Genomic DNA, 55,765 nt, shown 5'->3' with positions numbered 1-55,765 from the left:
GGCGAGTTCGGTGACGGGAACTTTCCAGAACCGCATTCTGATCGTGTTCCCGCTGTAAAGGGGGGCGTTGTGGCTTGGACTGCGCCGATGACGTTCGTCGGTAACGCGATTTTGACCGCCGCCCAGTTGAACACCCACCTGCGCGACAACCTGCTGGAAACAGCGCCGGCGAAGGCGACGACGGAGGGCGGCTATTTCGTCGCCAGCGGGCCGAACGCGATCGTGGAACGGGTGGCCCAGGTGAAGCGGGCCAACGGCCTGGTGAGCACCAGCAGCACGTCGTTCGTGCCGCTCAGCGGCGGGCCCGCGGTGACCGCGACGACCAGTACGACGGCCCTGGTGTTCCACGGCTGCCGGCTGGAGAACACCGGCACGGGCGCCAGCTTGCAGTCGTGGGCCGTGTCCGGGGCGACAACGCGAGCCGCGCTGTTGGCGACGACGATCCTGCTTGAAGGAATCAGCGCCAACAACTTCTGCATCATGTCGGACGTCGATTTGATGACCGGTCTTACGCCCGGAGTCAACACGTTCACCTGCCAGTACAGGGCCGGGTCTGGCACTGCGAGTTTCCAATCACGGTTCATCGCGGTCATGCCGCTGTGAGAAGAACACGAAAGGCGGCGCGAGCGAATGCAAGACGAAAGCCGCGAAGTCATAGACCGGTTGGCGCGCATCGAAACGAAGCTGGATGCGGCGATATTCCGAAGCGATGATCACGAGGCGCGGATACGTCGCGTCGAGCGCTGGTTCTACGCCCTGCCCGTGTCGGCGGTCGCCTCGGTGGCGGCTGCCGCGACCGCGCTGTGGGGGCGATGATGAGCAGCCTGCCGTTCCCCGGCGCCGACAAGTTCGGGCCCGGCCGCAGCAACGACCACATCACCCAGCTCGGCACGTGGCTGATCGCCCGCGGCGGCCGGCGCTTCTACTCGGTCGGCGCCGGCCCCGACTGGGGCCCGGCGGACAGCGCGGCCTGCGCCGCCTTCCAGTACGCGCAGGGCTGGTCCGGCTCGGATGCCGACGGCATTCCCGGGCCGGAGACGTGGCGCCGGCTGGCGACGGCCACTGGCGAGGACATTCCGCCGCAGTCGGCGGGGCCGGTGCCGATCTCGCCGCGCAGCGTCCTGTTCACCCGTACCTCGTCCAGCTCGGGGCGTGCTTTCGCCGAGGCGACGATCCGTAAGGCCCTGGCTCTGATGGGTCTGCCGGTGACGGTCGCGTGGGTGAGCGGCTATCTGACGATGGCGTTGCGGGAGTCGTCGTACCGGCCGAACGCGATCAACACCAGCGACTCGAACGCGAAGAACCCGCCCGGGTACAGCGACGCGTCTGACGGGCATCCGTTCCAGTGCAGTCGGGGCATGTGGCAGTGCATCCCGCAGACGTTCGCGGCCTACCACCAGCCGGGCACCTCGCTGTCGATCTACGACCCGGTGGCGTCGTGCTGCGCTTCGATCAACTACGTCATGGGCCGGTACGGGGTGCGCGGGGACGGGTCGAACCTGGCTGTGAGGGTGCAGCAGGCCGACCCGAACCGGGGCCCGCGCGGCTACTGACAAGCCAGCGGGCCGGCAAGCCCTGCACGTGCAGGGAACACCCCGTCGAACTGCGCGATGGCGGTGTGCTCGACGGGCTACCCCTGCGCGTGCAGGGCCCACGAATTCGCGGCCGTGGCCGCGTACATGGTGATCGGGCTACCCCTGCGCATGCAGGGCCCCCCGCAGTCGCGGCTGCCGCCCGTCTTGCCGGGCCGGGCTATCCCTGCGCGTGCAGGGCCCACGAACACGGCCCGATACGACCCCGTCACGTCCACGGGTTACCCCTGCGCGTGCAGGGCCCACGGCCGCCGTGAACACGCTCGTGCCGTCCCGCACGGGCTATCCCTGCGCGTGCAGGGCCCACCGTCCGCGGGGTCGATGTAGAAGCGGCTCCCGCGGGCTATCCCTGCGCGTGCAGGGCCCACTACTGCTGATCTCCTCCGGGGAGCACGCCGCTCGGGCTATCCCTGCGCGTGCAGGGCCCACCCTTCCCCACCTGCGATGTTAGAGCGACTTTGCCAATACTTGACCACAGCCCATCTCACCGCTAGCTGCTCGTAAATCAGTCAACACACCTTACTCGGCCCGGCCGTTGTGCCGGGCCTTTCTCATGCCCGGAAGGAAGAGCCCCTATGGCGGAAGACCCGCGCCCCTACTCGGACGACATGACGCAGGGCGACCAGGCCGCCCAGCTTCGCCGCACCCGTCCCGGCCCCGAACGGCCCGACGAAGCCGAGCTGCTGGCCGCCATGTTCGGTCCACCGGACGGCAACGGCATATACGGCGCCCTGCCGGCCGGCGGTGGTGCGTGATGGCCGGCGTCGAAGCGATGATCGAACGCGCCGAACGGGATCTCGGGCTCGGCGAGCCGAACTACATCCAGACCTGGTATCGGCAGCGCAACGGCGCCGCCTACTCGGGGAACTTCGCCTGGTGCGACGCGGCCGTGACCCGCTGGGCGTACGACTCGGGCAACCACGCCGCCGTGTGCTTCGGCACGGACTTCGCCTACACCGTGGCCCACGCCGAACGAGGCCGCGTACGAGGCCGCTGGCACGTGGACGTGGCGGGCATCCGCCGCGGCGACATCGTCTTCTTCGACTGGGCCGGGTCGAACAGCATCGCCAACATCGACCACGTCGGCATCGTCACCTCGGTGTCCGGCGGCACCGTGTACACGATCGAAGGCAACATCAGCGACCGGTGCATGCGGAAGGTCCGCACCGCGGCGACGATCGCCGGTTACATCCGCCCGGACTACCCCGACGCGCCGAAGCCGGACGCGGACGGCCGGCCGCGCGTCTCCCTCGCCCAGGTCGTGTGGGCCGCCACGCACCGGGCGGCGCTGGAGCGCGCGCAGAAGCCCGGCCCCAGCAACTCGACGGACGACGTGACGCGCGTGCAGAACGCGCTGGCGAAGACGGTGGGGATCAGCTTCGGCGGCCGGGGCGTCTTCGGCACCCTCACCCGCGACGCGTACGCGAAGTGGCAACGCCAGCTCGGCTACACCGGCCGCGACGCCGACGGCGTGCCCGGCCGCGACTCCCTTACCCGGCTCGGTGACCGCACCGGCCTGTTCCGCGTGATCGACTGAAAGGCGCTGATCATGTTCTCTGTTGCGTTCCTCAAGCGGTTGGCCGAGCAGGCCCTTGTCGCCGGGCTGCTGGCGTTCGGCGCTGTGGCGCTCGGCGGCGACGGGCCGCTGACCATGGCCGTACTGCCCGCCGCCGCGGCGGCGGCCGGCCGGGCCGCGTACGGGGTCCTCGTACGCAACGTCGGCGAGCCCGAAGCCCCCTCAGTGAAGTGACGCAATGCGCCCCCCGGACGCCCCGAAACAGGGGCCGTCCGGGGGGCGCGTTTTGCTGTGCGGGATCAGTTGGATTCCGCTCCAGTCACTGACCGAGCCGGACAACCAGCCCTCCGCCCCCAAGGTGGGGGCTGGGCTTCTTACTGTCCGCTGACCCCACGCTCACATGCGTCGTACCCTCGGATTCGGTAGTCCGCAATCTCCCGATGCCAGGGTGGTGCACATGTCGAAACAACTCGCTGACAACCTCCGCCGATACCGACAAGCGATGGGCCTGAGTCAGGAGCAGCTTGCCCACCGCGCGGGCCTCTCTATCGGACCGGTCCGGAAGATCGAGCAGGGCCGCGACGGGGTCCGGATGGAAACGCTCCACGCCCTCGCCAGAGTCCTCGGAGTGAAGACCTCGGACCTGATGGCGGCCGGCCCTCCAGAGCCGGTCAAGCACGAGGACCCGAACAGCCAGAACCTTCGCGACCTCCGCATCGCCCTCACCCCCTCCTTCAGCCTCGCGCCGGTCCCCCCGCCCCCTGGCGACGAACCGAACCTGCGCCGCCTGGAGCGCATGACGTATGACAACTCCGTCCTCTACTTCGCCGACACGTACCAGAGCATCGCCGCGGACCTGCCGACGCTCGTTCGGGCGGTGAATGACGCCGTGGCCTACTACGACTCGGGCGAGGAGCGGAAGCGGGCACTAGTGACGCGTTCACGAGCCTTGAGCATGACCAGCCGGTACCTGACGCAGATCAGGCAGTTCGACCTTGCGTATGTGGCTGCCAGGGACGCCATCGAGGACGCCAAGCGGGCCGGGGACAACCTCGTAGCGGCTTCCGGGGTCGGCGGCATGTGCTGGCTCCTCATGAGGACCGAAAGGTTCGACGAGGCGGAGGACGTGGCCATTGCGACGATGGACATGATCGAGCCGAAGATTGCGGGCGCCACGTCGGACGAGTACGCAACCTGGGGCGGCCTGGCGATGGAAGCCGCGGCGGCAGCGGTACGGAACAACCGCCCAGATGAAGCGAAAGCCCTTCGTCGCGCCGCCGGCACCGCTGCGAAGGCGGTCGGGAAGACGCACCGGAACCTACTGCGTCACTGGTCGGTCTTTGGGCCCGTAACGGCGGCCATGAAGGAACTGGAGGACCACATGATCGCGGGTGACGCGAGGGCGGTCGTCCGTAAGTCCAAGGAGGAGCCGTACCTCTTGGAGAGTAACTGGAAGCAGCTCGGGGGGCCGAGCACCAACGACGGCAACCGTTACCGGCTCGACCTCGCCCGCGCCTACGTCCGCACGGGCGACCCCACGGCCGCGATGGAGGAGCTGGCCCACCTCGACGAGATCGCACCTGAGTGGTTCCGTCACCAGGCGTCCGCCGCAGTCACCTTCAAGGAGATCACTAAGAAGCGCCGAACTCTCACCGCAGAGATGCGTCAGGTTGGCGCCCACCTGCAAGTCTTCGCGTAACTACACCGTAGCGATGCACTTCTGACGGCACGTCTATCAAAGTGCATCGCACGCAGCCTGGTCGCCCGCGACTGCGCGCCGTAACTTCGCTGTCATGGACGGTCACGACGAGAAACGCAAGCCGGAGGTCGGCAAGCTGGCCAAGGACGCGGCCAAAGGCAAGATCGGCGTCGTTCGAGACACGTACGGCGGCCGTGTCCAGTTGCAGCCCCTGAACGGCGGCCAGGAGTGGGACGCCGCCCCGGAGAAGGTCACGCCGCTCACTCCCGCCGAGGAGCTGAGCGAACGCAACGCGGCCCGGGGCCAGCTCACCGAGTTCGGCGCCCAGATGAGGGCAGTCTGATGAGCGGCCCCCACACGGTCATCACCCACAAGCAGTGGCACCTCACGCCCGACCGGGAGCCGGACGCCCCGGCGGTGACGCATCAGATGCGTTGTTCCGTCTGCGGGGAGATGTCCGCCGCAGACGGGGGCTGGGAGCCGCCGCAGACCTGGACCCTGAACCACTCGGGCCGGAACCCCAGCCACCTGAGCTACGAAGAGGTCATCACCCGCCCTTGGCGCACCTGGATGGCCGACTGATGTGGCAACTACTCGGGCGGCACGCGGGCGCCCTGCTCATCTCCCTCATCGCGGGCTCGGTCGTCTTCACACTTGCCGCTGCGTACGCCTTGACCAACCCCTGAACTGCCCCCGCGAGTTCCGTCAGTCGCTCACGGAGGGCTTCGCCGGCCTCTCCACCATCCCTTGCGTGGAAAGCCCGGCATCCAAGGCCCCGCCCGATCTTCGTTCCCCCACGGCTCGGGCGGGGCCAGCACGTCAACACGCACCGTTCCATCTCACTACGAGGAGCACACGTGACGACTTCCATCCAGCAGCTCACCCCGGCCCGCCCCTGGGGCGTCAGCCGACTCACGCCGTACCCCAGCACCATCCGCTTGCCGCACTCGTCGGTCACCATCGACCCTGACACGCAGCTCGGGGTGTTCCGCGACCAGGCCGGCCAGGTGATCGAGATGGGCAAGCACGGTACCGGGACGGGCACCGAGACGAAGACGTCCACGAGCTCGGACGGTCAGACGGGCAACGACGAGGGCCACGACCAGGGCAACGACACGGACTGATGGTCATGACCGAGAAGAGGCCCGTGCTCGTGGCCACCGAGGCGGACGACGTCACCGCCGACATGGTGATCACGGAGCTCAACCAGCTCGATGTGCCGGTCGTCCGCTTCAACCCGGCCGACATCGGGACGGACCTGACGGTCTCGGCTCGGTTCGGCACGTGCCCGACCCCTGTGGTCGGGCACGTGCGTACCCCGTCGAGAACGGCCAGCCTCGCCGACGTGCGCGCGGTCTACTGGCGCCGCCCCGTCTGGCCCACCTTCCCCGTCCTCGGGGAGCACGATGCCGCCTTCGCGGCGGCGCAGGTGCGCTACGGCCTGGGTGGCTCCCTGTACGCGTTGGAGGGTCCCACCTGGGTGAACCACCCCCTTCGCGTCGCCGAGGCCGACTACAAGCCCGCCCAACTGGCCACGGCGCAGCGTCTCGGACTCACGGTGCCGGCCACCCTGGTGAGCAACGACCCCGACGACGCGCGCACGTTCATCTCGTCCCACGATCGGGTGATCTACAAGACGCTGCGCTGGACCCCCTACCAGCGAGACGGCGTTTCGCTGACAGGTTGGACCGAGACGGTCGCCCCCGAAGAGATCGACGACAGCGTCCGCGTCGCGCCCCACCTCTTCCAGGCCGTCGTGGACAAGGTCGCCGACATCCGCATCCTGGTCGTCGGATGGCAGATTTTCGCCGTGCGAATAAGGTCCGGCCTCCTGGACTGGCGCAAGGACTACTCGGCCCTGTCGTACGAAGTGGTGGACCTGCCCGGCGAGTTCGAGAAAGCCCTCATGGCCTTCTTGAACCACTACGGCCTGGCTTCGGGGTCCTTCGACTTCGCCGAGGACCGCAAGGGTGACCTGTGGTGGCTGGAGTTGAACCCCAACGGACAGTGGGGATGGCTGGAGCCGCACACCGGTTTGAAGATGGCCGCCGCGTTCGCGGCGCTACTGGCTGGAGAGAACTGAATGACCGACACCGCGCACGAGCGGCGAAGCCTTGCGGACAAGCTCGCACAGGCGGGTGCCCTCACTACGCCGGCCTGGCGAGAGGCCGTAGAGGCGATTCCCCGCGAGTTGTTCCTGAACCCCGGCGTGTTCCTCCCCGAGGGGGGCCGGTGGCGGCCCATGTCGGCCCTCGCCACCGACTTAAAGGAGTGGATTCACACCGCCTACTCTCTGGAGACGCTGACCACCCAGCTCGATGGGCACCTCACCGCGGACCAGGTGAGTGGACTCGTGGCAGGGCTGCCCACCTCGTCCTCGACGATGCCGGCCCTCGTGGTCAGCATGATCGAGAGCCTGGATGTAGAGGACGGGAACACCGTGCTGGAGATCGGCACGGGCACGGGGTACTCCGGCGCACTGATGTGTCACCGCCTCGGCGAGGACAACTTCACCACCATCGAGGTCGATCCGGAGGTCGCCGCGCGCGCGGACGCCGCCCTGGAGACGGCCGGCTACTCCACGTGGACCGTGACCGGCGACGGACTCCTTGGGCACCCCCGGCGAGCACCGTACGACAGGGTCATCGCCACCTGCTTGGTCCGGCGCATCCCCTACACGTGGGTACAGCAGACCAGGCCCGGAGGGATCATCCTGGCCACGGTCGGATCGTGGGCCAACGGCTCGGGCCTGGCGAAGGTGACCGTGAACGAGGATGGCACGGCTGAAGGCCGGATCATCGGACGCGCCAGCTTCATGCAGGCCCGCTCTCAGGCGGTCAAGCCGGTGGACGGTGACCTTTCGGCGCGGACAGCCTACGCCCGCAGCGTACGGCAGACGAAGGTGACGCCGCTCGCGCTGGACGAGTGGACGCCTGCTTTCCTGGCCCAGCTCGTCGCCCCCGGCACCCAGCTCGTCCGCGCGGCCACGAGCAAGGGCGAACAACTCCTCTACCTCTTCGACCCCGAGCGCGAGTCGTTCGCCGAGTTCACGGAGAACGGGCCCGACTGGCAGGTTCGCCAGGGCGGGCCGGTCTTTCTGTGGGACCGGATCGAGAAGGCGCTGATCGCCTGGCAGATCGCGAACTGCCCCGACATCACCGAAGTGCAGCTCCGCATCACCCAGGAGTCGCACCGCTACTCGATCAAGGGCGACCCTGCGCTGTCCTGGGAACACCGCCTCGACTGAACGCTGGCAACCGCGGTGAAATCAACGAACCCCCGTCGATGCTTGGCATGGGCGGGGGTCGAACGCGCGTGGGTCGCCTAGGTGATCCAGCGTTCGGCGACTGGCCGTACCCACAGGGACCACACGATCACGAAGGCGACGAGGCCGATGACGCCGTACATCTGACGGCGGGCGATGGCTTGGAAGCCGGCGACCAGGGTCGCGACGATGCGGGTCAGTTCGGCGGAGTACGCCTGCACAGGTGATCGAGCGGTAACGGCCTGCGCTATCTCGTCGGTGAGGCGTTCAGCCTCGTCGTGGGAGAGCTTCGGGTATCGGCTGACCGTCGCTCTGATTCGGCGACGTAGCGGTGTGTCCATGACGCGGGGACCCCCCAGCTTGGCGAGGCAAAACCCTTTCCCGGACGGGAAGGGTCCGCTTTCATCATGAACCTGATTGAAACCGGATTCAAGCGAATAGATTGATAAATCCACTTAATGGCGACTGTGTGCACTTTAGCCGGTATAGCCGCTTCGGGGTCTATGGTGGAGGTACAGGCGAGTTACACCTTCGACAACCCCGAGGATGGGTTCCTTATGAGTTCGCCGCGACCAGCCCCAGCCAGTTGGCCGGACCTGCGATCAGAGATCGACAACGGCGACGGAGTTTGCAACACCAGCATGCGCGTCCTGCGCACCCTGGTGGGCAGCAAACGGCTGGACCCCCAGGACATCGAGAAGATTCAGGCGGAGCTGGACAGCCGCAACATCGGCTACCTGCCGCGCACACTCGGCCGGGCGGACACGCAGGTGCTGCTGTATGAGGAGGGGTCTCGGCTCGATGAGGTGCTGCGGGCCATCGAGGCCGCCCAGGGGGGCGAGCTGTCCGAGGCGGCGATGGTGCTGTTGCGCGAGGTGAACGAGAGCCCGCCGGAGCCGCCCACGCTCGAAGAGCTGGAGGCCATGGAGACGGCCACGGACGTCATGCGGAAGTTCCAGGCCGACTTCCGTACGGGGCTCCGGGGCCGGCGCCCCCCACGCCGAGGACGGTGAACTATCCGCAGGCGCCGACCAGTTGACCTGGTCGGCGCTTTGCTATGCAGCGAGCACTAAGGTAAAAGACTGGTCAAATGGTGCAGCATGGGTTGAATAGTCCGATTTGGTCTGTAATGTAGTGATCGAGGGCACACCAGAGCCCGAGGGACCGGCAACCCTTGTCAACCGGAGACGGCCCCACCGGGGGCCCCACAAACTACCCGGCACGCCCCCGGACGGTTCAGCCGTACGCGCGTCGCAGCGCACCGGGGCGCACCAGGGCGGGACCCCCTTGTCCGGGGGTCCCGCCCCAGGGCCGGCCACCCCCGGACACGTCACCCGCCGCTGCACATGAGCGGCACGACTGACTTCCGGGGACTGGCCACCTCTCTACCGACTTCGAGACAACGGGATGACGTTGCCGGACTCCTCGACGGCCAAGAAGTCGTGAGACCTCAAGAATTCGTCCCGAGCCGCATAGGCCGTCCCCAGCCCTATGTAGCGCTCAGTGGTTTCGATCGACTGGTGATTCAGAAACGCTTGCGTCATTCGCAACGCCAGGTCATAGCCGTGACGCGCAGCCGCCTCGAAGAACAGTCGGCCGGCCGAGCGACGCACCGCGTGCCACCTCTCACGAGGAAGGAACGGCAACCCTGCATTCGTTCGCGCCTCCACGAACCTGTCCCCCAACGTGTTGTATCCGATAGGGGCAGACAGGTCGACAGCTTCGGCATCGTAGGCGAGGCCGTACGCCCCACGAGGGAAGGCAGGAATCAGGTAGTCGTCGGCGGTAACCACCCCGTCGGCACAGCTGTAAAGCCAGGACAGGTAGATCCGCAATTCCTGCTCAAGCCCGCCGCTGATGACTTTGAAGTCGTAGACGCCGGTCTTTTGGATGAAGGTGGAGAGCCACTGATCGGCGAGGTTCACTGCTGGCGCCCGGAGAATGCGGACGTCTTCGATGCGCATCGCGGTGTATGAGGCGATGGCTATGGCGACTCGGCTGCGCGGGCATGGCGCGCCGTTGCGAAGCTGACGCAACTGTTCCGCGCTGTACCGTGTCCACTCGCGGTGCCGGTCCTGTCGTGGGGCGTACGCGCTGGGCGGGGCCTCTACAAGCCTCTTCGTGTTGCCGTATCGGTAGGCGTGGCTCATCACTCGGTTCGCGATCGTCCGGCGTGCGATGCGGATGTCGCGCGAGGCTCCGGCGTCGATGAATGCCGCGAGCTGCGGGCCGTCGATCGTTGTGATGGCTCGGGCTCCGTAGCCGTCAAACTCCAGTAGGGCCATGGCGTTTGACTTGTAGCGGTCCCATGTGGACCTGGGGGCGCCGACGGATTTCATGGTCCACAGGAAGGACCACGTCACGTCCGCTACTGTCGGTGTTTTCCTACTCACCTTCATCACTCTCCGTGAAGGCAAATCGGGACAGATGCCCACAGAGTACCCCGCTGTACTAGCTAAGGTAAATACTGCGCTGGTACGACGAGCTCCAGGTCGCCCAGGTGTCGCTGGCCCGGCTGGTGGGCGTCCGTGAGATCGAGACCACGCCGGGCCATGCCGGGGAGAAACCGGAGGGCAGGGACGTACGGGCCGACGAGGTGCGGTTCGGCTACCGGGCGGGTGCCGACGTCCTGCACGAGGTGACGTTGACGGTACGCCCGGGAAGCCGGGTGGCCCTGGTCGGCCCCTCGGGAGCCGGGAAGTCGACGCTGGGGCGGCTGCTCGCCGGGATCTACGCACCGCGCACCGGTGAGGTCACCCTCGGCGGCGCCCAACTGGCGCGCATGCCAGCGGAACGGGTACGCGAACACGTGGCTCTGGTCAACCAGGAACACCACGTCTTCGTCGGCACGCTGCGGGACAACCTGCTGCTGGCCCGTACCACCGCACAGGACGCGGAGCTGTGGGCGGCGCTGGCCGCGGTGGACGCGGACGGTTGGGCCCGGGCCCTGGACGGCGGACTGGACGCGGAGGTCGGCTCGGGCGCGGCGCACGCCCTGACGCCGGCGCAGGCCCAGCAGATCGCCCTGGCCCGGCTGGTGCTCGCGGACCCGCACACCTTGGTGCTCGACGAGGCGACGTCGCTGCTCGACCCGCGTGCGGCCCGTCACCTGGAGCGGTCGCTGGCCAAGGTGCTGGAGGGCCGGACCGTGGTGGCGATCGCCCACCGCCTGCACACCGCGCACGACGCGGACGTGATCGCGGTGGTCGAGGAAGGCCGCATCAGCGAGTTGGGCGGCCACGACGACCTGGTGGCGGCCGATGGCGCGTACGCCGCGCTGTGGCGCTCCTGGCACCAGTGACGCGCACCGGTTACGGGCGCCGGCGCAAGGTGCCCGGCCCGGCCGCCGCTCGCCCGAGGCGGGGCAAACGGCTGGGCCGGTCAGAAGACCCCGAGGGCGCCGAGTCCGCTCACGCCGCCCAGCACCATGAAGACGGGCATGAGCACCTTCAGCTCCACCCAACTGCCGGCGCGGAAGCGGATCGCCTTCGGCGGGCCGAGCGGATACCACCGCTTGCGGCCGATCGGTATGGGCCACAGGATCGGGCAGCCCGAGACGGTCAGCGAGTCGCCGATGTCGTGGACGAGCGCGCCGAGCACGATCGGGAGGCCCAGCCACAGGTACTCCTGGCCGTCGCCGGTGAACAGCCAGTCCGATCCGTTGCCCGGCCGGTTGAGGATCTCGGCGAGAATCCAGGCGCTCGTCGCGCCGAGGAGCCAGACGAGCACGTCGCTGGAGACCCGGGCCATCCGCCACAGCAGGCCCTCCACGGCGAGCACCATGTGGACGAAGAGCACGGCCAGGACCGCCCAGCGGCCTCCGGTCACGGCGAGCGCGGAGGCGCCGGCGCCGATCAGCACGGCCCACACCCACGTATGGGTGAGCGTGCGGTGGCCGCCGGTGCGCCGGGGGTCGCCGGGCTTCCGGGTGGCCTGGTAGACGGCGTGCGAGAGGCGGTCTATCACCTCGCACAGGGCTCGCGAGAGGGGCCCGAAGGCGCGCGATATCGTGGCCGACTTGTGGTCCAGGTCGGGCGCGAGCGCGGCTCCGGCGCAGATCAGCGCGCCCACCACGAGCACCGGCCAGGGCATCGCGTGTCCGGCGGCCCCGGCTGCCGCCCCCACCCCCAGCCAGGCAGCCGCTCCGGACAGCGAATGCGCCGGTCCCATCATCGTCGTTCCCCGCCCCTGCTCGCGCCCGCTCCCCGGCGGGTGGTGTTCTCATCGGCCCGGCACAGCCTAACCGTGGACGATCTTCATCGGCGCAGCCGGTTCCCGCCCGGAGCCCAAGAGCAGGCAGTATGGGGTCGTGACTCTTATCGATCAGATGCCGAGCGACGCCGATCCCGATGCCCTCTTCGAGGCGTTCTCGACCTGGGTGGAGGGGCGTGGCATTTCGCTCTACCCCGCCCAGGAAGAGGCGCTGATCGAGGTGGTGTCCGGGGCGAACGTCATCCTGTCCACGCCCACCGGGTCGGGCAAGAGCCTGGTCGCGGCGGGGGCGCACTTCGCGGCCCTGGCACGTGATGAGGTCACCTTCTACACCGCGCCGATCAAGGCACTGGTATCGGAGAAGTTCTTCGAACTGTGCAAGCTGTTCGGCACCGAGAACGTCGGCATGCTCACCGGCGACGCCTCCGTGAACGCCGACGCGCCCATCATCTGCTGTACGGCCGAGGTCCTGGCGGCCATCGCCCTGCGGGACGGCAAGGACGCCGACATCGGTCAGGTGGTGATGGACGAGTTCCACTTCTACGCCGAGCCCGACCGTGGCTGGGCCTGGCAGATCCCGATCCTGGAACTGCCACAGGCGCAGTTCATCCTCATGTCGGCGACGCTGGGCGACGTCACCCGGTTCGAAGAGGACCTGACGCGGCGCACCGGCCGGCCCACCGCCGTCGTGCGCTCGGCCACCCGCCCGGTGCCGTTGAGCTACGAGTACCGGACGACGACGCTGACCGAGACGCTGACGGAGTTGTTGGAGACCCGCCAGGCCCCGGTCTACATCGTGCACTTCACGCAGGCCGCGGCCGTGGAGCGGGCGCAGGCGCTGATGAGCATCAACATGTGCTCGCGCGCGGAGAAGGACGAGATCGCGGCGCTGATCGGGAACTTCAGGTTCACCACCAAGTTCGGCCGCAACCTCTCCCGTTACGTCAGGCACGGGATCGGTGTCCACCACGCGGGGATGCTGCCCAAGTACCGGCGTCTGGTGGAGCGGTTGGCCCAGGCGGGTCTGTTGAAGGTCATCTGCGGTACGGACACCCTCGGTGTGGGGGTGAACGTGCCCATCAGGACGGTGCTGTTCACCGCGCTGACCAAGTACGACGGGCAGCGGGTGCGCACGCTGCGGGCCCGCGAGTTCCACCAGATCGCCGGCCGGGCCGGCCGGGCCGGGTTCGACACCGCCGGGTTCGTGGTGGCGCAGGCGCCCGAGCACGTGGTGGAGAACGAGAAGGCACTGGCGAAGGCCGGCGACGACCCGAAGAAGCGCCGCAAGGTGGTGCGCAAGAAGGCGCCCGAGGGCTTCGTGAACTGGGGCCAGAACACGTTCGAGAAGCTGATCGGCTCCGAGCCCGAGCCGCTCACCTCGCGGTTCCGGGTGACCCACACCATGTTGTTGGCGATCATCGCGCGGCCCGGCAACGCCTTCGAGGCGATGCGTCGGCTGTTGGAGGACAACCACGAGCCGCGCAAGAACCAGTTGCGGCACATCCGCCGCGCCCTGGCCATCTACCGCTCGCTGCTCGACGGTGGCGTGGTCGAGCAGTTGGCCGAGCCGGACGCCGAGGGCCGGATCGTCCGGCTGACCGTGGACCTCCAGGCGGACTTCGCGCTCAACCAACCGCTGTCGACGTTCGCGCTCGCCGCCTTCGAACTGCTCGACCCGGAGTCCCCCTCGTACGCGCTGGACATGGTGTCCGTCGTCGAGTCGACGCTCGATGACCCCCGCCAGATCCTGGCCGCCCAGCAGAACAAGGCCAGGGGGGAGGCCGTCTCCCAGATGAAGGCGGACGGCGTCGAGTACGAGGAGCGGATGGAGCTGTTGCAGGACGTCACCTACCCGCGCCCGTTGGACGAGCTGCTGTCGCACGCGTACGGCCTGTACCGCAAGAGCCACCCCTGGGTGGGTGACCATCCGCTGTCGCCCAAGTCGGTGATCCGCGACATGTACGAGCGGGCCATGACGTTCACCGAGTTCACCTCCTTCTACGACCTGGCGCGCACCGAGGGCATCGTGCTGCGTTACCTGGCCAGTGCCTACAAGGCCCTGGACCACACCGTCCCGGACGACCTGAAGTCGGATGACTTCGAGGATCTGATCGCCTGGCTGGGCGAGATGGTGCGGCAGGTCGACTCCAGCCTGTTGGACGAGTGGGAGCAGCTCGCCAATCCCGAGGTGGATTCGGCGGAGGCGGCTCAGGAGCGGGCGGACCAGGTCAAGCCCGTGACGGCGAACGCCCGCGCGTTCCGGGTGCTGGTGCGCAACGCGATGTTCCGCCGGGTGGAGCTGGCGGCCTTGGACCGGGCCGATGAGCTGGGCGAACTCGATGCGGAAGCGGGCTGGGACGCCGAAGCCTGGGGCCGGGCGCTGGATGCGTACTGGGACGAGTACGAGGAGATCGGGACGGGCCCGGATGCGCGCGGCCCCAAGCTGTTGAGCATCGCGGAGCACCCGGATCGCGGCGTGTGGGAGGTGCGGCAGACCTTCGCCGACCCGAGCGGCGACCACGACTGGGGCATCTCCGCCGAGGTGGATCTGGCGGCGTCCGACGAGGAGGGGCGTGCGGTGGTCCGCGTGACGGACGTGGGGTCGTTGTAGCCTCCCTGACGCCGCCCGGGTCGGAGCACGGCCCGGCGGCGTCGCGCGGCATCCGAGCAAAGGAGCACCACCGATGCCCAACCCCGCAGAGCGACTGGTCGACCTACTCGATCTGGAACGCATCGAGACCAACATCTTCCGCGGCCTGAGCCCCGATGAGTCACTGCAACGGGTCTTCGGCGGGCAGGTCGCCGGCCAGGCCCTGGTGGCCGCCGGCCGCACGACGGACGGCCAGCGGCCCGTGCACTCACTGCACGCGTACTTCCTGCGGCCCGGCGCGCCCGGGGTGCCCATCGTGTACCAGGTGGAGCGGGTGCGCGACGGTCGGTCGTTCACCACGCGTCGGGTGGTGGCGGTCCAGCAGGGTCGGACGATCTTCAACTTGACGGCCTCCTTCCATCAGCCCGAGCCGGGTTTCGAGCACCAGGTGCCGATGCCCCAGGTGCCGGATCCGGAGTCGTTGCCCCGGCTCGGCGACGCGATCCGTGAGCATCTGGGGGAGCTTCCCGAGGCGCTGCGCCGCATGGAGCGGCGGCAGGCGTTCGACATCCGCTACGTCGAGCCGCTGCGGTGGACCCCCGAGGACATCGCCGAGGCCGAGCCGCGCAGCGGGGTGTGGATGCGGGCAGTGGGGCCACTGGGTGATGACCCCCTCGTACACACCTGTGCCCTCACCTACGCCAGTGACATGACGCTGTTGGACGCCGTACGGATTCCTGTGGAGCCGCTGTGGGGACAGCGGGGGTTCGACATGGCGTCGTTGGACCACGCGATGTGGTTCCACCGGCCGTTCCGGGCCGACGAGTGGTTTCTCTACCAGCAGGAATCCCCCATCGCCACCGGCGGACGAGGGCTGGCACGCGGTCAGATCTTCAACCGGAGCGGTGAGCTGTTGGTTTCGGTGATGCAGGAGGGCCTGTTCCGCCCGCATCGACAGCCGGCCACGGGGTCATGAGGGGCGGCGTCCCGGGGGCCTGCTGACGCCCGACGGTCGGCGCTCCCCGTGTCCCGGGCGCGCTCGGGTGCGCGGGCCGCGGGGAACAGGGGGCGCCTCGCGAGCCCGTCGGGCCACGGCGGTGCGCGTGAGCCACTCCCACACCGAGCCGGGCAGTGCTTGGGGCGTCGCCTGTCGGGGTGGCCCCTGGGGTGTGGCCGCGGCCGGGTGAGGGTGGACCGGGCTGGTCCGTGGGCTCTCCCGGCGGGTGTCCCTCGCGGTGGCGGCGACTTCAGGCGGGTTGGCGACGCCAGACAACCTGGCCACTCCGGTGGCAGCCGCGCGGTCAGCCAGCTCCGCGCGCGGCGCAAGGGTGGCAGCGGTCGGGTGTGGCCCCTGCCGCCCCGGGATCTGATGTGCCGGCGGGTGTGTCGCGGGTGGTGGTGCGGCGGGCACCTTGCGCGTCATGCGGACGTCCTCCAGGGCCGTGGTGAGTCCGATCTGATGCCAGATCACCTCGTCGCGGCCGTCCGCCGTCGTCACCCTGTCCACCACCTCACGCAGGCCAGCGGCCTTGGGTTGCACCGGGCTCAGCGGAGGGTCGAGCTCCCTGAGGTACGCCCGCTCGGCGGGGTCGGGAACCGCCTCGCTAAGGGCTTCGTCACCGAGCACGGCGGCCGAGACGGCGGCTCGCGACCACGGGTCGGCGCTCTGGGCGAGGAGTTGCCCCACCCGGCGGACCCGCCAGTTCCGCCCGCGCCAGTCGGCCTCCGTACGCAGCAGGACCCGAAGTCGCTCCGGCAGCCGGGGAGCGCTGACTTCGGGTTCGGCCGCCGCGTACGCCACCAGCTCCACGGCCAGGTACCACCAGACCACGGCGTGGTAACGGTTGATGGAGAATCGCACCGGGCAGACGCATCCGGCGCGGGCCAGGCGGGTGAAGCGGCCCGGGCTGATGCTCAATACGTCGGCGGCCTCGGCCGTGCCCACCAGGCGCAGTCTTCCTCGCAGCGCCTCGGCGGCGCACGGGTCGGCCACGAGCAGATCAACCTCCGCCCGAGAAACCCTGCGCCGCCACGACGCACCCGGCAGGGCCGGCCCGCTCCGGTGGTCGTCCCGGGCCGGCCGGCGCCACGGCACCGTCTCCCCCGCGCCCACCGAGCGCACCTCACCGAGTTGCACGGCGAGGTCCAGTTCCTTGCGCTGCCAACCCAGCTCCCGGGCCGCGCTGCCGATCGAGACCGTTGCCCCGAAGGCTGTCGCGTCCCCTCCCCACGCCCGTACGGTCATGGTGTCTCCCCCTCCATCAGTCGATCACGGACAGTGACGACTGTAGTCCTGGAGGGACCGTTCGCGGCGAGCCTGTGGATAACTTCGACGGGCGGGAAAACCGCGTCACTCAGACGGTGTCAGGCACCTCGTCCTGGCGACGCACCTCAACGCCGAGGTGTTCGCCGACGCGGTTCACGAGCAACGCCATCTCGTAGGCGATCTGCCCGACGTCAGCCTCCTCGTGGCTGAGCACGCACAGGCAACTGCCGTCGCCCGCCGCCGTCACGAACAGCACGCCTTCCTCGAATTCGATCATGACCTGGCGCACCTGACCTGTCTGAAAATGGTGGCCCGACCCCTTGGCGAGGCTGTGGAGTCCCGAGGCCACGGCAGCCAGGTGTTCCGCGTCTTCACGTACGAGCGACGCACTCGCCGCGGTCACCAAGCCGTCGTTGGACAGCACCAAGGCGTGCCGTATGTGCTCGATCCGCGTGGTCAGGTCGTCCAGCAGCCAGTCGAGCCCCTTGGTCAGTGCCATGCCTCTCGCCTCCCCGTACTGCGTACCCCGTAACTGCCGTGCCAGCCTTGCTCACTGCCGGCGTCTCGGCAAGCCGGCCTTGGCTTTGGAGCGCCCTTGTGCTCACCCTGACACACGATCATGACCGTGCCGGGCCTCCTGCGACCAAGCCGTGGCAGGCCGCTCACAACGCGGACGATCGGCTGGGCAGACATGTCGACTTCCGCATGACCGACGACGGATTCGGGGCCCGAAACTGAGTCTGCGTCAGCGCGGCGGACGCGCGGCGCGCCGGCCCGCCGGGCGTCACCCGGGTGTGCCGTTGGGTGTTTCGGGAGCCGTTCCGCGCGCCCGACCGGCACTGCCGGGCGTCGCGTCGACGGCTTGCAACACTCCACCATCATCACCGTCGGTGACGACTCGACTCGCGGTCCACTCTCGACGCCGCTCCGCGCGCGGGCGCGCGTGCCCACCCCATACGGCCATACGGGCGCGAGGCCACGAGCCACCCAACGCACCTCTCGGATTCGCCACACCCTCGCCGCACGCACGGCGCAACCCCGGCCTGACGGAGCGCCAGTCATGCGTGGTGCCGAGATTGCCACCAGCGCGAGTCACCCAAGACATGCGAAGCAAGCAGAGGGCCGCCATCACGCGACGAACCATAACCCTAGAGTTGACATTTAGAGTCACCTCTCTAGAACCTCCCAGCCGGGCCCCACCCGCCGGAGGGCCAACTCCCCCGCGAGGCGGCGAGCCCTCCGCACCTCGCCCGGCCGCACACCCACGCCCACCCACTTCAGCGGCAGCAGGCGCCGCGCCCCGCGCGCACATACGCGCGTAGCCCCTCGGCAGTGCTCAGCCCTTGTCGTCCGCGCCCGCGCCGGCGCCCGATGAGGGTTGCTGCGCCAACCGGCCCACCGGGCAGCCGGCCGCGAGCCCGCGTTGACCGTCGGCGCGGGCGCCCCGTCCCGCCGGGAAGGTGCCGAGTTCGGCCAGTACGTAGCCGTGCGGATAGCCCTTGATCTGCGGGTTCTGTCGGGCGTAGTGCGGCTTGCGACGCGGCGGCAGCAGTCGCACTGCCTTGCCGCGCAGGCGCAGCGCGCCACGTACCGCTCCGGTGGTCAGCGGCCCGGCGGCCGGGTAGCGGAAGGCGCGGCGCAGGGGCTCGTCGAGCAGGGCCAGGCTCGCCGCATTCACCAACGGTGCGAGCGGTCGCGGATACCAAGAGGCCATCAGCGCGCGGGTGGCGTCGGCCACCTGTCGGCCGCCCTCGTCCCAGCCGAAGTGGTCCGCCTCGTATTGGTCGAGGTATTGCTCGAATTCCTCGTAGGACGCCGGGATGTCCCTGATTCCCATATGCCGACCGAGCGTACGGAAATAGTGGGCCGAAGCCTGCTTCTCCTTTTCGCACATCCGGCGCCAACCGTACGCGTCCACCCAGCGTTTGGGGACGACGACGAACGTGCTCAGGACATAGCGCATATCGTCGTTGCTGATGTCGTAGGAACCGTGCATCTGGTTCATGCGGCGGATCGCCGTACGCCCCTCGGTCGCACTGAATCCATGCTCAAGCACCGCGTCGAGCAGCAACGCGGTGTCGTCGTAGCGCTTCTGGGTACGTGCGGTGAATTCGCTGGTCCTGGCCAGCAGCCCACCGACGCTCGGCACCGCATAAGTACGGAAGAGGGCTAGTTCGAGCGCGCGCGTGAGGTCCCAGGGGAACTCGTGAGTGACCGTGATGCGATAGATCCGGAGGAAGTCGCGCTCCGGGTCGAGCCGCTGAATCTCTCGCAGCCAATCGTACCGCCGCATGGCACCGGTTTCCCTTCGTTGAACTCCAGGGGCACCGTGCCCAAAGGTCAACTCTAGGGGTGGCGAGCCGTAGCCGGCAGAAACAGTGCGACGCAGGTCAAAGGGTGACCGGAATTGCCCTATTGACTACGGCAAACCTTCGTATCGCGCTACGGAATGGGGCAGGCACGCCGACGTTCGACCGCTCGGCCGTACCCGTCAGCCCCGGCCGCCGGCAGCCGGGCCCGGCGCTAAGCCGTGCCGGAAGCATGCCGTCCGCCGCACAGGTGTGCACGGTGAGGGGGCCACTGGCGCACCCCGTGCAGGTCGTGTCGAAGGTATCGACGCTGTGGTTACCCGCTGGTTAAGGTGCGCCGGCAAACGGAACGTACGGGGAGGCTGTGGTGGCCATGGCGGACGATTCGCACGACGAGGCGCTGTACGTACTCACTGCGGTGTTGCTCACGCCGGCGCGGTTCCCGAGCGTCCTGGGCGACGACTATCCGCAGGTGTGCGAGGTGCTGGGGCTGGCGGCGCGCCCCGACGGCTACGGTCTGGTGCTCGGTCAGGACGGCTCGGGTGCCAGGTGGACCGTGGTGACCGACGACGTGTCGCTGGTCGCCTGCGCCCTCGCCGCCTGGGACTGCGGCATGGAGTTCGACCTGACGCCCGGCGCCCGCAGCGTGGTGGGCGCCCTGCCGGGTTGGCCGCTCGCCCTCGCGGTCGCCGCGCCCGGGGTGCCCGCGCCCCACGATCCGGAGCCGGAGCCGGGCCCCGACGGGCTGGTCCGGCCGCCGCTCAGCCCGCCGGACTGCGCGGGGTGGGGGCCTGCGCAACGGCGGCTCGGCGCGGATGAGATCGCGTCGCAGTGGTCGGTGTGGCGTGCGCAGGTGGGTGGTGACGAGGCGTTCCACTCGCCGGGCGGCGGCGTCGGCGGGTCGATCGCGCCCGACTCCGCGACCGGTCGAGCCGCAGGGGACGCCCGTCGCGGTGCCACGCCGGTCGATCCGGACGCTGACGGCGACTCGACCACGACCACCGCGGAATCGACACCTCCGGGCGGGCCGAGCCATGCCGGCGTACGCCGGGTGCTCCAGGAGGCGCGCAGCTACCTCCGCACTCCCCCGCCGCCGGGCCGGGTGCGTTCCGCGTACGCGTCGGGCGAGGCCCGCACGCTGCGGGCCGACGGGCCGGGGTGGAGCCTGGTGGCGCGGACCGACGACATCGCGTTCGTGCTGCTGGACGAGGAGCCGGGCGAGGTACTACCGGTGGGCCGCGGCCCCGAGTTGCCCGCGCTGCTGTCCGCCCTGGACTCGCTGGCCACGCGCCCGGCGACGCCGTCGGGTGGGTGATGTAGCGCGGCCTGTCCTGGGCAGCCTGAGGGGCTGGGACAACGATCCGCGTACAGAGGTAGAGGTGTCCTCTCCCGCGCGGAGGAGGCCGGAGTCCGTCCGACAGTCGGTGCCGTACGGACCCCGGCCACACACGGCACGCGGGTTCAGCGCTTGAGCGTGAACGTGAAGTCGCCGCAGAGCTTGCCGCCCAGTCGGACGGCTGAGACGAGCTTGCCTGCCACGATCAGTCGTTCGACCTCGGCCCGTGAGAGGCCGCAGCCGTCAGCGATCAGGCGTACCGGTCGGATCGGGATGCGGGCCGCGAAGCGAACCGAGACGTCGATCACCTCTTGGTCCAAGTGGTGCGAACCACCGGTGTCGAGGTGCCAGGCACCGTCCCAGTCCAATGCCATGCGATTGCGGCGCTGCACAGCCGGGTCCTGGAGCAACTCGGCTGCCAGCACAGGGTCGTTGGCATGCATCCGGTCCAGCAAGGCGGGGCGGATGGAGCGGACGTTCACCCGTTCCAGGACCGTGAGCTTGACCGTTTCACCGCAGCCCGTGCAGAGCAGCAGGAGCCAGGCGTCGATGAGCTTGTGGTTGGCGTTGACGCGGAACTTTCCGTTCGCCCGGAAGCGTTCGGACGCACATGTGTGGCAGCGGCGTCGAACAAGAGGAAGGCAGGCCGGCATGACCACCCAGATATTGAGCACAGAAGTACACCAGTTCCAGTGAGAAACCGCAGCGAATCAGCGCGGCGCGTGAGCGCGACGCGCGACAGATCAGCGCTTAGGGGGTCTCACAGGGTGTACAACGGCATGTCCTCGCGTAGGCGATCTCGTTCCCCGGCAGGTTAGGGACGGATGGCGGCGTGCTGCCACCGAATTTCCGGAGCCTGCCGGACGGGTCGGCGAAGCTGCCCTCATTCCCTTTAGGTCAAAGGGAGTTCGCCTACGACCTCGTCGCCGCTGGTCTCGCCGGTGCGCTGGAATCCGAGCGCACGGTAGAAGCCCTCGGGGCCGTCCGGGCCGGGGTGCCAGGTGGCGGTGAGTCGGGTGCCGCCGCGGCGGCGTATCTCCGCTGCCAGTTCCGCGATCGCGAAGCGGCCGTAGCCGCGGCCCTGTTCACCCGCGGCCACGGCAAGGCGCCAGAGGCCGGAGCGGACGTCGGTGCGACTGCCGTCGGCCTTCCAGTCGATGTCGAAGAAGCCCATCAGGAAGCCGACGGCCCGTTCCCCGTCAACGATGAGGCGGGGCCAGGCGACGTCCGGGTGCACGTACGCCTCAGCCAGGGACTTGACCACCGGCGCGACCAGGTGCTCTTGCTCCGGGCTGACCCGTAGGTTGATCGCGGCCTCGAAGTTGGCCGGGGTGATCTCTTGGAGGCGGGGCGTGCTCGACATGGTGTCACCCTAGGCCAGCAGGTGTGGGGTGGGCTGCGCGCTCCCACTGCACGGCGCGGGCCGCCCCCAACACCCCTGCCGGACGGGCACGGGCCGCCAGCCACACTCCAACCTCACAGGCAGGGGCCAGTCACACACCGCTCCCACCTCATAGGCGCGAGCCGGTCACACACGCTCCAGCGGCCTATGCGGGCCAACCGGAAGCACGATGCGTATCTCATCGCCCGGACGGACCGCCCCACCGGTGTGCACGATGCCCATGACGCCGGCCTTGCGGACGATCTCGCCTTGCGCGTCGCGGCCCACCACCTGCTTGAGCAGGCCGTCGGAGAACCCGTCGATCTGGCGGCAGGGGTTGCGCAGCCCCGTGATCTCCACGACCGCCTCGGCTCCAAGGTGGAGCAGGGTGCCGACCGGCAGGCCCAGCAGGTCGACACCGCTGGTCGTGACGTTCTCGCCGAGGTCACCCGGGTGGACCCGGAAGCCGGCCGCGTCGAGTTCGGTGAAGAGCTCGGAGTGGATGAGGTGGACCTGACGCAGGTTGGGCTGGGTCGGGTCCTGGGCCACCCGGGAACGGTGCTGGACGGTGACGCCCAGATGCGCATCACCCTCCACACCCAACCCGGCGAGCAGGGTGATCCGCTCCCGGACCGGCTTGCTGAACGCGTGCTCACCGTCGCTGCACACCGCTATGACCGCCGCGCCCATGGCCGGGCTCCTCTCTCGGGAACGTCACTCGTCCCCGGCATTGTGGCACCGGCCCCTCCCCGGGCCACCGCCAAGGTGCCGACCATTTCAGCTCCGGTGCTGGTCAGCGGCCCAGTTGCTTCCGTGTCACGCGGCGCAGCCGGGAACGCTGCGAGGAGTCGAGCAACAGATAGGCGCCTGCTGGCACACCGATCATGACCAGGAACGCCAGCCAGGTCGGCAGCAGCCACAACAGCACCACTCCCACCGCTACCCCGCCGACGGCGACCTTCGCACGGTTCGACATTGCTTTCCGCCTCCTCCTGCGCGCGTGCCGGGTCTCACACCCTTTTCAACGGTTGCCGGGCGCCGCCGGTTCCACGCCCGCCCGCAGCGGCGCCCCGACGTCATGCATGTGGCGCAGCGCCCAGGCGTAGGAGGCGATGAGGCCGGTCTCGGTGTACGGCAGGCCGAGGCCGGCGCAGTGCGCGCGTACCAGCGGCTGGGCGAGGCGCAGGTGGGGGCGGGGCATGCTGGGGAACAGGTGGTGCTCGATCTGGTAGTTCAGGCCGCCGAGCCACCAGTCGGTGAGCCGGCCGCCGCGGATGTTGCGCGAGGTGACCACCTGGCGCCTGAGGTGGCCCCAGCGGTCGCGCTGTGGGTCGGGCATCTCCATCCCCTTGTGGCCGGGGGCGAAGGCCAGACCCAGGTAGAGGCCGAAGAGCGCGTGGTGGACCAGGGCGAACACGAGCGCCTTGCCCGGGGAGAGCGCCGCCAGCAGCAACCCGGTGTAGGCCAGGTAGTGCACGACGAGCAGGGACGCCTCCACCGCGCGTTCTCGCGGCTGCTGCCGGCGGAGGTCACGCAGCCCGGACACCTTCAGGTTGAGCCCTTCGAGCAGCAGCATCGGGAAGAACAGGCGGGCCTGGTGGCGGGTGAGCCAGCGGGTGAAGCCCTGTCGGAGTGCGGCCTGGTGGCGGGTCCACACCAGTGCGCCGACGGCGACGTCGGGGTCCTTGTCTATGTGGTTGGGGTTGGCGTGGTGCCGGTTGTGCTTGTCGTTCCACCAGGAGCGGCTGAGACCGGTGAGCAGGTTCCCGTGTGTGAGTCCGAGCACCGCGCTGACCTGGCGGTTCGCGGTGATCTGGGCATGGCCGGCGTCGTGTCCGACGAAGGTGGTGCGCCCCCAGACAACGGCCGCCGGCGCGGCGAGCGCAATGACCCACCAGGTGTCACCCACCGCCGCGACGGCCGCGGCGACGGCGACCAGGGCGAGCAGGTTGAGGGTGATCTGTACGGCGTACCAACGGGTGCGGCGGCGGAGCAGGCCGGCCGCCCGCACCTCGCGCAGCAGGGGGGCGAAGTCGCTGCCCGCCGGTGGGGAGGCGGCGCCGCCCGGTGGCGCGAGGGTGGCTGCGGCGGGTGCCTGGTGCATGGCGTCTCCGGTTCCGTGGTCCGTGTCCGTGTCCGTGGGTCAGACCCCGTGCCGCTTGTCGCCGCACAGGGTCTGACCTTGGGAAACGTAGGCGTGGAGGGGGGTCCGCAACCATGGGGGACGCACCCGGGCCGCTCGGGTGCCACGCCCCGTGCGGGACAGGGGTGCTAGCGACACCATCGGTGGTTCCGTCCACACCGCCAGTAGTGGTGCGCCCCCGGGCACCGCGCCCCCGCCGGGTGTGTCCTCCCTGGTCAGGGCCTCGGGGCAGGAGTGAGGGCAGCAGGAGCACAGGTGCGACAACACGCTCAGTGCGTGGCATTCCTCACGGCGTGCGGACGCCCGTTCGCCCGTGGTGTCCGCTACTCTCGGTCGCTCCGACCCCCGCTAGTCAAATTTGAGGAATGTAGCAGCCTGTGATCCCACCTGCCTCATCCCGCTCTATGCCACCCGCCCAGCTCGCTCATCTCGGTCGCTGCGCCGCCGTCTTCCTGCCCGGCGATCCGGCGCGTACCGGTCGCATCGCCTTCTGGCAGCCGGATGACCCCGATACGGCGCCGCCGGTCCCCGACCGCGCGCAGGAGGTGACCGTCGTGGTCGCGGAGGGCGCGGCGGTCGCGGCGTACGCGGTGCAGGCGGTGGTGCTGCCGGTGGGTGAGGCGCTGCCCGCGCTGACCCGGGCCCGGTCCGCCGGCATCGACGGCGCCGCGGCCTTCTGGGGCACCGCTGCCGTACTCGCCCTCCAACTCGCCGCCCGCGGGCGGCTGTTGCCCGGGCTGAGCAAGGCCGACCACGACGCCTGGCGGGTCGGGCCGCTCGACGAGACGGACCTGCTGCGGGTACGCGAACTCGCCGCGGCCATGCCGCCGGCGGCACACGCCGCGCCGTTGCTCGGCCCCGACGAGGACCCCGGCAGCCACCCCGACCCGGGCGAGTTGCCCCTGTTCGAGCCCGAGCACCTGCTCCGCTCCTTCCTGGACGCGGTCGCCGACGGGTTGCCGCGCTCCCCCGCAGCCGCGCTGGCCGCCGGCGCCCCGGCCTTCGCCGCGCCCGCCCCCGTCCACCTGCCCCAGCGCCGGGAATGGGCCGCCGCCATCGCCGCCGGGCACGACGCGGGCGTACGGCTCTCACTGCGGGTGGAGGTGCTCGGGCTCACGGCAGACGAGAGCATGGAGCAGCGCGAAGTGGCCGCGGGCGCCCGCTTCCGCGCCGTACTCCAGTTGCACAGCATCACCGACCCCACGCTGGTCGCCGATGCCGCCGCGGTGTGGGGCGGTACGACGCGGCTCGCCGCGGTGCTCGGCCCGCGGGCGCAGATGGACGCGTTGCGCACGCTGCGCCGGGCGGCCCGCGCCTGGGCTCCGCTGACGCCGCTCCTGTCGGCGGCGGTGCCGGACGGCATCGACCTGGCCGACGAGGAGGTCGGCGAGTTGCTGGGCAGCGCCGCGGTGGCGCTGGAGGCCGAGGGCGTACGGGTGCACTGGCCGCGGGAGTTGGCGCGCCAGCTCACCGCGCGGGCCGTGGTCGGACCGCCCGACGGCGAACAGCCGCAGGAGGGGTCGGGGCTGCCGTCGTTCCTGTCGGCCGAGGCACTGCTGGCCTTCAGTTGGCGGTTCGCCATCGGTGACATGGAGCTGACCCGGGCCGAGCTCGACCAGTTGGCCGAGGCGAACCGGCCGGTGGTGCGGCTGCGCGACCAGTGGGTGCTGGTGGACCCGGCGACGGCCCGCCGCGCCCGCGAGCGCCAGGAACGCAAGGTCACCCCGGTCACCGCGCTCGGCGCGGCGCTCACCGGACGCGCCGAGGTCGCGGGGGCCGAGGTGGAGGTGGAGGCCACCGGCTGGCTCGCGGCGCTGCGCGACCGGCTCGTCGGGCCCGCGACACCGGCTGCGGGGGGCAGCGCTGCGGGCGGTACGGGGAGCGGCGCCGACGGCGCCGGCCTGGCCGAGCCGGTGCCCCAGCCCGCCGCGCTCGCCGCGACGTTGCGCGACTACCAGCTCCGCGGGCTGGCGTGGCTGCACCAGATGACCTCGCTCGGGCTCGGTGGCTGTCTCGCCGACGACATGGGCCTGGGCAAGACCATCACGCTGATCGCCCTGCACCTGCACCGGCAGACCGCGCCCGCCGCGGCCGGCCCCACCCTCGTGGTCTGCCCCACTTCGCTGCTGGGCAACTGGGAGCGGGAGATCACGAAGTTCGCGCCGGGCATCCCGGTGCGCCGCTTCCACGGCGCGACGCGCGATCTGGACGCCGTGGCCGACGACGGTTTCGTCCTCACCACGTACGGCACCATGCGCCGCGACGCCGCACGGCTGGCCGAGGTGGGCTGGGGCATGGTGGTGGCCGACGAGGCGCAGCACGTGAAGAACCCGTACTCGGCCACCGCCGGCCAGTTGCGCACCATCGGTGCGAAGGCCCGGGTGGCGCTGTCGGGCACGCCGGTGGAGAACAACCTCTCCGAACTGTGGGCGATCCTCGACTGGACCACGCCCGGGTTGCTCGGGCCGCTGGCCCGGTTCCGTACCCGCTACGGGCTCGCGGTGGAGGGCGGCGACCCGGCGGCGGCCGAACGGCTCGGTCGGCTCGTCCGCCCGTTCCTGCTGCGCCGCCGCAAGTCCGACCCGGGCATCGCACCGGAGCTGCCGCCGAAGACCGAGACGGACCGGGCGGTGGCGCTGACCAAGGAGCAGACCGGGCTTTACGAGGCCGTGGTGCGCGAGACGATGGCCGAGATCGCCGAGGCGGACGCCTTCGCCCGCCGTGGGTTGGTGCTCAAGCTGTTGACCTCGCTCAAGCAGGTCTGCAACCACCCGGCGCAGTTCCTCAAGGAGGAGTCCCCGGTCATCGACGGCCGCTCGGGCAAGCTCGAACTGCTCGACGAACTGCTCGACACGGTGTTGGCCGAGGGGGCGAGCGTGTTGGTCTTCACCCAGTACGTGGCGATGGCCCACCTGTTGGAGCGGCATCTGGCCGACCGCGGGGTGCCCTCCCAACTGCTGCACGGCGGCACCCCGGTGGCCCGGCGCGAGGAGATGGTGCAGCGCTTCCAGGAGGGCCGGGTACCGGTCTTCCTGCTGTCCCTCAAGGCGGCCGGTACGGGGTTGAACCTGACGCGGGCCGAGCACGTCGTGCACTACGACCGGTGGTGGAACCCGGCGGTCGAGGCGCAGGCCACCGACCGCGCGTACCGCATCGGCCAGACCCAGCCGGTGCAGGTGCACCGGCTGATCGCCGAGGGCACGGTGGAGGACCGGATCGCGGCCATGTTGGAGCGCAAGCGGGAGTTGGCCGACGCCGTGCTCGGCTCGGGCGAGGCGGCGCTGACCGAGCTGTCGGACGCGGAGCTGACGGAGCTGGTGGCGCTGCGGCCGGCCGGCCAGAGGGAGGCCAAGTGAGAGCGCACGACGAACGCGGGCAGCACTCTGATCCGTACGGAGCCGACGAGGAGTACGAGCTGGACGGGCTGGATGAACCAGACGGGTTGGACGAACGAGACGACCACGACGCATCAGAGGCGTACGACGGGTCGGACGAGGCGGAGTGGGGCGGTCCTGGCGGGGGTGGCGGCGCGGCCGGTTCGGGCGCGGGGCAGCGGGCGCAGGGCCGGGCGGAGCGTGTCTTCGCCGCGCTGCCGCCGGCCCAGGGCCGCAGCTTCGCGCAGACCTGGTGGGGGCGGGCGTGGCTCCAGGCCCTGGAGGACACGGCCCTGGACAACCAGCAGCTCAAGAAGGGGCGCAAGCAGGCCAGGGCGGGTGCGGTGGGCGCGGTCAGCGTGCGCCCCGGGCGGATCACGGCCGTGGTGCGCGGCAACGACGGCACGCCCTACCGGTCCGACGTGCTGTTGCGCGAGTTGACCGACGCCGAGTGGGACCGGTTCCTGGACGTGGTCGCCGACCAGGTGGGACACATCGCCGCGCTGCTCGACCGGGACATGCCACCACACCTGGTGGAGGACGCCGCGGCGGCCGGGGTCGAGTTGCTGCCCGGCATCGGCGACCTGGAGCCCGAGTGCGCCTGCGAGGCATGGGACCACTGTCCGCATACGGCGGCGCTGTGCTATCAGCTCGCCCGGCTGCTCGATCAAGATCCGTTCGTGCTGCTGTTGATGCGCGGCAGGGGCGAGCGCGAGGTGCTCGACGACCTTCAGGAGCGCACGGCCGAACGCGCCGCACCGCGCGCCGCGGAGCGTACGGACATCCCGCTCACGCCGGCGACCTTGCCGGCGCGTGAGGTGTTCGCCAGCGCGGTGGCGGTCGCACCGCTGCCGGCGCCCGTACCGCCGGTGGCCGAACCCGGCCGCCCGCCCCGGCTGCGCGACGGGGCGGCCGAGGCCGCCGACGGCGCGGTGCCGCAGGGCACGGCGGACGAGGGTGAGCCGGTGCCGGACCCCGAGGCCCTGGAGTTCCTGGCGGCCGACGCCGCGGTCCGCGCCCAGCAACTGCTGGCCCAGGCCAGCGCGCCGGGGCACGCCGAGGCACCGGTACCGGCCGAGCTCTCGGTGTGGCAGGACGCGGTACGGCTGGCCGCCGCCGGGCCGAGCGAGCAGATCACGGCCCGTCTGCTGGCCGGCTCGGGCCGCGACCGGGCCACGCTCGACCGGGCCGTACGCGCCTGGCGCTACGGCGGCCGGGAGGCGCTGTCCGTACTGGACGAGCCGTGGTCCCCGGACCCCGACACCCTGGCGCGCGCCGGCGCCCAACTCGCCCGCGCCTGGGACGAGGAGCCGGAGCCGCCACGGCTACGAGCCGAAGGCAACCGCTGGACGTCGGAGGACGGCCGGGCCCAACTCCGCTACGGCCGCGACGGCCGCTGGTGGCCGTTCCGCGCCGAGGCCGACCAGTGGTCCCCGGCCGGCCCCGCGTCGACCGATCCGGCGACGGCGCTGGCGGGGGTGCTGGACGAATGACCCGCACGGGAGGGCGCGGCTGCCCGCCGTGGCACCGCGTCCCGCCCGCGCCCGCTGTTTCCGCCACCGCCACTGAGAAACCGCCCCCGGCCCACGAGAATGGGCCGGGGGCGGATTCATATTCAGGGCCGGGCGGCACGTGTGCGGAGGCATACGCCAGACGCCGCCGGATCCGCGGAATCCGGTGACACAAAGACTACTGAATCAGCTTACCCACGATATCCGCGTTGGTTTCCACCTTCTCGACGTTCGTCAGGCCCCTGGTGTCCCATCCAACGTTGATCGTGTAGCCGATCGTCACTGGGGCCGCATTCTGCGTCATGTCCACGAGTACGCTCTTGGCGATGGCGGTCTCCTTGACCAAGGAATTGGACAGGTCGGTGTTCGAGAAGGTGAGGAGCACCTTGTTCAGAGGCTGCATGATCACGGTGGTTTGCCCGTGCAGGGGGAACGCCGCGATGGGCAGCATTTCGCCGTTGATATTCTTCTGCGAGACGCCGGTGGTGTACAGCTTGGACGCCTCGCTCTTCACTGAAATGCGCCCAGATTGACCGCCGGTGGTGCTGAGCGTCACCCCACCCTTAGGTGACACCGTCATGATCTCGCCGAGCTTGACCTCACGCTTGGTCGACGCCTTGATGGTGCCGCTGGGCACCTCCTGGCCAGTGGCGATGAACGTACCGTAGCGTTCTTCCCAGTCCACGCTCACGGTTTCGAGCAAGTCGCTGTAGGCGAACCACACCACAGGGCGACCGTTCTTCGCGCCGTCGGCGTTTACGGCCTTGAAGCCGTACAGAGACCAGTTCCCCTCGCTGAACTGCTTCTGAGTGTCTGGCGTGAGTTCGATGTTGATTTCGGGCATGGGGAATCCTTTTCGATAGCTGGTTTTTACAGGGGATTTCCGGTGTGGGAGAGCTTATGGGTGTGGGCATCTCATCACGCAGTGGAGAATCGTTCACCTGGCCTGGCTGCTTTCAGGGTTCACCCTCACGGCTTAACGGGTGGTACGCCTTAACGAAAGGTTGGGCGAAATGGGGCGCCAAGTCGGATATGCGGGGTGGGACCCCGCTCACGAGCGTGCCCTCGAACACTCCGAGGAACGTCGCGTGCCCAAAGCGCCGGCTCCGCGTTGCGGCGGCACGACCGGACTGCACGTGGACACGAGAGGGGGCAGCACCCGAAGCGGCAGCAGAAACGAACAGTTCGTGGCGTCGGGCAGCGCGGGCCTCTGCCGAGTTGGCAGGGGCCCGCGGCGTGAACGACCGAGGAGTGCCGGGATCTGCCCTCGATGCGCATCATCCCGGCGCATATGACTTACCGTCAGATGGCGGCCTGACGGCCCGGCCTCACCTCAGGTGCCGGGTGAAGAACTGGGCCGCGGCGTCCCCCGCGGACTGTGGGACGCCGGTGTGCCCGCCCATGTTGGCGTGCAGGGACTTCTCCTCGGAGCCGAAAGCGTCGAAGAGGTCCAGGGACGCTTGCCGGTCGTTGCCTTCGTCGTCCCATTGCAGCAGGACGTGCAGCGGAATGGTGACCTGGCGGGCTTCCTCGAACATGGCGCGCGGCACGAAACTCCCGGCGAAGAAACCGGCGGCCACGATGCGCGGCTCGACCACCGCTAGGCGAACACCGATGGAGATCACTCCCCCCGAGTACCCGACCGGACCGCCGATCTCGGGCAGCGGCAAGAGGGCGTCAAGGGCAGCCTGCCATTCCGGGACCGCCTTGTCGACGAGGGGGAGGATGAGGGCGTCGATGATCTCGTCGCTGACCGGCTCACCTGCTTCCCTGGCCCGGCGCAGGTCGGCGCGGGCCTGCTCGGCGGCGGCCCATCGGGGCCGCTCACCGCTCCCGGGAAGCTCGATGGTCGCCGCGGCGAAACCATCCGCCACGGCGCTCCGGGCCCGCGCCACCAGCCGGGGGTACATCTTGTGCAGCCCGAGCGGGGGGTGGCCGAGCAGGATCAGTGGCGCCGGTGCGGATGCGGATGCGGGCGTCCACAGGATGCCGGGGATCTCGCCGAGGGTGAATTCGCGTTCGAGGACGCCGTCGTCGAGGCGCTGTTCGGAAGTGAAGTGAAGAGCCATGGTCGTGCCTTTCGGGAGTGCGCTGGAACGGCGCTCCCGGACGACCTATCGCCCGACCGTGACCCCGGAGGAGAGCACCCACGTCGCTGCGTTCACGGGTACCACCTCCTCGTTCTCTCGCACGGCCTCCGCAAAAGTAGCAGCGGCCACCGTGATCCGCCCATCGGTTTTCGTGCAGGCACCGTGGCGGGATGCCAGAGAACCGGAACACTGCCCAGAGCTACTTCGGGCCTCATCGCGGCTCCCGAGGCAAGGCCCTCTTCTCATCCCCGCACCTGATAGCACAAATGAAGCACCCGGTCGCCCTGAATCACCACGTCGGGGCCGGCCAGGAGGTGCTGGGTGTGGACCTGGCCGAAGTAGCGCTTGCCTGAGCCGAGTACGACGGGTGCGACGTCCATGCGTACTTCGTCTACCAGGCCCGCGGCGAGTACCTGGCCGCCCACGTTGCCTGCGGAGACCTCCACGATGCGGTCGCCCGCGAGTTCCTGGGCCTTGGCTACGGCTGCCTCGATGTCGGCGACGAAGTGGAAGGGTGCCTTGGGGTCCCAGCCTTCGGGTTGGGGGCGGTGCGTCACGACGACCATGTGGTCGATTCCGCCTGGGGGCTGCCCGTCCCAGCCGTCCGTCAGGTCGAAGACGTGGCGGCCGACGATCGTCGCGCCGATCTGGTCCCAGTACGGCCGGGTGTGGTCGTAGGAGGTCTGGGACACCTTCAGCACGCCGCTTTCGTCCAACGGAACGTCACCGCTGGTCAGCCAGTCGAACAGCGGTCCGGGCTGGTCCTTCTCGTCCGCGATGAAGCCGTCGACCGACACCGAGCCGTTCATGACCACCTTGCCCACGGGGCTCTCCTCTGCTTGGGGGTGCCCTCAAATTAGCCCTTCCTGGGTTGGCGCTCTTGTAAGAAATCAATCGGCCGGCAGCGGCCAGCCCTCCAGTACGTGACCGGGATGTTCGCGGAGGAACCGCTGCCGGACTTCGACGTAGCGGGTCGGCGTGAGGCCGGTGAAGGAGCGGAACTCGTGGCCGAAGTGGGCCTGGTCGAAGTAGCCCGCGTCGTTGGCGAGGTCACCCCAGTCGATCGGTTCTGCGGGGTTGATCGCGAACACGGTGGCCGTGAAGCGGTGGGTGCGGGCCAGCCGCTTCGGCGTGACGCCGATGAGTTCCTTGAACCGCCTGGTCAGATGCGTGCTGCTGACCCCGGCCGCCCTGCTCAGGTCGCCGATCGCCACCGTCCCGCCGGTCGCGGCGATGACCCGGCCCGCATGGCGGACCAACCCCAGGCCGGCGGTCTCGGCCAGCCGCCGCAGCAGCTCCGCCTCAAGCAGCGCCAGCATCTCCTGCGGCCCGTTCGCCGAGGCCAGCCGGTCGCACAGGTCGGTGACGGCTGGCCGGCCCCACACCTGTTCCAGCGTCACCGGCCGGTCGCACAGCTCGGCCGCGGGCATCGGTAGGAACGGCGCCAGGCCCCACGGCTTGAAGTGCACGCCGACGGACCGGGACGGGAGCGGGTAGCCGAACTCCCACGCGCGGGTGGGCGGGGTGACCACGCAGCCGTCGGCGTACCCGGCCGTCTCGGTGTCGGCGCCGCCGCGGATGCGGAAGGGCGCACCGAGGTTGACGATGAGCAACCCCGCGGGCATCGGCGGTAGCATCAGCCTGGCGTACGGCGGCGCGCCCTCCAGGTAGTAGAGGTCGTCGATCAGCCCGTCCAGCGGCGGTCGCGGCACTCGGAACACGTACTCCACGCGCACAGCATCGCCCACACGGCGCGGGCCGGCGCACGCCGGGTCACGTCCAGCCGCGCTGCCGGTGCCGCCCGTACCGCCGGGCGCGTCACGACCACCGTCGACCAGCAAGGACGGCACGCTCCTCGCTGCGCGTCACGGCCCGGGCGCGGCGAAGTCGCGGCAGGACGGGCATTCCTGGATCACGGGGTGGGAGCACTCCAGGACGTGGTCGAGGAAGGCCGCGGTGCGTTCGAGTCGGGCACGTTGCTCGTTGATCGCGTCGCGCTGTTCGGCGATGAGGTGCTTGCGGTCGTCTCGCTGGCCGTTGAGCAGTTGGGCGATGGTGCGCAGCGGCATTCCGGCCTGCTGACACTTGACCGCGATCGACAGCGCGTCCAGCGCCTCGGCGTCGTAGCGCCGGGCGCCGGTCGCGGTGCGCGGCGGCGTGATGACGCCTTCGACCTCCCAGTGTCTAAGGAGGTGGGCGGAGACCCCGAGGTGCTGGGCCGCCTCGCCGATTCGTAGGAGCCGTGTGTGCATGGACCCATGATGGTTGACTTCGTGTCGACACGAACTTCTACCGTCCACCGCGTGCGAATCCACGAACTGAACTGCGGAACCCTGAACGTCCCCGGCGGCGCGGCCGTCTTCGGGGCGTCCCACTTCGTCTGCCGGTGCCTGCTGATCGAACTGCCCGACCGGCTCGTCGCCGTCGACACCGGGATCGGGCGCGGCGACATCGAGTCGCCCGAGCTCCGGCTCGGCAAGGACTGGATCGAGCAGGTCGGCCCGGCCCTCGACCCCGCCGAGACGCTGTTCGCCCGCGTCAGCGCGTTGGGGCTCGACCCGCGGGACGTGTCGGACATCGTCCTGACCCACCACCACCGCGACCACGCGGGCGGTCTCTCCGACTTCCCCGCAGCCCGCGTGCACGCCACGGGCGCGTGCCGGTCGGCCGTCGTACGGGGCGAGGGGCACACCATGCCCGCGCAGTGGGCGCACGGCGTGCGGTGGGCCCCGCCGCCCACCGCGGCGCCCGCCTGGCGGGGACGGGATTCCTGGACGCTCGACGGCCTCCCGGCATCGATCCGGCTGGTTGCGCTGTCCGGCCACTCGCCGGGGCACGCCGGTGTCCTCATCGAGGACACCGGGGGCGGGGACGACGCCGGGAGCTGGGAGAGCGTCGGGGGCCGGGAACTGCTGCACGTGGGCGACGCGATCTACCACCACGCGCAGCTCGCGTGCGCGGCGCCGCCCGCGGTCGAGGCGTTCGCCGCCGCCGTGCAACACGACGCAACCGCCCGGCTCAAAACGGAACGGCTGCTGGCGGACCTGGCGGACGAGGGGGCGGTGCGCCTGCTCACCTCACACGACCCGGCCCCCGTCCAGCGGCCCGAGCGGACGCGTACGACCCCGCGCGCGGAAGCGAGTCACGACAGTTAGCGGACCACAGCGGGTTGCGGGAAACGGAGCGGGGCGGCAGCGGAGTCGTGGCGGCAGCAGCGTTACGGCAGCGGGTCAGCGCCCGCGCGCGGCGTCGGGCGGCGCGGGCCCACTCCCCGCGCCGCCCGGCGAGGGCGCGTCGGCCGGCGAGGGCGCGTCGGCCGCGTACCCGTCCAGCGCGAGGTCCCCGGCTTCCTCGGGGCCGGTGCCGAGGACCCGGTGCGCGATGCCGGGCAGGGCCGCGGCCAGGGCGGCCGGTCGGGGTGACCGGGTGACCAGCGAGATCGTCACCTGGCCCGGCACCGGTGACGGCAGGATGCGGTCCTGCGGGCTGCCCCACCAGCGGGCCACGAGCAGTGGTACGAGGGCCGGTATCCGGCGGTGGCGGGCGATGTGCAAGGTGGCCTCGACCGTGGGGCCCGGGCGCGGGACCGCCCCGAGGGCGGAGAGCTTGGCCCGGACCGTCTCGGTGGCCATGTCGAACGTGGAGCACAGCACCGTCTGACCGGCCAGCGGCCTCCTCCCCCGCCGCGGTGGCCGCGCGCCCTGAGGCAGGAACAGGATCAGGGGCGAGTTCCCGATGAGGGTGCCCCGGAGGCCGCGGGGCAGGTTGGTCTGCTCGGCGATGGTGATGATCGCGGCGTCCAGGAGGCCGTCGTGGAGTTGCTGGACCAGCGCGGGACCGTGGTCGATCTCGGGGTGGACCGTGACGCCGGGCAACTCCGCGTCCAGGACGGTGAACACGATCGGGGAGAGGGCCTGGATCGTGCCGACGACCAGCGCGGGCGCGTCGGTGGCCGCCAGCACCTGTTCCGGCAGCGCGGCGAGTTCGGCCAGCAAGCGGGCGGCCTGCCGGGCCAGCACCCGGCCGGCCGGGGTCGGCCGCGCGCCCGTCGTGTCCCGCTCGAACAGGCGGGTTCCCAGCCTGCGTTCCAGGGCCGCCAACCTGCGGGAAGCGGACGGCTGGGTGGTGAGCAGTTCCTTGGCCGCCGCGCCGACCGAGCCGTGGCGGGCGACGGCCTCGGTCAGCCGCAGGTCATCGACGCTCAGCCGGGGGGTCATGCCCGCAGTGTATGAGTAGGGCTCGTCAACCACTCCCTACCTGCGGTGATGCGGCCCGAGCAGGATCGAGCGCATGAGGAGACCGCTATTGCTGTTGACGGCGATCACGTTCGTGACCTGGGTCGGGACCCGGATGACCGCGGTCGCCCTGCCGCTGGTCGCCCTGGCCGAGACGGGTGGGGCCTGGGCGACCGGGTTGGTGGGCGGGGCGGCCGGGCTGCCCCTGGTGACGGTGGGCTGGTGGGGCCGGGGGCTGCGGGACCGGCTGACCTCGGGCCGGGCCCTGGCGGCGGTGCTGGCCGTGCACGCCGTGGGACTCGCCGTCGTACCGGTGGCGGCCCTGGCCGGCCGGATCGACGCGGTTGCGCTGTGCGTCTCGGGGCTGGTGACCGGGTCGGCGGGCGCGCTCGTCGGCCCGGCGCAGCGGGCGCTGGTCGCCGACCTCGCCGACGGGTACGTGGCCGAGGGCGGCCGGGCGGGGCCGGGCCGCTGGTTGGCCTGGCAGGACCTGGCCCACCGGGTATCGATGATCTTCGCGCCACCCGCCGGGGCCTGGCTCGTGGTGGCGTGGGGCGCGCGGCCCCTGCTGTGGTGCGAGAGCCTCGTGGTCGCGCTGGCGGCCGGGGCGATGCTCGCGGTGCCCGCGGCGCGGCGGCCCGAACGGGCGGCGGCGGACGAACCGGCCGCGGGGGTCTCCGTCCGCGACGTGGCGCGCTCGCGCCCGCAGATCGCCGCGGGGGTCCTGATGGCCGGGGTCGGCGGGCTGTGCTGGTTCGGGTTCACGCTGGGCCTGGCCGTCCTAGGCGTCGAGCACGGCCGGCCCGGGGCGCTGATCGCCGCCGGGATGAGCGGGTACGGGGCGGCCTCCGTGCTGGTGTCGCTGCTGGTCCCGCTGGTCATCGACCGCTTGCCGCGGATACCGCTGATGGTGTTCTCCTGGATCGTGCTCGGGGCGGCGTTCGCGCTGCTTCCCGCGGTCGCGCCGGGCGTGGCGGGCATCTGCGCGCTGGCGGCGGTGGCCGGTGCGGCTGCCCCCTGGGGCATCGCGGCCCTGAACACCCTGATCAGCGAGGAGACCAGCGGAGCCGAACGGCGGGCGGCGTTCACGTTGGAGACGGTGTTGCACTCGGGCGGGTCCTCGCTCGGCCTGCTCGTCGGCGGCGCGCTCATCGGGTGGGTCGGGGTCGGTCCCGTCCTGGTGGCCACCGGTCTCGCCCAGGTGCTGGCCGCCGTCGGCGGCGCGCTGTGGACCTGGCGGGCCGGCACCAGGACCGCGACCGGGGGCGGCCATCGGCCACCGACCGGCCGAGAGTGGGGCGCGCGGCCCACCACTCCTGAGGCCGAGCGGGACGCCGGATGCGCACGCTGAGCGCGTACGGCGAGCACGTACGGCTGAGTGAGACGGCCCCGGAGCGTCGGACGCGGAGCGGGCCGAGCACGCCGCGGACCACCACGCCCGCCCTCCGCGGCCGTACGCGCCGCCGCACCCCCACACGGACCACCCCACACGTACAGCCACCGGGCAAGTGGAATTCGCAAGTCCGCTACCCTCGAACCTCTTCGGTTTCGACCACTGCGCAGATGTGATCACCACTTGCACGGTATTACTCGCGTTGATGACACAATGGGGTGTTATCGCCTTCAACTACGTACGTCTTCAGAAAGGCCAGGGAATGGCATTCGCCCTGCTCCGCCGCCGTCATCGCGCCACGGGGAGGGAGGCCACCCCCCTGCCGCCCGGCTCCGGGGCGCTGGAATGTCTGGTGCTCGACCCCGTACGGCTGCCGATGCACCGCGCCGAGGTCTCCGTACGCGACGCCGACGGCCGCGAGGTGGTCCGGGGGCAGACCGATCCGAACGGCCGCTTCGCCACCACCGTCCGCCCCGGTTCGTACGGCCTGGCGATCACCTCCGAGGGCTACCAGCCGGTGCGGCGGGACTGCGAGGCCACCGACGGCGCGCACACCACCGTGGAGCCGGTCGCCATGGACCTCGCACCGCAGCCCGCGCTTCCCGAGCCCGGCGTGTGGCGGATCGACCCCGACCACAGTGCGGTGCGCTTCGTCGCCCGGCACATCGGGCTGGCGGCGGTGCACGGCCGGTTCAACCAGTTCGAGGGGACCATGGTGATCGGCAAGACCATGGAGGAGTCCCGGGTGGAGGTGGCGATCAACACCGCGAGCATCGACACCAACGTCCGCCAGCGCGACGACCACCTGCGCTCCGCGGAGTTCCTTGACGTCGCCGCCTACCCCTACATGCACTTCGTCAGCGACCGGTTCGTCCACCGCGGCGGCTCGCGCTGGTCGATCCAGGGCGCCCTGAACCTGCACGGCGTCAGCCGCAGCATCGCCCTGGACACCCGCTACCTGGGGCTCGGTACCGGCATCGGTGGCGAGACCCGGGCCGCCTGTAGCGCGGTGGCCGAACTGCACCGCGAGGACTTCACCCTCGACTGGCGCACCATGCTCTCCCGGGGCATCGCCGTGGTCGGCGCGACCATCCGGGTCGAGCTCGACATCCAGGCCGTCCCGCAGGACTGAGCAACCCCGCGAGCAGCCCTCCGCCGCGGTCAACGGCCTTCGCAGCAGCGCCCGTTGACCGCGGTGGCCGGTGCCGGTCACCCCGGTGGATACCATGCTGACGATCATCCACAGGAGTCGCCGCGGCACCAGTCGGAGGAGGGCGCATGACCGTGACCGCCGTACCCGAAGGACCCGTGGTCATCGGGGTGGACAGTTCGACGCAGTCCACCAAGGTGCTCGCGGTCGACGCGGCGACCGGCACGGTGCTCGCCCGTGGCCGGGCGCCCCACGCCGTCAGTACGGGCCCGGCCAAGGAGAGCGATCCGCGCCGGTGGTGGACGGCGCTGTGCGTGGCGCTCGAACAACTCGGTGACCACGCCCGCCAGGCCGCGGCGATCTCCGTCTGCGCCCAGCAGCACGGTCTGGTGACGCTGGACGCGGAGGGCGAGCCGGTACGCCCGGCGCTGCTGTGGAACGACGTCCGCTCGGCTCCCCAACGCAACCTGCTCATCGAGGAGTTGGGCGGCCCCACGACGTGGGCGACGCGGCTGGGCAGCGTGCCGGCGCCGTCCTTCACGGTCACCAAGTGGGCCTGGTTGCGGGAGCACGAGCCGGCCGCGGTCCGCGCGACCCGGGCGGTGCGGCTGCCGCACGACTACCTCACCGAGCGGCTGACCGGCCGGGCCGTGACCGACCGTGGGGACGCGTCGGGCACCGGCTGGTGGGCCTCGGCGAGCCAGGGTTACGACGACGCGGTCCTGACCCATGTGGGGTTGGACGCCGCGCTGCTGCCGACGGTCCTCAGGCCCGGCGAGGCGGCCGGCACCGTACGCGCACTGCCCGAACTGCCGCTCTCCCCCGGGGTACTGGTCGCGACCGGCACCGGCGACAACATGGCGGCGGCGCTCGGCCTGGGGCTCGAAAGGGCCCAACCCGTCGTCAGCCTCGGCACATCGGGCACCGTCTACGCCGTCTCCGCACGCCGCCCCACCGATCCGACCGGGACCGTAGCGGGCTTCGCCGACGCGCGCGCCGACTGGCTGCCGCTGGCCTGCACGCTCAACTGCACGTTGGCCGTCGACCGGTTCGCGACGCTGCTCGGCCGGGACCGCGAGGCGGTGGAGCCGGGCGGCACCGTCAGCGTGCTGCCCTTCCTGGACGGCGAGCGCACCCCGAACCTGCCCGAGGCCACCGGCCTGGTGCACGGCCTGCGCCACGACACGACCGCGGGTCAGGTGCTCCAGGGCGCCTACGACGGGGCGGTGTACGCCCTGCTCACGGCGTTGCAGACGGTGCTCGGCGGGGACGACGACCCGCAGACGCCGCTGCTGTTGATCGGCGGCGGCGCCCAGGGCACCGCCTGGCGCACCACCATCCAGCGGCTCAGCGGGCGGCCGGTGCGCGTGCCCCGCGCACGGGACCTGGTGGCGCTCGGCGCCGCCGCGCAGGCGACCGGCCTGCTGCTCGGCGAGGACCCGGGCGCGGTGGCCCGCCGCTGGGCAACGGCGGACGGGCCCGCGTACCCGGCCGTGCCGCGCGATGAGGCAGCGGTGGAGCGGATCGCGAGCACGCTCAGCGGGGCGGGCGCACTGCTCGGGCCGGGCTGAGTCGACCGGGCCGGGCATGGGTTGAGCCACCGGTGTTCGGGGCGGCTGTGCCGCCGGGGTTCCGGGCGGCTTAAGCCCATCGAAGGGTGCACCTGGCCGGTGCGCGCCGCCCGGGCCCGACGCGTACGGGTCGTACGGAGCCGGGTGCCCGGGCTGCCGTCACCAGGCGTACGGGCCCGCCGGGGTCGGCCACAGTCGCCACCGCGGCGGGCATCGTGGCAGGTCAGAGGCGGCGGTGCATGATGTGCAGGCCGACGTAACCTTCGGTGGGGTGCTGGAAGCCTTCCGGCAGGGTGCCGATGATCTCGAAGCCGAGCGAGCGCCACAGGCCGACCGCCCGGGTGTTGGTCTCCACCACCGCGTTGAACTGCATCGCGCGGAAGCCGGCCGAGCGCGCCCAATCCAGGGCGTACTCGCCGAGCGCACGGCCCACGCCGCGCCCCGCGTACTGCGGATCGACCATGAAGCTGGCGCTGGCGATGTGTGCGGCGGGGCCCATGTGGTTGGGGTTCATCTTCGCGGTGCCCAGCACGGTGCCGTCGTCGTCCACGGCGACCACGGTGCGACGAGGCGGCGCCAGCATCCAGATCTCGCGTGCGAGGTCCTCGTCCAGGTCTCGGGGGAAGGTGTACGTCTCGCCTGCGGCGACGATCTCACGGAGGAACGGCCAGATGGCGGGCCAGTCGTCCGGGGTGGCAACGTTGATGTGCATGGCGGTCAGCCTTGCCGATGCCACCGGGTCGCGCCAGCCAATTTCCCTCGGCGCCCACTTCGGGGCGGGGCACCTATGCTCCAGCCGCCGCCCCTGCTGACCGCGCCCGCAGAGCGCCGGACGCCAGACCGGTCGACGGTCACCCATCGGCCGAGGGGCCGGCCGCCGCTCGGGCGTGGGACCGGTGGCCGCCGGCCCGGCCGGGTGACGCGCCGCGATGGCGGTCACCAACGGCCCGGCCGGCCGCATCCGCATCACCGCTTGTTGCGCAAGAACGCCTCAAGCCCGGCCAGGTCGTCCGTGTTGAGGTGGTCGACGCCCGCGGCGCGCTGCTCGCGCCACACGGCGTCGCGGGCCGGGCCCGGCAGGTCGGGGGTGGCCCAGAAGCGCACCCGCTGCCGCTGCGCGTGGGCGGTGTCCACGATCTGCCGCAGCCGGGCCCGCTCCGCGGCCGGCATCTCCCCCACGCCCTGCCAGGTGAAGCTCTGCGACCAGTTGCTGCTGATCAGCGGGATGAAGGAGGCGGGCACCCCACTGTTCAGATCTTCGAGTCGGCCGTCGTAGAAGGCGTGCCTGACCCGCTCGGCCTCCATCGCCGGCCGCGCCGCCCGGTCGCCGGAGATGACCGGGGTGACCGCGCCTTCGAAGACCCGGCCGCCGGCGGCGAAGCTGAGCATCGAGCGGTAGCGGTGCAGGTGCCGGGAGAGCACCCGGTAGGTGGCGTCGCCCTGGTTCTTGATGTCGATGAGCAGTTGCAGCGAGAGCCGGTGGCCCCGGTAGACCCGCCCGCCGTTGGCCCGCACCCGGCGCAGCAGCGGGTCCAGGTACAGCCGCTCCAGGGTGCGCGTCGGGTCGAGGTCCGCCTCGTCGTGCGCGACCAGGAGCTGACCGTCCACCAGCCAGATGTCGGCCTCGACGCTGGAGAAGCCGTGCGCGAGCGCGTCGTACAGCGGGCGGGTGTGCTCGTAGTCGTTGTGGGCGTGGGCCTGGCGCAGCGGGGGCTTGCCCCAGTCGCCGGGGTGGCCGCCGCGCGCGTTGGCGTACGCGGGGGCGGCGACGCCGCCGGCCAGGGCTGCGCCGACGGTGACGACGAAGGCTCTGCGGGTGCTGTGGACCATGGGGGCCTCCCGGTTCTCGTCCCGGCGTGGGGCCGGGCGTGCACGACGGACGCCAGTGAGTATCGGGCCAGGCGCGGCCCCGGGGCAGGGACGCGCGGAGAGTTCCGCAGGTGGTCGTCAGCCATTTCCCTGACGTTCCGGGTGGTCACGGCGCGTCCCGGGGAAGCCTGGGGCAGCAATTCGGCGGCCGAGGCGAGAGGTGGAGGAGCCGTGGGCATGAGGGTGAGCGGTGCACGGGCGGCACTGGGTGTGGCGGTGGCTTGGCTGGCCCTGGTGGGCGGCGGCCTGGTGACGGCGCCGGCGGCGGACGCGGTCGACCGGGCGCCGCGGTTCACCGAGCGCACGGGCCTGGCGCCCGGGGTGGAGTACCGGGAGTTCTCGGTGCCCTCCGCGCACGGCACCGCCTACGGGCACCTGGTCACGATCGACCTGCGCACCCCGGGGCTCGGTCTTGACCTGGTCCATCCGGGGGCCGTCGGGGCGCGCGCGCCGCTGTCCCAACTGGCCGGCCGGCGGGGTGCGGTGGCCGCGGTCAACGGCGACTTCTTCAACATCACCGAGACCCAGCACCCGGGCGTGGAGGCGACCGGCGCCCCGGTCGGGCCGGCCATCGCGGCGGGGCACCGGCTCAAGGGCGCGGTCCCGCGGGCCCAGCGGTTCGGCCCGAAGCTGCCGACCGGCACCGAGACCGAGGACGTCATCGCGGTGGGTGCCGACCACACCGCACGCCTTGACCGGCTGCACCTGAGCGGCACGGTGCGCACTCCGCGCGGCACGCTGGCGCTGCGCGGGCTCAACCAGTACGCCCTGGCGGAGAACGGCATCGGCGCCTTCGACGCGGCGTGGGGCCCGACCTCGCGGGTCCGTGCGACCTGTGGTTCCGACACCGACCGGGCGGCGCCGTGCAGTACGCAGACGTACGAGGTGACGGTGCGCAGAGGCCGGGTGAGTGCGGTGACGACGACGCCGGGGCGCGGGCAGGTGGCCGCCGACTCGGTGGTGTTGGTGGGGCGCGAGGCGGGCGCGACGGCGCTGCGGGCGCTCCGGGTGGGTGACCGGGTGACGGTCCGCCACCAGCTCGCGGCCTCCCGGCCAGGCCGGCTCACCTTCGCGGTCGGCGGCTTCCCCATCGCCCGTGACCGGCAGCCGCTGGCGGGGCTCGACACGGGCACCGCGGCGGTCCGCTCGGCGGCCGGCATCGGCGCCCGCGGGCACCGTGTCTACCTGCTCTCGCTCGACGGCCGCCCGGAATACCGCAGCGGGTTGTCCATCGCGGAGTTGGCGGACCTCATGCTGCGGCTCGGTGCGGACGATGCGGTGAACCTCGACGGCGGCGGCTCGTCGACGATGGTGACGCAGGAGCCTGGCACGCCCGGGCCAACGGTGCGTAACAACCCGTCAGGTGGCGCGGAACGCCCCGTGCCCAACGGGATCGGAGTATTTACCGCGATTTAACTCATAGCTTTATGCCACTCGTTCGAGTGAATGCTGATCACAAAATCCACTGATACCTTCAGATCGTCGCGGGGGTGATCTTCCCGCATGTCCGTTTCGGGGTTAGGTGAACAATCGCATGACGACGTCAGTGGAATCGAGTTCGGCCGATTCGGCGGGTCAGCAAGCGCAGTTGAGCCTCAGCACGAGCGCCGCTCGACAACTCGCCACGACGACCAAGACCGTTCCGCAGATGCAGGGAATCACCTCGCGGTGGTTGCTGCGCGTACTGCCCTGGATTCCGGTGTCGAGCGGCGCCTATCGGGTGAACCGCCGACTGAGCTACACCGTTGGTGACGGCCGGGTCACCTTCTCCAGCACGGGTTCCGAAGTCCGGGTCATTCCACCGGAGTTGCGGGAACTCCCGCTGCTGCGTGACGTCACCGCCGAGGCCGTTCTCACCGCCCTCGCCGACCGCTTCACCCAGCGGGACTTCACTCCGGGCGAGGTCCTGGTGGAGGCCGGGCAGCCGGCCGACCAGGTGGTGCTGGTCGCGCACGGCAAGCTCGCCAAGACCGGCACCGGCAAGTACGGGGACGAGACCGCGCTCGGCACGGTCGCCGACGGGGAGCACCTCGGCTCCGACGCGCTGGTGGGCGACGAGCAGACCTGGTCGTTCACGCTCAAGGCGCTGACCAGCGGCACCATCCTCACCCTGAGCCGCGCGGAGTTCCAGCAGGTTGCCGATGGTGACGCGGAGCTCAGCGCGCACATCGAGCGGTTCCTGAGCGAGGGTCAGCGTCCGCGCAACGCGCAGGGCGAGGCCGAGGTCGCGGTGTCCGCGGGGCACGTGGGTGAGCCGGTGCTCGACGGCACCTTCGTCGACTACGATCTCGCCCCCCGCGAGTACGAGTTGAGCGTTGCGCAGACGGTGCTCCGGGTCCACACCCGCGTCGCCGACCTCTACAACGAGCCCATGAACCAGGTCGAGGAGCAGCTCCGACTCACCGTCGAAGCACTCCGCGAACGCCAAGAGCACGAGCTCGTCAACAACCGCGAATTCGGCCTGCTCCACAACGCGGACCTCAGCCAGCGCATCCACACCCGCAGCGGCCCGCCCACCCCCGACGACCTGGACGACCTCCTGGCCACGGTGTGGAAGGACCCCGGCGTCATCCTCGCCCACCCGCGGGCCATCGCCGCCATGGCACGGCAGTTCAATGCGCACGGCATCTACCCGCAGAGCATCGACTACAACGGTCACGCGGTGCCGGCCTGGCGCGGCGTGCCGGTACTGCCCTGCAACAAGATTCCGGTCAGCGACGCGGGCACCACTTCGATTCTCGTGATGCGTACGGGTCAAGAAAACCAGGGTGTGGTCGGCCTCCGGCCCACCGCGCTGCCCGACGAATTCCAGCCAGGACTTTCTGTCCGCTTCATGGGAATCAGCGAGCAAGCCATCATTTCGTACCTCGTCAGCGCCTATCACTCAGCCGCGGTACTCGTGCCCGACGCGCTCGGCGTTCTCGAAGACGTAGAAATCGGCCGCTGAGCCCGACGACCGCAATATTTCCAGCGGTCACCCAGCACATCGCAAGACCTTAAAGAAAGGTTGCAAGAACGATGACGACTTCCGCGGACCCCGGCGCGGTCGCAGGCGCACAGCAGCAGCTCAGCCTGGGCACGGCGGCTGCACGCAATCTGGCCACCACCACGAAGACCACCCCGCAGATGCAGGGCATCTCGACGCGGTGGCTGCTGCGGGTGCTGCCCTTCGTGCAGGTGCAGGCGGGCACCTACCGGGTCAACCGGCGACTGACGTACACGGTCGGCGACGGCCGGGTCGAGTTCATCTCGACCGGCGCCGAGGTCCGGGTGATCCCGCCGGAGCTCGGCGAGCTGCCCCTGCTGCGGGGCTTCTCGGACACCCCGGCGCTTGAGGCGCTGGCCGGTGCCTTCGAGCAGCAGGAGTACGACGCGGGCAGCGTGCTGGTCGAGGCGGGCCAGAGCGCGGACCGGATCGTGCTGATCGCCCACGGCAAGCTCAACAAGATCGGCACCGGCAAGTACGGCGACGAGACCGTGCTCGGCGTGCTCGCCGACGGCGACTACTTCGGTGAGCGCACGCCGCTGGAGCAGGACGGCGTGTGGGAGTACACGGTCAAGGCCGTCACCCGGTGCACCGTGCTGACGCTGCCCCGGCAGGCGTTCCAGACGGTGGCCGACCGCCACCCGTCGCTGACCGCGCACACCGAAGGCTTCGCGAACCAGCCCGACCTGCCCACCAACCGGCGGGGCGAGGCCGACATCGCGGTGTCCTCGGGGCACGTGGGTGAGCCGGTGCTCGACGGCACCTTCGTCGACTACGAACTCTCGCCCCGCGAGTACGAGTTGAGCGTCGCGCAGACGGTGCTCCGGGTCCACACCCGCGTCGCCGACCTCTACAACGAGCCCATGAACCAGGTCGAGGAGCAGCTCCGACTCACCGTCGAAGCACTCCGCGAACGCCAAGAGCACGAAATGATCAACAACCGCGAGTTCGGCCTGCTCCACAACGCGGACCTCAGCCAGCGCATCCACACCCGCAGCGGCCCGCCCACCCCCGACGACCTGGACGAGCTCCTGGCCCGGCGCCGCAAGACGCAGTACCTGCTGGCGCACCCGCGCACGATCGCCGCGTTCGGTCGGGAGTGCAACAGCCGCGGGCTGTACCCGCAGGGCACCGAGGTGCTGGGTTCCACCGTGCGTGCCTGGCGCGGCGTGCCGCTGCTGCCCTGCAACAAGATTCCGATCAGCAGCACCGGCACCAGCTCGATCCTCGCCATGCGCACCGGCGAGGCGGACCAGGGCGTCGTCGGCCTGCACCAGACCGGCATCCCCGACGAGTACCAGCCCAGCCTCAATGTCCGCTTCATGGGCATCAACGAGCAGGCCGTCTCGTCGTACCTGGTCAGCGCCTACTACTCGGCGGCCGTGCTGGTTCCGGACGCGCTCGGTGTCCTGGAGGACGTGGAGATCGACCGCTGAGTCGGTCACACCGCCCGTAGCCTCCGGCCACAGTGGCCGGCGCTCACGGTGAGGTGTGGTGGGGCCCGGGGCAACGCGCTCCGGGCCCCGCTGCCGTTCCCGTACGCGGCACGGGCAACCCCCGCAACCCCGCAACCCCGCAACCCCAGGCTGTCAGCCCGTCAGCTCGGACCAGCTCACCGTGCGGTCGCACCAGCGGGTGAGCAGCGTACGGTCGTGCCCGACGGCGAGCAGCCCCGCGCCGCTCTCGCGCCGGTACTCCTGCACCACGTGCACCAGCGCAGCCGTCGTGGAGGCGTCCAGCATGGCGGTCATCTCGTCGCAGACCAGCCAGCGGGGGCGCAGGGCGAGTGCGCGGGCGAGGCAGGCGCGCTGCAACTGGCCGTCGCTGACCTCGTGCGGGCGGCGGGCGAGGAGGTCGGGGCCGAGCCCGACCCGGTGGGCCAGTGCCTCGGTGCGCTCGGCCGCCTCGCCGCCACGGCCGGTGGCACGCAGCGGCTCGGCGATCAGGTCGGCGAGCCGCAGCCGGGGGTCGGCCGAGAGCCGCGGCTGTTGGAAGATCACCCCGTACGCGGTGCGTTGGGCGCGCGGGGCGCGGTGCCGCCAGCCGCGGGCGACCTCGCCGTCCAGGACCACCTGGCCCGCGTCCGGCCGGTGCAACAGGGCCGCGACCCGCGCCAGGGTCGACTTGCCGCAGCCGCTGGGTCCGAGCAGCCCGACGGCCTCGCCGTCCGCCAGGGTCAGCGAGACGCCGCGGACGACCGGGGCGCGCCGTTCGTAGCCGGCCGTGATGGTGCGCAGCTCAAGCATGGTGGGCCTCGTCGGGGTCCGGTTCGGTGGGCTGCGCGGGGCCCCCGGCGGCGGGGGCGGCAGGCGGGGCGTGATGGCAGGCGACTGCGTCCCGTAGCACCGGGAGGGTGGCGCACAGGTCGCTGGCGAGGTCGCAGCGGGGGGCGAAGGCGCAGCCGGCCGGCAGGTCGCCGAGTTCGGGCGGCATGCCGGGGATCGGGGTGAACGACCGCTCGGGCAGCGCGTCGAGCAGCCTGCGGGCGTAGGGGTGCCGCGGGCCCGGCACGCCGAAGAAGTCGCGGGCGGCGGAGATCTCGACGATGCGGCCGGCGTACATCACCGCCACCCGGTCCGCGATGCGCTCGGCGGCGACCAGGTCGTGCGTGATCATGAGCAGCGCACGGGCCGCGGGCGCGGAGTGGCCCCCCGCAGCCTCCTCCGCGGCGGACGTCAATCCGGCGGTCTCCCGCACGGTGGGCCCGGGTGGGGCGGTCGCGGTGGGCGGGGCGTCGGGGGCGGGGCCGTCCGCTGCATCGCGCCCGGTGGCGGGGGGCGGCGCCGTGGTCCCGTTCGTGCCGGGTGGGCCGGCGGCGATGTGGCGACGGAGTTCGTCCACCGTGCGCTCCACCAGGTCGCGGTCGAGGCCGGTGGTCGGTTCGTCCGCGAGGAGCAGCGCGGCGTCCCCGACCAGGGCCAGGGCGGTCGCCGCGCGTTGGGCCAGGCCGCCGGAGAGCTGGTGCGGGTAGCGGTCCAGGTGGTCGGTGGGGAAGGCGGCCCGGTCGGCCGCGGCCTCCGCCGCCGGGCGCAGTTTGGGCCTGCGGGTCCCGGTGAGCGCCCGTACCGTCTCCTCCAACTGGGCCCGTACGGTGCGGACCGCGGTGAGGTGGGCGGACGGGCTCTGGGGGACGAGGCCCACCCGTCGGCCGCGGATGGTGCGGGACAGTTCGCGCTCATCGGCCGCGATGAGGTCGACGGGCGGGGCGTCGGCCGTGCCGGCGAGGTGGGCGGTGCCGGCCGTCTCCGCGTTGCCGGGCAGCAGCCCGAGCAGCGCGGAGGCCAGGACGGACTTGCCGCAGCCGCTCTCGCCGACCAGGGCCAGGCACTCGCCGGGGTGCAGCGCGAAGGTGGCGTCGGACACGGCGGCCACGTACCCGCCGCCGCGCATCCGGAAGCGGACCGAGAGGCCGTCGACGGCGAGGACCGGGGAAGGCCGGTCGGGCCCTGTCACAGCGTCAGCTCCGATCGGCGGCGCGGGTTGATGCGGTCCCGCCAGACGCTGGCGAGGCCGGCGATGGCGAGGGTGGGGATGATGATCAGCAGGCCGGGGAAGAGGGTGGGCCACCAGTCGCCGGCCAGCAGCGAACTCCGTGCACCCTGCACCATGGCGCCCAGGCTGGCCTTGTGGCTGGGCAGGCCGAGGCCGAGGAAGGAGAGCGCGGACTCGTGCCAGATGGCGTGCGGCACCATCAGCACGGCGGCCAGCCCGGCCTGCGGCAGCACCGCGGGCAGCAGGTGGCGCGCCGTGACCCGGAGCCGGGAGGCCCCGCCGGAGATGGCGGCCTCCACGTACGGGCGGGTGCGCAGCGACAGGAGTTCAGCGCGGACGATGCGGGCGGTGGACAGCCAGTGGGTGAGGGCGACCGAGATCACCACGGGCCAGACGCCGGGCCGGAACATGGCCACGATGAAGATGCCGAGCAGCAGGTGCGGCACCGAGGAGAAGACGTCCACGAGCCGCATCACCACGCGGTCCGCCCAGCCGCCGACGGCACCGGCGAGCGCGCCGACGGCGGTGCCGATGACGGTGGCCGCGAGCGCGGCGACAACGCCGACCAGGAGCGAGACGCGCAACCCGTAGATGCAGCGCAGCAGCAGGTCACGGCCGACGTCGTCAGTGCCGAAGGGATGGTCGAGCGAGGGGGCGAGCAACTTGTCCGGCAGGTTGACGGCCTGCTCGTCCAGCGGGAAGAAGAGCGGTACGAGCAGCACGGTGGCCACGATGAGCGCGACCAGGGCGGCGCTCAGGCGCAGCCGTAGGGCGTGGCTGCCACGCCGTGCGCCGTGGGCGGAGGCGCGCCAACGGGGGGCGCTCGCGGCCGGCGGCGGCTCGGTGGCGGGGCGGCTGGTCGTGGTCGGTTCGGCGTGGGTGTGCGGTGCGGTTGTCGTGGGCGCGGCCTTGGTGTGCGGTGCGGCCTTGGTGTGCGGTGCGGCGGACGTCGCGCCGGCGGCGGGCTTCGTCTTGGCCTTGGTCCGGGGCTCGGTCCCGGACGTGGTGCTGGGTTCAGTGCCGGGCTCGGTCCCGGACGTGGTGCCGGGCTCGTTGGCAGGCCCGGTCTGCGGCTCGGTGTCGGGCCCGGTCTGCGGCTCTGTGGCAGGCCCGGTCTGCGGCGCGTGGTCAGCCATCGAATCCCACCCGGGGGTCGGCGAGGCCGTACAGCAGGTCGGAGAGGAGGTTTCCGGCCAGTACGGCCAGGGTGGCCAGCACGGTGAGGGCGGCGAGCAGCGGGAAGTCGACGCTGGTGGCCGCCTCGACGGTGGCCGAGGCGATGCCGGGCCAACTGAAGACGGTCTCGATCAGCAGCGCCCCGGTGATCAGTTCGGGGACGCGGGAGCCGATGAGGGTGAGGACGGGCAGCACTCCCGAGCGCAGCGCGTGGCCGAAGAGGACGGTGCGTTCGCCGAGGCCGCGGGCGCGGGCGCCGCGCACCGGGTCCTCTTCCAGCGCGTCGCCGACGCCCTGGCGCACGTACAGCACGAACCAGGGCAACTGTGAGACGGCGAGCACGGCCGCCGGCAGGATCAGGTGGTGGCCGACCTGGCCGGCGGTGGTGACCTCGCTGGCGGTGTCGGTGAGGCCGCCGGCGGGCAGCGCGTCGAGCTTGAGGGCGAAGAACCAGACGGCCAGCAGGCCGAGCCAGAACGGCGGGGCCGCTTCCAGCGTGTAGCACAGGAACGTGATCGCCCGGTCGTAGAGGCCACCGCGGCGCCGGGCCGCGAGCACCCCGAGCACCGTGCCGCCGAGCACCGCGACGGCGAAGGCGACCGCGCACAGCAGGCTGGACCAGCCGATGCGTTCGGCGATGACCTGAGCGACGGGCTGGCGCAGTGAGGTCGAGTCGCCGAGGTCGCCGGTGAGGGCCGAGGTCAGCCAGTCCCACCAGCGGACGGCGAACGGGTCGTCGGCGCCGAGGTTGGCGCGCAGTTGGTCCAGGTTCTCCTGGGACGCGGTGAGCCCCGCGGTGCCGGCGTACGCCTTGACCGGGTCGAAGGGTGAGGCCGCCGCGATGGCGAAGACGCCGAAGGTCACGCAGAGCAGGACGGGTACGGCGAACAGCACCCGGCGCCCGACCAGCCGTGCCATCGGTAGCCAGGGCAGGCCCGGGCGCCGGGTCCGCGTCACTTCTTCGGCCGCCAGTCCTCGACGTTCCACCACGGGCCGGAGGCCAGACCGTGGTCGTGCGGCTCGACCTGGGTGGTCAGCGGGGCCCACCGGTCGGCGACGACGTACAGGTGGTCGATGTGGGTGAGGAACGTGTAGCCCGGGTCGTTGACCAGGGCCCGCTGGATGGTGTCGTACGCGGCCTTGCGCTGGGCCTTGTCGCCGCTGCGGCGGGCCTCGTCCAGCGCCTTGTCGACGGCCCGGTTGGTGTAGGAGGCCATGTTGTTGAAGCCGTCGCCGGCGAGTGCGGAATTGAGCAGCGTGTACTGGTCGAAGTCCGGGTCGGCCGGGCTGCCGCCGCCGGCCAGCACCGCGTCCTGCTTCATCCGCGGCTCGATGACCTCCCAGGTGCCGGACTGGACCTTGATCTCGATGCCGGCCTTCTTGGCGTCGGAGGCGTAGGCGAGGGCGTGGTCCTGGCGCAGCTTGTCGCCGGTGAGGTACCAGAGGGTGAAGGAGGCGCGCTTGCCGTCCTTGGTACGGATGCCGCCGTTGCCGCGCTTCCAGCCCGCCTCGTCCAGGATGCGTTCGGCACCGGCCAGGTCGTGGCGGCGCTCGGTGCCCTTGGTGAACCACTCGCTGTCGGTGGGCACCGGGCCGTAGGCGGCGCGGCCCGCGCCGTCCAGGATGCCGTCGACCATGGCCTTGCGGTCCACTGCGATGTCCAGGGCGCGGCGCACCGCACGGTCGCCGGTGACCGGGTTGCCGGTGGGCAGCGTCACGTTGCGGTAGTCGTAGGTGGTGGCGGTGAGGGTGCGCAGGCCCTTGTCGCTCTTGAAGGTGGCGGCCAGGTTGGGCGGCAGGATGGCGCCGTCGAGGTCGCCGGAGCGCAGCCGGGTGGCGCGCACGTCGTCGTCCTTGATGATGGCCATCGTGAACTTCTTGATCTTCGGCTCGCCGCCCCAGTAGGTGGGGTTGGCCTTGAAGACGAGCTTCTCGCCCTTGCTCCAGCGGCTGAGCAGGTACGGGCCGGTGCCGATCGGCTTGGTGGTGAAGGCGCCGGTGTTCACGTCCTGCTTACCGGCGATGTGCTGGGGTGCGATGGGCAGCACGGTCCGCTCGGCGAACGGCGCGTAGGGGTACTTGAGGCGGAAGACGACCGTCTTCTCGTCCTTCTTCTCGATGCTCTTGATCGCGTCGAGTTCGGTCTTGGACGCGTTGTTGGTCTTCTTGTCGAGGATGGTGCGGTAGGTGAAGACCACGTCGTCGGCGGTGAACGGCTCGCCGTCGCTGAAGCGCACGCCGTCGCGCAGCGTGTACGTGTAGTTCAGGCCATCGCCCGAGACCTCTGGCAACTTGGCCGCGAGGGCCGGCTTGAGCTGCATCTTCGCGTCGTGCGTGAGCAGCCCGTCGAAGATCTTGGAGTTGCCGTCCTTGCCGTAGCCGAGGAGCGGGCTCAGCGTGTCGGGCTCGTAGGCGATGCCGACGACGGCCGCGTCCTTGGGTCCGTCGCTCTTGCCGCCGTCCGGGTTGGAGCACGCTGCCGCGCCCACCGTCAGGACGCCCGCCGTCACGGCGGCGGTCAGGGTCCGTGTTGTCCGCGCCGTCATGCCCCACCTCTGTTGAAGATCAACCGTTACTGCGAAACGGTCGCAATTAAACAACATGCGGAACGGGACGCCCAGAGGGGGTTCCCAGCCAAAGCCGTGTCGATCACGGAAGGCGGCAGAACGGTCAGCCGACCCGCCGCCGGATGGGCCGGCCACACCGGCCACGCACCGCGACCCAGCAGGAAACGGCTGGTCACGGGCGCCCGTACGGTACCGCCCAGGGGCGGCACTGGTGTGTCGGCGGGCGTACGAAGGGCCCCGCGCGCCCGGTCGAGGCGCGCGGGGCCCAGCGGTGCCTTTCGGTCAGGTCGTCGGCGGGGCCGGCAGGTCGACGAGGGCGGCCAGGGCCTCCTGGTGGCGCCCCGGGGTACCGAGGGCGATCTCATCGCTCTTGGCCCGCTTGAGGTACAGGTGGGCGGGGTGTTCCCAGGTCATGCCGATGCCGCCGTGGAGCTGGACGCAGGTGTGGGCGGCGTGCACGGCCACCCGCGCGCCGTGCGCCTGGGCGACGGCCACCGCGATCGGGGCGTCCGCGGCGCCGGTGGCCAGCGCGTCCGCGGCGGCGCGGGCCGCCGCCCTGGCCGATACGAGGTCGAGCCAGAGCCCGGCCATCCGGTGCTTGAGCGCCTGGAAGGAGCCGACCGGGCGGCCGAACTGGTGCCGCTCCCTCGTGTGGCGGACCGTCTCGGCCAGGCACCATTCGGCCAGTCCGAGCTGTTCCGAGGCGAGCAGGCCGGCCCCCGTCCGCAGGCCCGCCTCGATCGCCGCGTCGGCGGTGCCCGGTCCCGCGATGCGGTGGGCGGGTGCGCCGTCGAAGCGGATGCGGGCCAGGGGGCGGGTGAGGTCGAGTGGGGTGATGGGGTCGCGGCGCAGCCGGTCGGCCGCGTGACCTCCGGTCTCCACCACGTACAGCTCGCTGCCGCCCGGGCCGTGCGCGGGCACCAACAGCACGTCGGCGGCGAGCGCGTCGGCGACGCTGCTGACCTCGCCGGTCAGGGTGGCGTCGGCGGCGGCCCGTACCGAGGGCACCTGTCCTGCGCCCGGCGCCCGGGACAGCGGCACGGTCAGGACCGCGATGCGCTCGCCGGCGGCGAGGTCGGCGAGCAGGGCGGTGGGATCAGCCGGGGTGACGGCCCCGTCGGGAGCGGTGGGTTCGGCTGCTGGCCCGGTGGGGTCACCCGATGCGGCGGCCCCGGCTGGCGCGGCGACGGGGCCATGGGCGGGGGGCGCAGCGGTGGGGGCCGCCCGGTCGCCCGGCTCGGGTGCGGTGCCGCGGTCGTCGGCGACGCCGCCCCGGTCCGCCGTGGTCACGGCTTCGACGCAGGTCAGCAGGGTTTGGGTGGCGATGACCGCACTGGTGAGGTAGGGCACGGGGGCGACCGCGCGCCCCAGCTCCTCCAAGACCACGGCGGCCTCGCGCGGGCCGGCGCCCTGTCCGCCGTACGCCTCGGGGACCAGCAGCCCCGCGACGCCGATGTCGACGGCGAGCGTGCGCCACAGGTCGGCGTCGTGGGTGCGGTCCGTGGCGATGTGGTCGAGCACGGCCGAGGCGGGGCAGCGGTCGGCGAGCAGTGCGCGCACGGCGGCCCGCAGGTCTTCCTCCTGCTCGCGGTAGAGCAGGTCGGGCACGGCCGCGGTGCCGGGGCCCGGGGCGGCTGACGCGGTGGGGGTGGCCGGCCCGGCGGGGGTGGCGGGCACGGCTGGTCCGGCGGGCGCGGTGGGCGTCGTAGGCGCGGCTGACTCGGCAGGCATGGGTGATCCGGCGGGAGCGGCCGGCCCGGGTGGGCGGGGCGCGCCCGCCGCCGGCACGTTCGGGGCTCGGCTGGTCATCGCGGCAGGTCCTTCCAGGCGGCGTCCTTGTCGGTACGCGGTTCGGGCGGCAGGCCGAGGACGCGCTCGGCGACGATGTTGAGGAGCACCTCGGACGTGCCGCCCTCGATGGAGTTGCCCTTGGCTCGCAGGTAGCGGTAGCCGGCCTCGCGGCCGGTGAAGTCGACGAGTTCGGGGCGGCGCATGCACCAGTCGTCGTAGGCCAGCCCGGCTTCGCCGAGCAGTTCCACTTCCAGGCCGCTGATCTCCTGGTTCAGCCGGGCGAAGGCGAGCTTCATCGCCGACCCCTCGGGGCCGGGTTGGCCGACGGCCAGTTGCTGCCCGAGCCGTTCGCCGGCGTACCGCGCGGCCTCGGCTTCCACCCACAGCCGCAGCAGCCGCTGGTGCAACTCGTGGGTGCGCAGCTCCGGGTGGTCGCGCCAGGTGCGGGCGAGTACGCCGATCATGCCGTGCTCGCGGGGCAGGCTGCCGCCGCCGATCGCCACCCGCTCGTTCATCAGCGTGGTCTGCGCGACCCGCCACCCCTCCCCCACGGGCCCGATGCGATGGCTGTCGGGGATGCGCACGCCGGTCAGGAACACCTCGTTGAACTCGGCCTCCCCAGTCATCTGGCGCAGCGGTCGCACCTCGACGCCCGGGTCGGTCATGTCGCAGATGAAGTAGCTGATGCCGCGGTGCTTGGGCACGTCGGGGTCGGTACGGGCGAGGAGGATGGCCCAGCGTGCGAGGTGGGCGCTTGAGGTCCACACCTTCTGCCCGTCCACCAGCCAGACGCCGCCCCGGTCAGAGCCGTCGACACGGCTCCCACCCTCGGCACCGTCATCCTCAACCGCACCATCACCGGCACTGGCACCGGCACCGGGCTCGAAGACCGCCCGAGTGGCGAGGGCGGCGAGGTCGGAGCCGGCGCCGGGTTCGCTGAAGAGTTGGCACCACACCTCCTCGCCGGTCCACAACGGGCGCAGCAGGCGCCGCTTCTGTTCCTCGGTGCCGTAGCGGAGGATGGTGGGCGCGGCCATTCCGAGGCCGATGCCGATGCGCCGGGGGTCGTTGTCGGGCGCGCCGGCCGCGGTGAGCCGGTCGTTCACCAGCGTCTGGAGCGCGCGCGGCGCGCCGAGCCCACCGAGCCCGACCGGGTAGTGCACCCAGGCGAGGCCGGCATCGAACTGGGCCCGCAGGAAGTCGAGCCGCGCGGTGGTCGCCGGATCGTGCGCGGCGAGCAACTCATCCACTCTGTTGACAAGTTGACCGGCTGTCACTGATTCGTCGGCGGCGCCGCCCGCATCGGGTGGTGCGTCCGCGGCGGGCGCGCCGGGCGCGGTGCGATCCACGCTCATCGATCCTCCTCCAGGCCGGGGACGCCCACGATACGGCCGCCCGCGCCTGCCCCCGCACGCACCGGCGCCCCGCCGGTCGGCCCTGGTTGACGGCCACAGGCCGGCCCGCGGTTCGGGGTGTGATGGGTCGCCTACGGATCGACGGACGACGCCAACCGGCGGACGGATTACGCGCGGGGCGAGGTGGCGAGGGAGCGGTGATACCGGGTGTAGGTCGCGAAGACCTCGGCGACCTCGAAGCCGATGCGGGTCAACACGGCGCTGCTCGCGTCGTTTCCGTGGGTGACGCCGGCTAACACATCGGTGGCACCGAGCGTGGCCGCTCCATGGGCGATCAACGCACGACCGGCCGTCGTGGCGTAGCCGTGCCCGGTCGCGTCGCGATCGAGCCAGTACCCGAAGCCGTACTTGGGCGGATCGACCGCCACGAGATCGATCCGGCCGATGAGTGCGCCGTCGAGGAAGATGCCGCAGCGCAGCGACGGGCGGGGGTCGCTGCGGAGTTCGGCGTGCGCCGCCGCCCGGTCCGATGCGGCCAGTTCCCGGTAGTCGCCGTGCCGGGTGAGGTGCTCGCGATTGCGGTCGACGAGTGCGTAGTAGGCGTCGACGTGCTCGGCCGTGAGCCCCCGCAGCGTCAATCCGGCCATGTCGGTGGCGAGTTCGGGGTTGGCGTGCGCGTCGTGCTGGCTACCGGCCATGCCGGCTGACCCTACGGCTGGGGCCGGCCGGCCGCCAGCATGTTTCGGTGGCGTGGAGCGGTACGCCGGTGCGTGGTCGGTCCGGTCGTCGGTGCGCGCCGTGCACGGCTGCGGTCCGCGGCCCCGGCGAGCCGGATGGCAGGACCGCGGCACGGCAGAGAGTGGCATGGGGCCCGTACGGGTGGTCCGGTGGTGCGC

Annotated in this window: 52 protein-coding genes, 2 pseudogenes and 1 CRISPR repeat array (1 of these 55 only partly in view); of the genes and pseudogenes, 27 read left to right on the top strand and 27 right to left on the bottom strand. The window is 71.2% G+C overall.

Going from position 1 to position 55,765, the window contains the following annotated elements:
• The 13 genes from ACMA1D_RS10630 to tgmC form a co-directional block, all read left to right on the top strand.
• Positions 1–58: the final stretch of a hypothetical protein gene (locus ACMA1D_RS10630; RefSeq protein WP_414723632.1), read on the top strand. It extends 479 nt beyond the left edge of the window; 58 of the gene's 537 nt are visible here — the last part of the coding sequence; its start codon lies off the left edge, out of view; the stop codon is at positions 56–58.
• A gap of 29 nt (positions 59–87) precedes the next feature.
• Positions 88–603 carry a hypothetical protein gene (locus ACMA1D_RS10625; RefSeq protein ID WP_414723631.1) on the top strand — a complete coding sequence of 172 codons (516 nt, stop codon included), beginning with the start codon at positions 88–90 and terminating at the stop codon, positions 601–603.
• 27 nt (positions 604–630) lie between these two features.
• On the top strand, positions 631–816 hold the full coding sequence (locus ACMA1D_RS10620) for a hypothetical protein (protein WP_414723630.1): 186 nt from the start codon (positions 631–633) through the stop codon (positions 814–816).
• Positions 813–1,553 (top strand): peptidoglycan-binding protein, encoded by a 741-nt coding sequence (locus ACMA1D_RS10615; protein ID WP_414723629.1) that lies wholly within the window; start codon positions 813–815, stop codon positions 1,551–1,553. The genes ACMA1D_RS10620 and ACMA1D_RS10615 overlap by 4 nt, the downstream gene beginning before the upstream one ends.
• 73 nt (positions 1,554–1,626) lie before the next feature.
• Positions 1,627–2,021: a CRISPR direct-repeat array (repeat unit 29 nt; unit sequence CGGGCTATCCCTGCGCGTGCAGGGCCCAC).
• A 146-nt stretch (positions 2,022–2,167) separates the two neighbouring features.
• Complete coding sequence (locus ACMA1D_RS10610) at positions 2,168–2,347, top strand: hypothetical protein (protein WP_414723628.1); 180 nt, start codon at positions 2,168–2,170, stop codon at positions 2,345–2,347.
• Positions 2,347–3,129, top strand: a complete 783-nt coding sequence (locus ACMA1D_RS10605; RefSeq protein ID WP_414723627.1) for a CHAP domain-containing protein — start codon at positions 2,347–2,349, stop codon at positions 3,127–3,129. Before ACMA1D_RS10610 ends, ACMA1D_RS10605 begins: the two co-directional genes overlap by 1 nt.
• 12 nt (positions 3,130–3,141) lie before the next feature.
• Positions 3,142–3,342 carry a hypothetical protein gene (locus ACMA1D_RS10600; RefSeq protein WP_414723626.1) on the top strand — a complete coding sequence of 67 codons (201 nt, stop codon included), beginning with the start codon at positions 3,142–3,144 and terminating at the stop codon, positions 3,340–3,342.
• Positions 3,343–3,565: 223 nt separating this feature from the next.
• A complete protein-coding gene (locus tag ACMA1D_RS10595) occupies positions 3,566–4,807 on the top strand; it encodes a helix-turn-helix domain-containing protein (protein WP_414723625.1) in 1,242 nt (413 codons plus the stop codon).
• A gap of 94 nt (positions 4,808–4,901) precedes the next feature.
• On the top strand, positions 4,902–5,150 hold the full coding sequence (locus ACMA1D_RS10590) for a hypothetical protein (RefSeq protein WP_414723624.1): 249 nt from the start codon (positions 4,902–4,904) through the stop codon (positions 5,148–5,150).
• Complete coding sequence (locus ACMA1D_RS10585; protein ID WP_414723623.1) at positions 5,150–5,389, top strand: hypothetical protein; 240 nt, start codon at positions 5,150–5,152, stop codon at positions 5,387–5,389. The genes ACMA1D_RS10590 and ACMA1D_RS10585 overlap by 1 nt, the downstream gene beginning before the upstream one ends.
• 275 nt (positions 5,390–5,664) lie before the next feature.
• Positions 5,665–5,931: a putative ATP-grasp-modified RiPP gene (tgmA, locus tag ACMA1D_RS10580; protein ID WP_414723622.1), complete on the top strand. Its 267-nt coding sequence runs from the start codon at positions 5,665–5,667 to the stop codon at positions 5,929–5,931.
• A gap of 5 nt (positions 5,932–5,936) precedes the next feature.
• Positions 5,937–6,890 carry an ATP-grasp ribosomal peptide maturase gene (gene tgmB, locus ACMA1D_RS10575; protein WP_414723621.1) on the top strand — a complete coding sequence of 318 codons (954 nt, stop codon included), beginning with the start codon at positions 5,937–5,939 and terminating at the stop codon, positions 6,888–6,890.
• On the top strand, positions 6,891–8,054 hold the full coding sequence (tgmC, locus tag ACMA1D_RS10570; protein ID WP_414723620.1) for an ATP-grasp peptide maturase system methyltransferase: 1,164 nt from the start codon (positions 6,891–6,893) through the stop codon (positions 8,052–8,054).
• Between the two features lie 77 nt (positions 8,055–8,131).
• Here tgmC and ACMA1D_RS10565 read toward each other — a convergent pair whose 3' ends face one another.
• The gene (locus tag ACMA1D_RS10565; protein WP_414723619.1) at positions 8,132–8,413 is read right to left on the bottom strand and encodes a hypothetical protein; all 282 of its coding nucleotides are present in this window, start codon (positions 8,411–8,413) and stop codon (positions 8,132–8,134) included.
• Positions 8,414–8,629: 216 nt separating this feature from the next.
• Here ACMA1D_RS10565 and ACMA1D_RS10560 point away from each other — a divergent pair, with 216 nt between their 5' ends.
• Positions 8,630–9,085, top strand: a complete 456-nt coding sequence (locus ACMA1D_RS10560) for a hypothetical protein (RefSeq protein WP_414723618.1) — start codon at positions 8,630–8,632, stop codon at positions 9,083–9,085.
• A 372-nt stretch (positions 9,086–9,457) separates the two neighbouring features.
• On the opposite strand, the gene ACMA1D_RS10555 is transcribed toward ACMA1D_RS10560, so the two are convergent.
• The gene (locus tag ACMA1D_RS10555) at positions 9,458–10,435 is read right to left on the bottom strand and encodes a hypothetical protein (RefSeq protein WP_414723617.1); all 978 of its coding nucleotides are present in this window, start codon (positions 10,433–10,435) and stop codon (positions 9,458–9,460) included.
• 101 nt (positions 10,436–10,536) lie between these two features.
• Between ACMA1D_RS10555 and ACMA1D_RS10550 the strand changes: the two are divergent.
• Positions 10,537–11,373, top strand: a pseudogene (locus tag ACMA1D_RS10550) (ABC transporter ATP-binding protein); the annotation flags it as partial.
• Between the two features lie 80 nt (positions 11,374–11,453).
• Here ACMA1D_RS10550 and ACMA1D_RS10545 read toward each other — a convergent pair.
• Positions 11,454–12,245, bottom strand: coding sequence for a metal-dependent hydrolase (locus ACMA1D_RS10545; protein WP_414723616.1), 792 nt, complete (start codon positions 12,243–12,245; stop codon positions 11,454–11,456).
• Between the two features lie 136 nt (positions 12,246–12,381).
• Here ACMA1D_RS10545 and ACMA1D_RS10540 point away from each other — a divergent pair, with 136 nt between their 5' ends.
• Together ACMA1D_RS10540 and ACMA1D_RS10535 are read left to right on the top strand one after the other, a co-directional pair.
• Entirely contained in the window at positions 12,382–14,895 is a 2,514-nt protein-coding gene (locus ACMA1D_RS10540; protein ID WP_414723615.1) for a DEAD/DEAH box helicase, read from the top strand.
• Between the two features lie 73 nt (positions 14,896–14,968).
• Entirely contained in the window at positions 14,969–15,850 is an 882-nt protein-coding gene (locus ACMA1D_RS10535; protein ID WP_414723614.1) for an acyl-CoA thioesterase, read from the top strand.
• Here the strand turns inward: ACMA1D_RS10535 and ACMA1D_RS10530 are convergent.
• The 3 genes from ACMA1D_RS10530 to ACMA1D_RS10520 all read right to left on the bottom strand — a co-directional run bounded on the left by ACMA1D_RS10530 (position 15,845) and on the right by ACMA1D_RS10520 (position 19,433).
• The gene (locus ACMA1D_RS10530; protein WP_414723613.1) at positions 15,845–17,119 is read right to left on the bottom strand and encodes a DUF6397 family protein; all 1,275 of its coding nucleotides are present in this window, start codon (positions 17,117–17,119) and stop codon (positions 15,845–15,847) included. The genes ACMA1D_RS10535 and ACMA1D_RS10530 overlap by 6 nt on opposite strands.
• A gap of 109 nt (positions 17,120–17,228) precedes the next feature.
• Entirely contained in the window at positions 17,229–17,639 is a 411-nt protein-coding gene (locus tag ACMA1D_RS10525; protein WP_349991659.1) for a roadblock/LC7 domain-containing protein, read from the bottom strand.
• 837 nt (positions 17,640–18,476) lie between these two features.
• Positions 18,477–19,433, bottom strand: a complete 957-nt coding sequence (locus tag ACMA1D_RS10520) for an oxygenase MpaB family protein (protein WP_414723612.1) — start codon at positions 19,431–19,433, stop codon at positions 18,477–18,479.
• Between the two features lie 389 nt (positions 19,434–19,822).
• On the opposite strand from ACMA1D_RS10520, the gene ACMA1D_RS10515 reads away from it, so the two are divergent.
• Complete coding sequence (locus ACMA1D_RS10515; protein ID WP_414723611.1) at positions 19,823–20,764, top strand: hypothetical protein; 942 nt, start codon at positions 19,823–19,825, stop codon at positions 20,762–20,764.
• A 146-nt stretch (positions 20,765–20,910) separates the two neighbouring features.
• Here ACMA1D_RS10515 and ACMA1D_RS10510 read toward each other — a convergent pair whose 3' ends face one another.
• The 5 genes from ACMA1D_RS10510 to ACMA1D_RS10490 all read right to left on the bottom strand — a co-directional run bounded on the left by ACMA1D_RS10510 (position 20,911) and on the right by ACMA1D_RS10490 (position 24,270).
• On the bottom strand, positions 20,911–21,459 hold the full coding sequence (locus ACMA1D_RS10510; protein WP_414723610.1) for a DUF1062 domain-containing protein: 549 nt from the start codon (positions 21,457–21,459) through the stop codon (positions 20,911–20,913).
• Between the two features lie 218 nt (positions 21,460–21,677).
• On the bottom strand, positions 21,678–22,148 hold the full coding sequence (locus ACMA1D_RS10505) for a GNAT family N-acetyltransferase (RefSeq protein ID WP_414723609.1): 471 nt from the start codon (positions 22,146–22,148) through the stop codon (positions 21,678–21,680).
• A gap of 165 nt (positions 22,149–22,313) precedes the next feature.
• Positions 22,314–22,856 (bottom strand): MOSC domain-containing protein, encoded by a 543-nt coding sequence (locus tag ACMA1D_RS10500; protein WP_414723608.1) that lies wholly within the window; start codon positions 22,854–22,856, stop codon positions 22,314–22,316.
• Positions 22,857–22,959: 103 nt separating this feature from the next.
• Positions 22,960–23,142 (bottom strand): hypothetical protein, encoded by a 183-nt coding sequence (locus ACMA1D_RS10495; protein ID WP_349991650.1) that lies wholly within the window; start codon positions 23,140–23,142, stop codon positions 22,960–22,962.
• A 45-nt stretch (positions 23,143–23,187) separates the two neighbouring features.
• Positions 23,188–24,270: an acyl-CoA desaturase gene (locus ACMA1D_RS10490; RefSeq protein ID WP_414723607.1), complete on the bottom strand. Its 1,083-nt coding sequence runs from the start codon at positions 24,268–24,270 to the stop codon at positions 23,188–23,190.
• Positions 24,271–24,713: 443 nt separating this feature from the next.
• On the opposite strand from ACMA1D_RS10490, the gene ACMA1D_RS10485 reads away from it, so the two are divergent.
• A complete protein-coding gene (locus ACMA1D_RS10485; RefSeq protein WP_414723606.1) occupies positions 24,714–27,665 on the top strand; it encodes a DEAD/DEAH box helicase in 2,952 nt (983 codons plus the stop codon).
• On the top strand, positions 27,662–29,176 hold the full coding sequence (locus tag ACMA1D_RS10480; protein ID WP_414723605.1) for an SWF or SNF family helicase: 1,515 nt from the start codon (positions 27,662–27,664) through the stop codon (positions 29,174–29,176). The genes ACMA1D_RS10485 and ACMA1D_RS10480 overlap by 4 nt, the downstream gene beginning before the upstream one ends.
• Positions 29,177–29,372: 196 nt before the next feature.
• Here ACMA1D_RS10480 and ACMA1D_RS10475 read toward each other — a convergent pair whose 3' ends face one another.
• The 5 genes from ACMA1D_RS10475 to ACMA1D_RS10455 form a co-directional block, all read right to left on the bottom strand.
• Complete coding sequence (locus tag ACMA1D_RS10475) at positions 29,373–30,038, bottom strand: hypothetical protein (protein WP_414723604.1); 666 nt, start codon at positions 30,036–30,038, stop codon at positions 29,373–29,375.
• A gap of 484 nt (positions 30,039–30,522) precedes the next feature.
• Positions 30,523–31,263, bottom strand: coding sequence for an alpha/beta hydrolase (locus ACMA1D_RS10470; RefSeq protein ID WP_414723603.1), 741 nt, complete (start codon positions 31,261–31,263; stop codon positions 30,523–30,525).
• 263 nt (positions 31,264–31,526) lie between these two features.
• Positions 31,527–32,108 carry a dihydrofolate reductase family protein gene (locus ACMA1D_RS10465; protein WP_414723602.1) on the bottom strand — a complete coding sequence of 194 codons (582 nt, stop codon included), beginning with the start codon at positions 32,106–32,108 and terminating at the stop codon, positions 31,527–31,529.
• Between the two features lie 66 nt (positions 32,109–32,174).
• A complete protein-coding gene (locus ACMA1D_RS10460) occupies positions 32,175–33,014 on the bottom strand; it encodes an AraC family transcriptional regulator (protein WP_414723601.1) in 840 nt (279 codons plus the stop codon).
• Positions 33,015–33,149: 135 nt separating this feature from the next.
• Positions 33,150–33,536: a MerR family transcriptional regulator gene (locus ACMA1D_RS10455; protein ID WP_414723600.1), complete on the bottom strand. Its 387-nt coding sequence runs from the start codon at positions 33,534–33,536 to the stop codon at positions 33,150–33,152.
• A gap of 51 nt (positions 33,537–33,587) precedes the next feature.
• Between ACMA1D_RS10455 and ACMA1D_RS10450 the strand changes: the two genes are divergently transcribed.
• Positions 33,588–34,439 carry an MBL fold metallo-hydrolase gene (locus ACMA1D_RS10450; protein WP_414723599.1) on the top strand — a complete coding sequence of 284 codons (852 nt, stop codon included), beginning with the start codon at positions 33,588–33,590 and terminating at the stop codon, positions 34,437–34,439.
• Positions 34,440–34,514: 75 nt separating this feature from the next.
• Here the strand turns inward: ACMA1D_RS10450 and ACMA1D_RS10445 are convergent, their stop codons facing one another.
• A complete protein-coding gene (locus ACMA1D_RS10445) occupies positions 34,515–35,501 on the bottom strand; it encodes a LysR family transcriptional regulator (protein WP_414723598.1) in 987 nt (328 codons plus the stop codon).
• A 73-nt stretch (positions 35,502–35,574) separates the two neighbouring features.
• Here ACMA1D_RS10445 and ACMA1D_RS10440 point away from each other — a divergent pair, with 73 nt between their 5' ends.
• The 3 genes from ACMA1D_RS10440 to xylB all read left to right on the top strand — a co-directional run bounded on the left by ACMA1D_RS10440 (position 35,575) and on the right by xylB (position 39,633).
• Complete coding sequence (locus ACMA1D_RS10440; protein ID WP_414723597.1) at positions 35,575–36,870, top strand: MFS transporter; 1,296 nt, start codon at positions 35,575–35,577, stop codon at positions 36,868–36,870.
• A gap of 304 nt (positions 36,871–37,174) precedes the next feature.
• A complete protein-coding gene (locus tag ACMA1D_RS10435; RefSeq protein ID WP_414723596.1) occupies positions 37,175–38,044 on the top strand; it encodes a YceI family protein in 870 nt (289 codons plus the stop codon).
• A 146-nt stretch (positions 38,045–38,190) separates the two neighbouring features.
• A complete protein-coding gene (xylB, locus tag ACMA1D_RS10430; RefSeq protein WP_414723595.1) occupies positions 38,191–39,633 on the top strand; it encodes a xylulokinase in 1,443 nt (480 codons plus the stop codon).
• A 223-nt stretch (positions 39,634–39,856) separates the two neighbouring features.
• On the opposite strand, the gene ACMA1D_RS10425 is transcribed toward xylB, so the two are convergent.
• Entirely contained in the window at positions 39,857–40,345 is a 489-nt protein-coding gene (locus tag ACMA1D_RS10425; RefSeq protein WP_414723594.1) for an N-acetyltransferase family protein, read from the bottom strand.
• A 254-nt stretch (positions 40,346–40,599) separates the two neighbouring features.
• On the bottom strand, positions 40,600–41,463 hold the full coding sequence (locus ACMA1D_RS10420) for a phosphatidylinositol-specific phospholipase C/glycerophosphodiester phosphodiesterase family protein (protein WP_414723593.1): 864 nt from the start codon (positions 41,461–41,463) through the stop codon (positions 40,600–40,602).
• Positions 41,464–41,679: 216 nt separating this feature from the next.
• On the opposite strand from ACMA1D_RS10420, the gene ACMA1D_RS10415 reads away from it, so the two are divergent.
• From ACMA1D_RS10415 to ACMA1D_RS10405, 3 genes are all read left to right on the top strand, one after another.
• Positions 41,680–42,918 (top strand): phosphodiester glycosidase family protein, encoded by a 1,239-nt coding sequence (locus ACMA1D_RS10415; RefSeq protein WP_414723592.1) that lies wholly within the window; start codon positions 41,680–41,682, stop codon positions 42,916–42,918.
• Between the two features lie 118 nt (positions 42,919–43,036).
• Positions 43,037–44,449 (top strand): family 2B encapsulin nanocompartment shell protein, encoded by a 1,413-nt coding sequence (locus tag ACMA1D_RS10410; protein ID WP_414723591.1) that lies wholly within the window; start codon positions 43,037–43,039, stop codon positions 44,447–44,449.
• A 71-nt stretch (positions 44,450–44,520) separates the two neighbouring features.
• A complete protein-coding gene (locus ACMA1D_RS10405; protein WP_414723590.1) occupies positions 44,521–45,924 on the top strand; it encodes a family 2B encapsulin nanocompartment shell protein in 1,404 nt (467 codons plus the stop codon).
• A 153-nt stretch (positions 45,925–46,077) separates the two neighbouring features.
• On the opposite strand, the gene ACMA1D_RS10400 is transcribed toward ACMA1D_RS10405, so the two are convergent.
• From ACMA1D_RS10400 to ACMA1D_RS10365, 8 genes and pseudogenes are all read right to left on the bottom strand, one after another.
• Positions 46,078–46,734, bottom strand: coding sequence for an ABC transporter ATP-binding protein (locus ACMA1D_RS10400; RefSeq protein WP_414723589.1), 657 nt, complete (start codon positions 46,732–46,734; stop codon positions 46,078–46,080).
• Positions 46,727–47,878: an ABC transporter ATP-binding protein gene (locus tag ACMA1D_RS10395; protein ID WP_414723725.1), complete on the bottom strand. Its 1,152-nt coding sequence runs from the start codon at positions 47,876–47,878 to the stop codon at positions 46,727–46,729. Before ACMA1D_RS10395 ends, ACMA1D_RS10400 begins: the two co-directional genes overlap by 8 nt.
• A gap of 59 nt (positions 47,879–47,937) precedes the next feature.
• Positions 47,938–48,792, bottom strand: a pseudogene (locus ACMA1D_RS10390) (ABC transporter permease); the annotation flags it as partial.
• Between the two features lie 316 nt (positions 48,793–49,108).
• A complete protein-coding gene (locus ACMA1D_RS10385; protein ID WP_414723724.1) occupies positions 49,109–50,074 on the bottom strand; it encodes an ABC transporter permease in 966 nt (321 codons plus the stop codon).
• A gap of 35 nt (positions 50,075–50,109) precedes the next feature.
• Entirely contained in the window at positions 50,110–51,702 is a 1,593-nt protein-coding gene (locus tag ACMA1D_RS10380; RefSeq protein ID WP_414723588.1) for an ABC transporter substrate-binding protein, read from the bottom strand.
• 303 nt (positions 51,703–52,005) lie between these two features.
• Positions 52,006–53,454, bottom strand: coding sequence for an acyl-CoA dehydrogenase family protein (locus tag ACMA1D_RS10375; RefSeq protein WP_414723587.1), 1,449 nt, complete (start codon positions 53,452–53,454; stop codon positions 52,006–52,008).
• A 74-nt stretch (positions 53,455–53,528) separates the two neighbouring features.
• Positions 53,529–54,869, bottom strand: coding sequence for an acyl-CoA dehydrogenase family protein (locus ACMA1D_RS10370; RefSeq protein WP_414723586.1), 1,341 nt, complete (start codon positions 54,867–54,869; stop codon positions 53,529–53,531).
• 167 nt (positions 54,870–55,036) lie between these two features.
• On the bottom strand, positions 55,037–55,567 hold the full coding sequence (locus ACMA1D_RS10365) for a GNAT family N-acetyltransferase (RefSeq protein WP_414723585.1): 531 nt from the start codon (positions 55,565–55,567) through the stop codon (positions 55,037–55,039).
• Positions 55,568–55,765: the final 198 nt, after the last annotated feature.

It is taken from the genome of Streptomyces sp. 796.1 (assembly GCF_047525675.1).
Taxonomy (GTDB): Bacteria; Actinomycetota; Actinomycetes; order Streptomycetales; family Streptomycetaceae; genus Streptomyces.
This window is presented reverse-complemented; position numbering and strand designations above follow the sequence as displayed.

Bases quoted from the DNA above. Each gene is read 5' to 3' on its own strand.
- ACMA1D_RS10595 (WP_414723625.1), top strand. From the start codon at position 3,566: ATGTCGAAACAACTCGCTGACAACCTCCGCCGATACCGACAAGCGATG.
- ACMA1D_RS10620 (WP_414723630.1), top strand. From the start codon at position 631: ATGCAAGACGAAAGCCGCGAAGTCATAGACCGGTTGGCGCGCATCGAA.
- ACMA1D_RS10495 (WP_349991650.1), bottom strand. From the start codon at position 23,142: ATGTCGAACCGTGCGAAGGTCGCCGTCGGCGGGGTAGCGGTGGGAGTG.
- ACMA1D_RS10385 (WP_414723724.1), bottom strand. From the start codon at position 50,074: ATGGCACGGCTGGTCGGGCGCCGGGTGCTGTTCGCCGTACCCGTCCTG.
- ACMA1D_RS10400 (WP_414723589.1), bottom strand. From the start codon at position 46,734: ATGCTTGAGCTGCGCACCATCACGGCCGGCTACGAACGGCGCGCCCCG.
- ACMA1D_RS10445 (WP_414723598.1), bottom strand. From the start codon at position 35,501: ATGACCCCCCGGCTGAGCGTCGATGACCTGCGGCTGACCGAGGCCGTC.
- ACMA1D_RS10530 (WP_414723613.1), bottom strand. From the start codon at position 17,119: ATGACCGTACGGGCGTGGGGAGGGGACGCGACAGCCTTCGGGGCAACG.
- ACMA1D_RS10405 (WP_414723590.1), top strand. From the start codon at position 44,521: ATGACGACTTCCGCGGACCCCGGCGCGGTCGCAGGCGCACAGCAGCAG.
- ACMA1D_RS10455 (WP_414723600.1), bottom strand. From the start codon at position 33,536: ATGCACACACGGCTCCTACGAATCGGCGAGGCGGCCCAGCACCTCGGG.
- ACMA1D_RS10380 (WP_414723588.1), bottom strand. From the start codon at position 51,702: ATGACGGCGCGGACAACACGGACCCTGACCGCCGCCGTGACGGCGGGC.
- ACMA1D_RS10410 (WP_414723591.1), top strand. From the start codon at position 43,037: ATGACGACGTCAGTGGAATCGAGTTCGGCCGATTCGGCGGGTCAGCAA.
- ACMA1D_RS10525 (WP_349991659.1), bottom strand. From the start codon at position 17,639: ATGGCACTGACCAAGGGGCTCGACTGGCTGCTGGACGACCTGACCACG.
- ACMA1D_RS10415 (WP_414723592.1), top strand. From the start codon at position 41,680: ATGAGGGTGAGCGGTGCACGGGCGGCACTGGGTGTGGCGGTGGCTTGG.
- ACMA1D_RS10600 (WP_414723626.1), top strand. From the start codon at position 3,142: ATGTTCTCTGTTGCGTTCCTCAAGCGGTTGGCCGAGCAGGCCCTTGTC.
- ACMA1D_RS10560 (WP_414723618.1), top strand. From the start codon at position 8,630: ATGAGTTCGCCGCGACCAGCCCCAGCCAGTTGGCCGGACCTGCGATCA.
- tgmC (WP_414723620.1), top strand. From the start codon at position 6,891: ATGACCGACACCGCGCACGAGCGGCGAAGCCTTGCGGACAAGCTCGCA.
- ACMA1D_RS10425 (WP_414723594.1), bottom strand. From the start codon at position 40,345: ATGCACATCAACGTTGCCACCCCGGACGACTGGCCCGCCATCTGGCCG.
- ACMA1D_RS10435 (WP_414723596.1), top strand. From the start codon at position 37,175: ATGGCATTCGCCCTGCTCCGCCGCCGTCATCGCGCCACGGGGAGGGAG.
- ACMA1D_RS10545 (WP_414723616.1), bottom strand. From the start codon at position 12,245: ATGATGGGACCGGCGCATTCGCTGTCCGGAGCGGCTGCCTGGCTGGGG.
- ACMA1D_RS10610 (WP_414723628.1), top strand. From the start codon at position 2,168: ATGGCGGAAGACCCGCGCCCCTACTCGGACGACATGACGCAGGGCGAC.
- ACMA1D_RS10395 (WP_414723725.1), bottom strand. From the start codon at position 47,878: ATGCGCGGCGGCGGGTACGTGGCCGCCGTGTCCGACGCCACCTTCGCG.
- ACMA1D_RS10370 (WP_414723586.1), bottom strand. From the start codon at position 54,869: ATGAGCGTGGATCGCACCGCGCCCGGCGCGCCCGCCGCGGACGCACCA.
- ACMA1D_RS10420 (WP_414723593.1), bottom strand. From the start codon at position 41,463: ATGGTCCACAGCACCCGCAGAGCCTTCGTCGTCACCGTCGGCGCAGCC.
- ACMA1D_RS10490 (WP_414723607.1), bottom strand. From the start codon at position 24,270: ATGCACCAGGCACCCGCCGCAGCCACCCTCGCGCCACCGGGCGGCGCC.
- ACMA1D_RS10485 (WP_414723606.1), top strand. From the start codon at position 24,714: ATGCCACCCGCCCAGCTCGCTCATCTCGGTCGCTGCGCCGCCGTCTTC.
- ACMA1D_RS10505 (WP_414723609.1), bottom strand. From the start codon at position 22,148: ATGTCGAGCACGCCCCGCCTCCAAGAGATCACCCCGGCCAACTTCGAG.
- ACMA1D_RS10565 (WP_414723619.1), bottom strand. From the start codon at position 8,413: ATGGACACACCGCTACGTCGCCGAATCAGAGCGACGGTCAGCCGATAC.
- ACMA1D_RS10625 (WP_414723631.1), top strand. From the start codon at position 88: ATGACGTTCGTCGGTAACGCGATTTTGACCGCCGCCCAGTTGAACACC.
- ACMA1D_RS10470 (WP_414723603.1), bottom strand. From the start codon at position 31,263: ATGGCTCTTCACTTCACTTCCGAACAGCGCCTCGACGACGGCGTCCTC.
- ACMA1D_RS10365 (WP_414723585.1), bottom strand. From the start codon at position 55,567: ATGGCCGGTAGCCAGCACGACGCGCACGCCAACCCCGAACTCGCCACC.
- ACMA1D_RS10500 (WP_414723608.1), bottom strand. From the start codon at position 22,856: ATGGGCGCGGCGGTCATAGCGGTGTGCAGCGACGGTGAGCACGCGTTC.
- ACMA1D_RS10590 (WP_414723624.1), top strand. From the start codon at position 4,902: ATGGACGGTCACGACGAGAAACGCAAGCCGGAGGTCGGCAAGCTGGCC.
- ACMA1D_RS10605 (WP_414723627.1), top strand. From the start codon at position 2,347: ATGGCCGGCGTCGAAGCGATGATCGAACGCGCCGAACGGGATCTCGGG.
- ACMA1D_RS10375 (WP_414723587.1), bottom strand. From the start codon at position 53,454: ATGCCTGCCGAGTCAGCCGCGCCTACGACGCCCACCGCGCCCGCCGGA.
- ACMA1D_RS10520 (WP_414723612.1), bottom strand. From the start codon at position 19,433: ATGCGGCGGTACGATTGGCTGCGAGAGATTCAGCGGCTCGACCCGGAG.
- tgmB (WP_414723621.1), top strand. From the start codon at position 5,937: ATGACCGAGAAGAGGCCCGTGCTCGTGGCCACCGAGGCGGACGACGTC.
- ACMA1D_RS10440 (WP_414723597.1), top strand. From the start codon at position 35,575: ATGAGGAGACCGCTATTGCTGTTGACGGCGATCACGTTCGTGACCTGG.
- ACMA1D_RS10475 (WP_414723604.1), bottom strand. From the start codon at position 30,038: ATGCCCGAAATCAACATCGAACTCACGCCAGACACTCAGAAGCAGTTC.
- ACMA1D_RS10615 (WP_414723629.1), top strand. From the start codon at position 813: ATGATGAGCAGCCTGCCGTTCCCCGGCGCCGACAAGTTCGGGCCCGGC.
- xylB (WP_414723595.1), top strand. From the start codon at position 38,191: ATGACCGTGACCGCCGTACCCGAAGGACCCGTGGTCATCGGGGTGGAC.
- ACMA1D_RS10535 (WP_414723614.1), top strand. From the start codon at position 14,969: ATGCCCAACCCCGCAGAGCGACTGGTCGACCTACTCGATCTGGAACGC.
- ACMA1D_RS10585 (WP_414723623.1), top strand. From the start codon at position 5,150: ATGAGCGGCCCCCACACGGTCATCACCCACAAGCAGTGGCACCTCACG.
- ACMA1D_RS10515 (WP_414723611.1), top strand. From the start codon at position 19,823: ATGGCGGACGATTCGCACGACGAGGCGCTGTACGTACTCACTGCGGTG.